Origin of the sequence: Enterobacter cloacae complex sp. GF14B (assembly GCF_004136805.1) — a bacterium.
In the GTDB taxonomy this organism is placed as follows: Bacteria; Pseudomonadota; Gammaproteobacteria; order Enterobacterales; family Enterobacteriaceae; genus Enterobacter; species Enterobacter hormaechei_C.
On sequence record NZ_QFRV01000036.1, the window covers coordinates 1 to 45,742 of the forward strand.

The 45,742-nt window shown below is 57.6% G+C and carries 48 protein-coding genes; 21 read left to right on the plus strand and 27 right to left on the minus strand.

All coding sequences use genetic code 11. The features are described 5' to 3' along the window. The 9 genes from hypB to DD606_RS13325 all read left to right on the plus strand — a co-directional run. Positions 1 to 690 (plus strand): hydrogenase nickel incorporation protein HypB (gene hypB / locus DD606_RS13285; RefSeq protein ID WP_129258754.1); only part of this gene is annotated, 690 nt, incomplete at its 5' end. Next, complete coding sequence (locus tag DD606_RS13290; protein ID WP_003862132.1) at positions 681 to 953, plus strand: HypC/HybG/HupF family hydrogenase formation chaperone; 273 nt, start codon at positions 681 to 683, stop codon at positions 951 to 953. The genes hypB and DD606_RS13290, both read left to right, overlap by 10 nt. 3 nt (positions 954 to 956) lie before the next feature. Then, on the plus strand, positions 957 to 2,078 hold the full coding sequence (hypD, locus tag DD606_RS13295) for a hydrogenase formation protein HypD (protein WP_045331298.1): 1,122 nt from the start codon (positions 957 to 959) through the stop codon (positions 2,076 to 2,078). Continuing rightward, positions 2,075 to 3,085: a hydrogenase expression/formation protein HypE gene (gene hypE / locus DD606_RS13300; protein WP_058659899.1), complete on the plus strand. Its 1,011-nt coding sequence runs from the start codon at positions 2,075 to 2,077 to the stop codon at positions 3,083 to 3,085. The genes hypD and hypE overlap by 4 nt, the downstream gene beginning before the upstream one ends. 62 nt (positions 3,086 to 3,147) lie before the next feature. Next, a complete protein-coding gene (gene flhA, locus DD606_RS13305; RefSeq protein WP_022651748.1) occupies positions 3,148 to 5,220 on the plus strand; it encodes a formate hydrogenlyase transcriptional activator FlhA in 2,073 nt (690 codons plus the stop codon). A 149-nt stretch (positions 5,221 to 5,369) separates the two neighbouring features. Continuing rightward, the gene (locus DD606_RS13310) at positions 5,370 to 6,368 is read left to right on the plus strand and encodes an ABC transporter substrate-binding protein (RefSeq protein WP_022651749.1); all 999 of its coding nucleotides are present in this window, start codon (positions 5,370 to 5,372) and stop codon (positions 6,366 to 6,368) included. Beyond that, positions 6,368 to 7,405 carry an iron ABC transporter permease gene (locus DD606_RS13315; protein ID WP_072139562.1) on the plus strand — a complete coding sequence of 346 codons (1,038 nt, stop codon included), beginning with the start codon at positions 6,368 to 6,370 and terminating at the stop codon, positions 7,403 to 7,405. The genes DD606_RS13310 and DD606_RS13315 overlap by 1 nt, the downstream gene beginning before the upstream one ends. Beyond that, on the plus strand, positions 7,405 to 8,166 hold the full coding sequence (locus tag DD606_RS13320) for an ABC transporter ATP-binding protein (protein ID WP_045335708.1): 762 nt from the start codon (positions 7,405 to 7,407) through the stop codon (positions 8,164 to 8,166). The genes DD606_RS13315 and DD606_RS13320 overlap by 1 nt, the downstream gene beginning before the upstream one ends. Before the next feature lie 15 nt (positions 8,167 to 8,181). Continuing rightward, positions 8,182 to 9,402, plus strand: a complete 1,221-nt coding sequence (locus DD606_RS13325; protein WP_129258756.1) for an MFS transporter — start codon at positions 8,182 to 8,184, stop codon at positions 9,400 to 9,402. A 5-nt stretch (positions 9,403 to 9,407) separates the two neighbouring features. Here DD606_RS13325 and DD606_RS13330 read toward each other — a convergent pair whose 3' ends face one another. Then, the gene (locus DD606_RS13330; protein WP_072199583.1) at positions 9,408 to 9,752 is read right to left on the minus strand and encodes a nitrous oxide-stimulated promoter family protein; all 345 of its coding nucleotides are present in this window, start codon (positions 9,750 to 9,752) and stop codon (positions 9,408 to 9,410) included. Between the two features lie 175 nt (positions 9,753 to 9,927). Between DD606_RS13330 and DD606_RS13335 the strand changes: the two genes are divergently transcribed. Then, on the plus strand, positions 9,928 to 10,158 hold the full coding sequence (locus DD606_RS13335; protein WP_003862120.1) for a SymE family type I addiction module toxin: 231 nt from the start codon (positions 9,928 to 9,930) through the stop codon (positions 10,156 to 10,158). A gap of 113 nt (positions 10,159 to 10,271) precedes the next feature. Then, on the plus strand, positions 10,272 to 12,833 hold the full coding sequence (mutS, locus tag DD606_RS13340; RefSeq protein WP_045331305.1) for a DNA mismatch repair protein MutS: 2,562 nt from the start codon (positions 10,272 to 10,274) through the stop codon (positions 12,831 to 12,833). Positions 12,834 to 12,923: 90 nt separating this feature from the next. Here mutS and DD606_RS13350 read toward each other — a convergent pair whose 3' ends face one another. The 3 genes from DD606_RS13350 to DD606_RS13360 are packed head-to-tail and all read right to left on the minus strand — an operon-like array spanning position 12,924 to position 15,175. After that, positions 12,924 to 13,145: a non-oxidative hydroxyarylic acid decarboxylases subunit D gene (locus DD606_RS13350; protein ID WP_003862116.1), complete on the minus strand. Its 222-nt coding sequence runs from the start codon at positions 13,143 to 13,145 to the stop codon at positions 12,924 to 12,926. Positions 13,146 to 13,155: 10 nt separating this feature from the next. Further along, positions 13,156 to 14,583, minus strand: a complete 1,428-nt coding sequence (locus tag DD606_RS13355; protein ID WP_023314736.1) for a non-oxidative hydroxyarylic acid decarboxylases subunit C — start codon at positions 14,581 to 14,583, stop codon at positions 13,156 to 13,158. Beyond that, entirely contained in the window at positions 14,573 to 15,175 is a 603-nt protein-coding gene (locus DD606_RS13360; protein WP_003862111.1) for a non-oxidative hydroxyarylic acid decarboxylases subunit B, read from the minus strand. The genes DD606_RS13355 and DD606_RS13360 overlap by 11 nt, the downstream gene beginning before the upstream one ends. Before the next feature lie 173 nt (positions 15,176 to 15,348). On the opposite strand from DD606_RS13360, the gene DD606_RS13365 reads away from it, so the two are divergent. Beyond that, complete coding sequence (locus DD606_RS13365; RefSeq protein WP_022651767.1) at positions 15,349 to 15,756, plus strand: MarR family winged helix-turn-helix transcriptional regulator; 408 nt, start codon at positions 15,349 to 15,351, stop codon at positions 15,754 to 15,756. Here DD606_RS13365 and DD606_RS13370 read toward each other — a convergent pair. Next, entirely contained in the window at positions 15,753 to 16,640 is an 888-nt protein-coding gene (locus DD606_RS13370) for a LysR family transcriptional regulator (protein WP_003862107.1), read from the minus strand. The two genes, DD606_RS13365 and DD606_RS13370, sit on opposite strands and share 4 nt — an antisense overlap. Before the next feature lie 109 nt (positions 16,641 to 16,749). On the opposite strand from DD606_RS13370, the gene DD606_RS13375 reads away from it, so the two are divergent. Beyond that, complete coding sequence (locus DD606_RS13375) at positions 16,750 to 17,952, plus strand: MFS transporter (protein ID WP_039269081.1); 1,203 nt, start codon at positions 16,750 to 16,752, stop codon at positions 17,950 to 17,952. Next, complete coding sequence (locus tag DD606_RS13380) at positions 17,949 to 18,326, plus strand: DUF4440 domain-containing protein (RefSeq protein ID WP_022651771.1); 378 nt, start codon at positions 17,949 to 17,951, stop codon at positions 18,324 to 18,326. Before DD606_RS13375 ends, DD606_RS13380 begins: the two co-directional genes overlap by 4 nt. Before the next feature lie 50 nt (positions 18,327 to 18,376). Here the strand turns inward: DD606_RS13380 and rpoS are convergent, their stop codons facing one another. Then, positions 18,377 to 19,369 (minus strand): RNA polymerase sigma factor RpoS, encoded by a 993-nt coding sequence (rpoS, locus tag DD606_RS13385; RefSeq protein ID WP_013098493.1) that lies wholly within the window; start codon positions 19,367 to 19,369, stop codon positions 18,377 to 18,379. Between the two features lie 59 nt (positions 19,370 to 19,428). Beyond that, positions 19,429 to 20,502, minus strand: a complete 1,074-nt coding sequence (gene nlpD / locus DD606_RS13390) for a murein hydrolase activator NlpD (protein ID WP_306173475.1) — start codon at positions 20,500 to 20,502, stop codon at positions 19,429 to 19,431. On the opposite strand from nlpD, the gene DD606_RS26630 reads away from it, so the two are divergent. Beyond that, on the plus strand, positions 20,444 to 20,575 hold the full coding sequence (locus DD606_RS26630) for a peptidase (RefSeq protein WP_306173474.1): 132 nt from the start codon (positions 20,444 to 20,446) through the stop codon (positions 20,573 to 20,575). The genes nlpD and DD606_RS26630 overlap by 59 nt on opposite strands. 94 nt (positions 20,576 to 20,669) lie before the next feature. On the opposite strand, the gene DD606_RS13395 is transcribed toward DD606_RS26630, so the two are convergent. The 11 genes from DD606_RS13395 to cysG form a co-directional block, all read right to left on the minus strand. Beyond that, entirely contained in the window at positions 20,670 to 21,296 is a 627-nt protein-coding gene (locus DD606_RS13395) for a protein-L-isoaspartate(D-aspartate) O-methyltransferase (protein ID WP_015571709.1), read from the minus strand. Continuing rightward, entirely contained in the window at positions 21,290 to 22,051 is a 762-nt protein-coding gene (surE, locus tag DD606_RS13400) for a 5'/3'-nucleotidase SurE (protein ID WP_017382816.1), read from the minus strand. The genes DD606_RS13395 and surE overlap by 7 nt, the downstream gene beginning before the upstream one ends. Next, positions 22,032 to 23,081 carry a tRNA pseudouridine(13) synthase TruD gene (truD, locus tag DD606_RS13405; RefSeq protein ID WP_023323677.1) on the minus strand — a complete coding sequence of 350 codons (1,050 nt, stop codon included), beginning with the start codon at positions 23,079 to 23,081 and terminating at the stop codon, positions 22,032 to 22,034. Before truD ends, surE begins: the two co-directional genes overlap by 20 nt. Next, a complete protein-coding gene (gene ispF, locus DD606_RS13410) occupies positions 23,078 to 23,557 on the minus strand; it encodes a 2-C-methyl-D-erythritol 2,4-cyclodiphosphate synthase (RefSeq protein ID WP_045350954.1) in 480 nt (159 codons plus the stop codon). Before ispF ends, truD begins: the two co-directional genes overlap by 4 nt. Continuing rightward, the gene (gene ispD, locus DD606_RS13415; protein WP_022651774.1) at positions 23,557 to 24,267 is read right to left on the minus strand and encodes a 2-C-methyl-D-erythritol 4-phosphate cytidylyltransferase; all 711 of its coding nucleotides are present in this window, start codon (positions 24,265 to 24,267) and stop codon (positions 23,557 to 23,559) included. The genes ispF and ispD overlap by 1 nt, the downstream gene beginning before the upstream one ends. 19 nt (positions 24,268 to 24,286) lie before the next feature. Next, a complete protein-coding gene (gene ftsB / locus DD606_RS13420; RefSeq protein ID WP_003862095.1) occupies positions 24,287 to 24,598 on the minus strand; it encodes a cell division protein FtsB in 312 nt (103 codons plus the stop codon). A 79-nt stretch (positions 24,599 to 24,677) separates the two neighbouring features. Beyond that, positions 24,678 to 25,004 carry a DUF3561 family protein gene (locus DD606_RS13425; protein ID WP_006811767.1) on the minus strand — a complete coding sequence of 109 codons (327 nt, stop codon included), beginning with the start codon at positions 25,002 to 25,004 and terminating at the stop codon, positions 24,678 to 24,680. A gap of 58 nt (positions 25,005 to 25,062) precedes the next feature. Further along, positions 25,063 to 25,668 carry an adenylyl-sulfate kinase gene (gene cysC, locus DD606_RS13430; protein WP_015571713.1) on the minus strand — a complete coding sequence of 202 codons (606 nt, stop codon included), beginning with the start codon at positions 25,666 to 25,668 and terminating at the stop codon, positions 25,063 to 25,065. Next, on the minus strand, positions 25,668 to 27,092 hold the full coding sequence (gene cysN / locus DD606_RS13435) for a sulfate adenylyltransferase subunit CysN (RefSeq protein WP_045343681.1): 1,425 nt from the start codon (positions 27,090 to 27,092) through the stop codon (positions 25,668 to 25,670). The genes cysC and cysN overlap by 1 nt, the downstream gene beginning before the upstream one ends. 9 nt (positions 27,093 to 27,101) lie before the next feature. Then, positions 27,102 to 28,010 (minus strand): sulfate adenylyltransferase subunit CysD, encoded by a 909-nt coding sequence (cysD, locus tag DD606_RS13440; RefSeq protein WP_006811770.1) that lies wholly within the window; start codon positions 28,008 to 28,010, stop codon positions 27,102 to 27,104. Positions 28,011 to 28,019: 9 nt separating this feature from the next. After that, positions 28,020 to 29,378, minus strand: coding sequence for a siroheme synthase CysG (cysG, locus tag DD606_RS13445; RefSeq protein WP_022651777.1), 1,359 nt, complete (start codon positions 29,376 to 29,378; stop codon positions 28,020 to 28,022). A gap of 237 nt (positions 29,379 to 29,615) precedes the next feature. Here cysG and DD606_RS13450 point away from each other — a divergent pair, with 237 nt between their 5' ends. Beyond that, positions 29,616 to 30,659 (plus strand): aminopeptidase, encoded by a 1,044-nt coding sequence (locus tag DD606_RS13450; protein WP_023314743.1) that lies wholly within the window; start codon positions 29,616 to 29,618, stop codon positions 30,657 to 30,659. A gap of 534 nt (positions 30,660 to 31,193) precedes the next feature. On the opposite strand, the gene DD606_RS13455 is transcribed toward DD606_RS13450, so the two are convergent. Continuing rightward, a complete protein-coding gene (locus tag DD606_RS13455) occupies positions 31,194 to 32,426 on the minus strand; it encodes an MFS transporter (RefSeq protein ID WP_129258760.1) in 1,233 nt (410 codons plus the stop codon). 167 nt (positions 32,427 to 32,593) lie between these two features. Here DD606_RS13455 and DD606_RS13460 point away from each other — a divergent pair, with 167 nt between their 5' ends. From DD606_RS13460 to deoR, 3 genes are all read left to right on the plus strand, one after another. Beyond that, the gene (locus DD606_RS13460) at positions 32,594 to 33,322 is read left to right on the plus strand and encodes a phosphatase PAP2 family protein (RefSeq protein ID WP_129258762.1); all 729 of its coding nucleotides are present in this window, start codon (positions 32,594 to 32,596) and stop codon (positions 33,320 to 33,322) included. Between the two features lie 7 nt (positions 33,323 to 33,329). Further along, positions 33,330 to 33,938, plus strand: a complete 609-nt coding sequence (gene ybjG / locus DD606_RS13465; protein ID WP_003858405.1) for an undecaprenyl-diphosphate phosphatase — start codon at positions 33,330 to 33,332, stop codon at positions 33,936 to 33,938. A 67-nt stretch (positions 33,939 to 34,005) separates the two neighbouring features. Further along, positions 34,006 to 34,764 carry a DNA-binding transcriptional repressor DeoR gene (gene deoR / locus DD606_RS13470; protein ID WP_022650678.1) on the plus strand — a complete coding sequence of 253 codons (759 nt, stop codon included), beginning with the start codon at positions 34,006 to 34,008 and terminating at the stop codon, positions 34,762 to 34,764. Between the two features lie 86 nt (positions 34,765 to 34,850). Here deoR and dacC read toward each other — a convergent pair whose 3' ends face one another. Continuing rightward, complete coding sequence (gene dacC, locus DD606_RS13475) at positions 34,851 to 36,056, minus strand: serine-type D-Ala-D-Ala carboxypeptidase (RefSeq protein WP_022650677.1); 1,206 nt, start codon at positions 36,054 to 36,056, stop codon at positions 34,851 to 34,853. A 243-nt stretch (positions 36,057 to 36,299) separates the two neighbouring features. Here dacC and DD606_RS13480 point away from each other — a divergent pair, with 243 nt between their 5' ends. Next, on the plus strand, positions 36,300 to 36,926 hold the full coding sequence (locus DD606_RS13480; protein ID WP_003858411.1) for a glutathione S-transferase family protein: 627 nt from the start codon (positions 36,300 to 36,302) through the stop codon (positions 36,924 to 36,926). On the opposite strand, the gene DD606_RS13485 is transcribed toward DD606_RS13480, so the two are convergent. Beyond that, on the minus strand, positions 36,927 to 38,045 hold the full coding sequence (locus DD606_RS13485) for a PQQ-dependent sugar dehydrogenase (protein ID WP_045347492.1): 1,119 nt from the start codon (positions 38,043 to 38,045) through the stop codon (positions 36,927 to 36,929). A gap of 106 nt (positions 38,046 to 38,151) precedes the next feature. Next, positions 38,152 to 38,535, minus strand: coding sequence for a biofilm formation regulator BssR (gene bssR, locus DD606_RS13490; RefSeq protein WP_045336953.1), 384 nt, complete (start codon positions 38,533 to 38,535; stop codon positions 38,152 to 38,154). A 216-nt stretch (positions 38,536 to 38,751) separates the two neighbouring features. Here bssR and rimO point away from each other — a divergent pair, with 216 nt between their 5' ends. Beyond that, a complete protein-coding gene (gene rimO / locus DD606_RS13495) occupies positions 38,752 to 40,077 on the plus strand; it encodes a 30S ribosomal protein S12 methylthiotransferase RimO (protein ID WP_022650675.1) in 1,326 nt (441 codons plus the stop codon). A gap of 63 nt (positions 40,078 to 40,140) precedes the next feature. On the opposite strand, the gene gsiD is transcribed toward rimO, so the two are convergent. From gsiD to DD606_RS13520, 5 genes are all read right to left on the minus strand, one after another. Beyond that, entirely contained in the window at positions 40,141 to 41,052 is a 912-nt protein-coding gene (gene gsiD / locus DD606_RS13500) for a glutathione ABC transporter permease GsiD (protein ID WP_045894913.1), read from the minus strand. Position 41,053: 1 nt separating this feature from the next. Continuing rightward, the gene (gene gsiC, locus DD606_RS13505; protein WP_006809475.1) at positions 41,054 to 41,974 is read right to left on the minus strand and encodes a glutathione ABC transporter permease GsiC; all 921 of its coding nucleotides are present in this window, start codon (positions 41,972 to 41,974) and stop codon (positions 41,054 to 41,056) included. A 5-nt stretch (positions 41,975 to 41,979) separates the two neighbouring features. Beyond that, a complete protein-coding gene (gene gsiB / locus DD606_RS13510) occupies positions 41,980 to 43,518 on the minus strand; it encodes a glutathione ABC transporter substrate-binding protein GsiB (protein WP_023324374.1) in 1,539 nt (512 codons plus the stop codon). A gap of 23 nt (positions 43,519 to 43,541) precedes the next feature. Beyond that, positions 43,542 to 45,413, minus strand: a complete 1,872-nt coding sequence (gene gsiA, locus DD606_RS13515) for a glutathione ABC transporter ATP-binding protein GsiA (RefSeq protein ID WP_129258764.1) — start codon at positions 45,411 to 45,413, stop codon at positions 43,542 to 43,544. Positions 45,414 to 45,424: 11 nt separating this feature from the next. Beyond that, the coding region (locus tag DD606_RS13520; RefSeq protein WP_176691441.1) for an isoaspartyl peptidase/L-asparaginase at positions 45,425 to 45,742 on the minus strand (318 nt) is incomplete at its 5' end.

Below are 45,742 nucleotides of genomic sequence, written 5' to 3' on the forward strand. Positions count from 1 at the left end.
CGCGGCGAAGCGGGCACCCACGCGCCGGGCATCAGCCAGCGCCAGATGCTGGAGGTGGAGATTAACGTGCTGGATAAAAACAACCAGCTCGCCGTCCGCAATCGCGCCCGCTTTGCCGCGCGCGAACAGCTGGTGCTGAACCTGGTCTCCAGCCCCGGCTCCGGTAAAACCACGCTGCTGACCGAAACCCTCAAACGGCTGAATAAACGTGTCTCCTGCGCCGTTATCGAAGGTGACCAGCAAACGGTAAACGACGCCGCGCGCATCCGCGAAACCGGTACGCCTGCGATTCAGGTCAACACCGGGAAAGGGTGCCATCTGGACGCGCAGATGATTGCCGACGCCGCCCCGCGCCTGCCGCTGGCGAACAACGGCATCCTGTTCATTGAAAACGTCGGCAACCTGGTCTGCCCGGCAAGCTTCGACCTCGGCGAGCGGCATAAAGTGGCGGTACTCTCCGTGACCGAAGGGGAAGACAAGCCGCTGAAATATCCGCATATGTTTGCCGCCGCCTCCCTCATGCTGCTGAACAAAGTCGACCTGCTGCCGTACCTGAATTTCGACGTAGATAAGTGCCTGGCTTACGCCCGCGAAGTGAACCCGGACATTGAGATCCTGCTGGTTTCCGCCACGCGCGGCGACGGGATGGACGCCTGGCTGAACTGGCTGGAGAACGAACGATGTGCATAGGCGTCCCCGGACAAATTCATTCCATCGACGGCAATCAGGCCAAAGTGGAGGTCTGCGGCATCCTGCGCGATGTCGACCTGACGCTGGTAGGCAGCCACGATGAGACCGGCGCATCGCGTCTCGGCCAGTGGGTGCTGGTCCACGTAGGTTTTGCCATGAGCGTGATTAATGAGGAAGAAGCCCGCGACACGCTGGACGCGCTACAGAATATGTTTGACGTCGAGCCGGACGTGGGCGCCCTGCTGTATGGGGAGGAACGATAACACATGCGTTACGTTGATGAATATCGCGCGCCTGAGCAGGTGTTGCAGCTTATCGATCGCCTGAAGTCCCGCGCGTCGCTGCTGGACTACACGAAAGAAAAACCGCTGCGGATCATGGAGGTGTGCGGCGGACACACCCACGCCATCTTTAAATTTGGCCTCGACCAGCTGCTGCCGGAGAACATCGAATTTATCCACGGCCCCGGCTGCCCGGTGTGCGTGCTGCCGATGGGGCGCATCGACAGCTGTCTCGACATCGCCAGCCGCCCCGGTGTGATTTTTTGCACCTTTGGCGATGCCATGCGTGTACCGGGAAAAAATGGCTCGCTGCTCCAGGCGAAGGCGCGCGGCGCGGACGTGCGGATCGTCTACTCACCGATGGATGCCCTGACGCTGGCGATGGCTAATCCTGAGCGTAAGGTCGTCTTTTTCGGGCTGGGTTTTGAAACCACCATGCCCGCCACCGCCATTACCCTCCAGCAGGCGAAAGCCCGCAACGTCACTAACTTTTACTTTTTCTGCCAGCACATCACGCTTATTCCCACGCTGCGCAGCCTGCTGGAAGCGCCGGATAACGGTATCGACGCGTTTCTGGCGCCGGGCCACGTCAGCATGGTGATCGGCACAGAAGCCTACGGTTTTATCGCTGAACAGTACAATCGTCCGTTAGTGGTGGCTGGTTTCGAGCCACTTGATCTACTGCAAGGCGTGACCATGCTGGTTGAGCAGAAAATAGCGGCCCTGAGTGCGGTGGAAAATCAGTATCGCCGCGTGGTGCCCGATGCAGGTAACAGACGGGCACAGCAGGCCATAGCCGACGTGTTTAGCGTCGAAGGCGACAGCGAGTGGCGCGGACTGGGGCTGATTGCCGAATCCGGCGTACACCTGACGCCCGCGTATCGCGCCTTCGACGCCGAAGCGCATTTCCGACCGCAGCCGCAGCAGGTGTGCGACGATCCCCGCGCCCGCTGTGGCGACGTACTCACCGGAAAATGCAAACCTCATCACTGCCCGTTATTTGGCAACGCCTGTAACCCGCAAACCGCGTTTGGCGCGCTGATGGTCTCTTCAGAAGGGGCATGCGCCGCGTGGTATCACTATCGCAACCAGGAGTGTGAAGCATGAACACGGTGGAAATGGCGCACGGAAGCGGTGGACAGGCGATGCAGCAGCTGATTAACCGGCTGTTTATGGACGCCTTTGACAACCCCTGGCTCGCCGAGCAGGAAGATCAGGCGCGCATTGCGCTCTCAACCCTCACCGCACACGGTGACAGGCTGGCGTTCTCTACCGACAGCTACGTGATTGACCCGCTGTTCTTCCCGGGCGGCGATATCGGCAAGCTCGCCGTCTGCGGCACGGCAAACGACGTCGCCGTCAGCGGGGCGATCCCCCGCTACCTCTCCTGCGGGTTTATCCTCGAAGAAGGGTTACCGATGGAAACGCTCACGGCGGTGGTCAACAGCATGGCGCACACCGCCCGCGAGGCGGGGATCGCCATCGTCACCGGGGATACCAAGGTGGTGCAGCGCGGCGCGGCGGATAAGCTTTTTATCAACACCGCCGGGATGGGGGCGATCCCCGCCGATATTCACTGGGGCGCTCAACAGCTTTGCGCAGGCGACGTGCTGATTGTCAGCGGCACGCTGGGCTGCCACGGGGCAACCATCCTGAACCTGCGCGAAGGCCTGAGGCTGGACGGGGAACTGCGCAGTGACTGCGCGGTACTCACGCCGCTGATCCAGACGCTGCGCGACATGCCGGGCGTAAAAGCCTTGCGCGACGCCACGCGAGGCGGCGTGAATGCCGTGGTGCACGAATTTGCCGCAAGCAGCGGCTGCGGAATTGAGCTGACCGAGCGCGGCCTGCCTGTCAAAGGCGCCGTGCGCGGGCTATGCGAGCTATTAGGGCTAGACCCGCTTAACTTTGCCAACGAAGGCAAGCTGGTGATCGGCGTGGAACGCACGGCGGCGGAAGCCGTACTTGCACAGCTGCGCGCGCATCCATTAGGGAAAGACGCGGCCATCATCGGCGACGTGGTTGAGCGCAAAGGGGTGCGCCTGACCGGGCTTTACGGCGTGAAGCGTACGCTGGATCTGCCGCACGCTGAACCGTTACCCCGAATTTGCTAGACCGCGCCAAAAGCGGTCAGCACTGAATTTCTCTTTTTGCCAGTTTCTATTGGAAAGCAACAATGCCGTATACACCGATGAGCGATCTTGGACAGCAGGGCCTGTTTGACATCACGCGCACACTTTTACAACAGCCCGACCTCGGCGCACTGAGCGATGCCCTGACGCGGCTGGTCAGGCAATCTGCGCTGGCGGACAGCGCCGCCATTGTGCTCTGGCATAGCGCAACCCACCGCGCGAGCTATTTCTCAACGCGTGATAACGGCAAAATCTTCGAATATGAAGATGAAACGTTTCTTGCCCACGGCCCGGTGCGGCGTATTCTCTCCCGCCCGGAAGCGCTGCACTGCAATTTTGACCAGTTTCGCCAGGCCTGGCCGAAGCTGGCAGAGAGCAACCTTTACCACCCTTTCGGCCACTACAGCATGCTGCCGCTGGCGGTGGAAGGGCAAATTTTTGGCGGCTGCGAGTTTATCCGCGATACCGACCAGCCCTGGAGCGAGGCGGAGTACGAACGCCTGCACACCTTTACCCAGATTGTGGCCGTTGTCGCGGAGCAGATCCAAAGCCGCGTCACCAATAACGTGGACTACGACCTGCTGAGCCGCGAGCGCGATAACTTCCGCATTCTGGTTGCCATCACCAACGCCGTGCTCTCCCGCCTGGACATGGATGAGCTGGTCAGCGAAGTATCAAAAGAGATCCATCACTATTTTAAAATCGATGCCATCAGCATTGCGCTACGCGGCAACCGGAAAGGCAAGCTGAACATCTACTCCACCCACTACCTTGATGAAGCTAACCCGGCGCACGAGCAGAGCGAAGTGGACGAAGCGGGAACGCTGTCCGAGCGGGTATTTAAAAGCAAAGAGATCCTGCTGCTCAATCTCAATGAACAGGATCCGGTAGCCCCCTACGAGCGGATGCTCTTCAACACCTGGGGCAACAAGATCCAGACCCTGTGCCTGCTGCCGCTGATGTCCGGCAACACCATGCTCGGCGTGCTCAAACTGGCGCAGTGCGATGAAGCCGTATTTACCACCGCCAACCTGAAGCTGCTGCGCCAGATCGCCGAGCGCATCTCCATCGCGCTGGATAACGCCCTCGCCTATCAGGAGATCCACCGCCTGAAGGAGCGGCTGGTGGACGAAAACCTGGCGCTGACCGAGCAGCTCAACAACGTGGACAGCGAGTTTGGCGAAATCATCGGGCGCAGCGATGCCATGTACAGCGTGCTCAAGCAGGTGGAGATGGTGGCGCAAAGCGACAGCACGGTGCTGATCCTCGGTGAAACCGGTACCGGGAAAGAGCTGATTGCCCGGGCGATCCACAACCTGAGCAACCGCAACAGCCGCCGGATGGTGAAGATGAACTGCGCGGCGATGCCTGCTGGCTTACTGGAAAGCGACCTGTTCGGCCACGAGCGCGGTGCCTTTACCGGCGCCAGCAGCCAGCGGCTGGGCCGTTTTGAGCTGGCGGATAAAAGCTCTTTGTTCCTCGACGAAGTGGGCGATATGCCGCTGGAGCTCCAGCCCAAGCTGCTGCGCGTGCTGCAGGAGCAGGAGTTTGAGCGCCTCGGCAGCAACAAGCTGATCCAGACCGACGTGCGTCTGATTGCCGCCACCAACCGCGATCTGAAAAAAATGGTCGCAGACCGTGAGTTCAGAAGCGATCTCTACTATCGCCTGAACGTGTTCCCGATCTGCCTGCCGCCGCTGCGCGAGCGCCCGGAAGATATTCCGCTGCTGGTGAAAGCCTTTACCGCGAAGATTGCCCGCCGGATGGGGCGAAATATCGACAGTATTCCTGCCGAAACGCTACGCACACTCTCGGCGATGGAGTGGCCGGGGAACGTGCGCGAGCTGGAAAACGTCATCGAGCGCGCGGTGCTGCTGACGCGCGGGAACGTGCTTCAGCTGTCCCTGCCGGAGGTTTCTCTTGCGGAAACGACCGTGGCCGCAACCGAGGTTGCGAAGGATGGAGAGGATGAATATCAGCTCATTATGCGAGTGCTGAAGGAGACCAACGGCGTGGTAGCCGGGCCGAAAGGCGCGGCGCAACGGCTGGGGCTGAAGCGTACCACCCTGCTCTCGCGCATGAAGCGTCTGGGAATCGATAAAGAGAGCCTGAATTAACCCGTCATTCCGGCGCCGTATATGGCGCCGCCTTTCATCACTCTGCGTAATTGTCTCACATTGACACAATATATTTTCCTCTGTATAAAATTCCGCCTTAATAATGCGTTTCATTTGCATCAAAATAATTTTAATGAAGGTAGCGTTTAATGAAAAAGGTTCTCTGCGCGTTAGGCCTGGCGGTTGCATCAATGAGTACAGCTCTGGCTACCACGTACCCGCTCACGATAGAAAACTGCGGGTATAAAGAAACCTTCACCAAAGCGCCGGAACGCGTTGTGGCCCTGGGGCAGAATACCGTCGAGATCCTGCTTCTGCTGGGTCTGGAAGATAAGGTGAAAGCCAGCGCGTTCTGGCCGACCAAAGTATTGCCGCAGCTGGCTGAGCAGAATGCAAAAATCAAAACCCTGACCGTCGAAATTCCGACACTTGAATCCATTCTTGCGCAAAACCCTGATTTTGTTCCTGCACAGCTGCCGCTGCTGCTCGGACCGGAAAGTAAGGTCGCAAAACGCGAAGACCTGGCCACCGTTGGGGTAAACAGCTATTTATCTCCGGGCATGTGCGCCACCAAAAAAGCCGCAGGGGACATGTACGGCAGCCGCCAGACGCTGTGGGACATGACCTACCTTTATCAAGAGATTGAGGATTTCGCCAAGATTTTCAACGTGGAAGCGCGCGGTCAGGCCGTTATCGCCGACTTCAAAAAACGTGAAGCCGACCTGCGCCAGGAGTTTGGCAAAAACAACAAAGACCTCTCCTTTGTTTTCTGGTTCTCAAGCTCCTCACCTTCGGCTGATGCCTATGTCGGCGGCAAAAACAGCGCCTCTGGCTTTATTGCTAACGTGCTGGGCGGCCATAACGCCATTACCTCTGAGACCGAATGGCCGACCGTGGGCTGGGAAAGTATTATTGCCGCTAATCCGGACGTGATTGTGGTCTCCAGCCTGGATCGTAACCGCTGGGCGCTGGACAACGCCGAAGAAAAAATCAAATTCCTGAAAAGCGATCCAGCCGTCAGCCAGATGGAGGCGGTGAAGAAGGGTCATATTGTGGTGATGGACGGCCAGGCCATGAACCCGACGATTCGCACGCTTTACGGTGCTGAGCAGGTCGGCGAACAGCTCAGAAAACTGGGACTGAACTGATGACCACCGCCGTACTTCAGATGCGGCAGGGGGTGCTCCTGACCACGTCATGCCTGCTCGCCTTCGTGCTGTTGTTTCTGGTGATCGCCCTTGGCGTCAGCATCGGTGAGTTGTCTATCCCGCTCAATAACGTGTTCTACGCCATCAGCAATAAGCTGGGGCTGACTGACGTTCCGCTCAACCGCATCTACGAGAGCGTCATCTGGGACTTTCGCCTCAGCCGCGCGCTGGTGGCGGCCTGTTGCGGAGCCGGGTTGGCCATCTGCGGGGGCGTATTGCAGAGCCTTTTGAAGAATGCGCTGGCGGAACCTTACGTGCTCGGCGTGTCGGCGGGAGCGTCAACCGGGGCGGTGTCAGTCGTCGTATTGGGTCTCGGCACCGGCGCAGTGTCGCTTTCTGCGGGCGCGTTTGCCGGAGCCTTCGCCGCCTTTGCCTTCGTCGCCTTCCTGACCAACGGCGCGCGCGGCGGCAATGAACGCACGATCCTGGCGGGCGTAGCGGCCTCTCAGCTGTTTAACGCCATTACCGCCTATACCATCAGCACCTCTGCCAGCGCGCAACAGGCGCGCGACGTGATGTTCTGGCTGCTGGGCAGCTTTAGCGGCGTACGCTGGCCGGAATTCCAGCTGGCGCTGGTAGTGGTACTGGCGGGGCTGGCCGTCTGTCTTTATTATTCCCGTGCGCTGGACGCCTTTACGTTCGGTGATGATGCCGCCGCCTCGTTGGGCATTGCCGTGCCCTGGGTGCGCCTGGCCTTGTTTACCACCACCGCCCTGATCACCGCGACCATCGTCAGCATGGCGGGCTCTATTGGTTTTGTCGGGCTGGTCGTGCCGCACGTTATGCGTTTCCTGTTCGGGCCGCTGCACCGCACGCTGCTGATAGCCAGCGCGCTGGCGGGGGCGATCCTGATGGTGCTGGCCGACATCGCCTCGCGGATGCTGATTGCTCCGCAAAGCCTGCCGGTTGGCGTCGTTACCGCACTGGTGGGCGTACCGTTCTTCGCCGTGATTATCTACCGCTCAAGGAATAAGTAATGAGCATCTGCGCCGAGAAAATCACCTGGAAGGTAGGTAAAAAGATCATTGTGAATCATGTTTCGCTGAAGGTTTCCCGGGGCGAAACGGTGGGCCTGCTTGGCCCTAACGGCTGCGGTAAATCCTCACTGTTGCGCATACTGGCAGGTCTGCGCCGCCCGGATGCCGGGTGCGTGACGCTGGACGGACAGGACATTGCCCGCATTGCCAAAAAGCAGCTGGCGCGGCGCGTGGCGTTTGTTGAACAGCACGGGATGACCGATGCCAACATGCGCGTGCGTGACGTGGTCAGGCTGGGGCGCATTCCGCACCATTCGCCCTTCTCAAACTGGAGCGCGCAGGATGACGAAACCGTCACTGCCGCCCTGCAACGCGTGGATATGCTGGATCGCAGCGAACAGGGCTGGCTGAGCTTATCCGGCGGCGAGCGTCAGCGAGTGCATATCGCCCGCGCGCTGGCGCAAGCGCCAACCGAAATTCTGCTGGATGAACCGACCAACCACCTGGACATTCATCATCAGATGCAGCTCATGCAGCTTATCAGTGAGCTGCCGGTAACCAGCATCGTCGCCATTCACGATCTTAACCACGCATCCATGTTCTGCGATTCGCTGATTGTGATGCAGCAAGGGCAGATTGTGGCGACCGGAACGCCGCAGGAAATCTTATCCGAGGAACTACTCTGGGACGTCTTCAGGGTGAAAACCAGAATCGAGATCTCGCCGTACCACGGCAAAAAACACATCCATTTTATCGTGTAGGGGTGAGTTAAAACGATGCCTCTTCGCACTGCCAACACCCTCTGGCCGCCCGTTCTGCTGGGCAGCCAGTTTGTGTTTAATATCGGCTTTTACGCGGTCGTCCCCTTCCTGGCGATCTTCTTACGTGACGATATGCTGCTCTCCGGCGGGCTGATTGGGCTGGTGCTTGGGCTGCGCACCTTCTCCCAGCAGGGGATGTTTATTGTTGGCGGCGCGCTTTCAGACCGGTTTGGCGCGAAGAGCGTGATCCTCAGCGGCTGCATCGTCCGCGTGGTGGGTTATTTACTGCTGGCCTTTGGGCAATCCCTGTGGCCCATCATTCTGGGGGCCTGTCTGACGGGCGTTGGCGGCGCGCTGTTCTCACCGTCGATAGAGGCCCTGCTGGCAAAAGCGGGAACGCAAAGTGAGGCAAAGGGTAAACGCAGCCGCGCGGAGTGGTTTGCGCTGTTTGCGGTATGTGGGGAACTCGGCGCCGTGCTTGGCCCGGTGATGGGTGCGCTGCTGACGGGGCTGGGTTTCCGCCAGGTTGCGCTCGCGGGGGCGGGAATATTTATCGTTGCGCTCGTGGTGCTCTTTTTCTGCCTGCCCGCGGCGCACCGCAGCACGAAGCCGCTGAAAATTCTGCCCTGGTGGACGACGTTCCGCCAGCCGCGTTTCGTCGCCTTTATCATCGCCTACAGTTCGTGGCTGTTAAGCTATAACCAGCTCTATCTGGCGCTGCCGGTGGAGATCCAACGCGCCGGCGGGAACGAAAAAGATCTGGGGCCGCTGTTTATGCTGGCCTCGGTGCTGATTATTGTTCTGCAGCTGCCCCTTGCCCGTTTCGCCCGAAACGTCGGCGCGGTCCGGATCTTACCGGTGGGCTTTTTGCTGCTTTCCGCCTCGTTTGCAAGCGTGGCGCTCTTTGCCGCGACGGAGCCGCCGGAGGGCTGGCTGCGCCTGCTGCCCTCTGCAAGCCTTGTCACGCTGCTGACGCTCGGACAAATGCTGCTGGTGCCGTCGGCTAAAGATTTGATCCCGCGCTTTGCCGAGGAGTCAACGCTTGGAGCGCACTATGGCGCACTCTCAACCGCCGGCGGCATCGCGGTGCTGGTGGGGAATTTAGGTTTAGGCAGCCTGCTGGACAAGGCGCTGGTGCCCTCGACGGAGGCCATTTACCCGTGGCTGCTGCTGGCGGTGTTTCCACTGTGCAGCGCGGTCGCGCTGAGCGTGATTTGCCGCCCGCTGCGGCGCTGAAGCGCCTATTTTTTAGGTCGATACTTTTCAGGCAGTTCCGGAACCGGACGGCGATCGTCAATAAGGTGGCGAAGAGTCAGAATCGGATGACGCCATAGCATTCGTGGCCCCGCCCAGCGCATCACCTGCTTCATCTCCTCACGTCTGGCGGGCTGATAGCAGTGCACCGGGCACTGTTTGCAGGCGGGTTTTTCCTCACCAAAGATGCATTTATCCAGCCGCTTATCAGCATAAGCCTTGAGCGCCGAATAGTGTCCCTCTTCTTTTATGGCGTGCGGACACCTGTTTTCGTACAGGGCGATCATTCTGGCGATCGTCTTTTTTTCTCGTGAAATACGTTTACCGGACATAACGCCGTCCCCAACAATAAAGTGCATTTATAATACCCTTTTATCTGCACATTTTCAGTCATTGCATTCCGTTTTCTGAAGCGTCCTTCCAGAATTTCCCCGCCCCCCGCTGCGTTTTACTGGTATTTTATACAGGCATAAATAATCACCTTTGACCGCATTCACCGGAGCGCTTATGCAAGAGATCGCGATCGCCAAACCCTATCGTCACTTGAAAGTGGGTTACTTCAGAAAACGTCATGAAGACCGTAAAACGAAAATTCCAAAACGGTACAGCGTACACGCAGCTCTAAGCCTGAAAGGCGACTGGCTTGAACAAGCGGGATTTACCACCAACTCGCAGGTGCGGGTGGGCGTCGAGCACGGAAAAATCATCATTGAATTAATGGCGGAAGATGCCTCGTAAAGTCGTGACTTTTTTCTGCGCCGCACCTTTTTTTCATGCGACAATAGAAGGAACAATCGGCCATTGAGCCGCTCAAAGCGTAATATTTTCAAAGAAATGGATATCATAACTCCATGAGCACAATCGACAATTTCGACGCGCATACGCCAATGATGCAGCAGTACCTGAAGCTGAAGGCACAGCACCCGGAAATTTTGCTGTTTTACCGTATGGGCGATTTTTACGAGCTTTTTTATGATGATGCGAAACGTGCGTCTCAGCTGCTCGACATTTCCCTGACGAAACGTGGCGCGTCGGCAGGCGAGCCCATCCCGATGGCGGGTATCCCGCATCACGCGGTTGAAAACTATCTGGCGAAGCTGGTGAACCAGGGCGAGTCTGTCGCAATCTGCGAACAAATTGGTGACCCGGCCACATCGAAAGGCCCTGTTGAGCGCAAGGTCGTACGCATCGTCACGCCGGGAACCATCAGCGATGAGGCCCTGCTTCAGGAGCGCCAGGATAACCTGCTGGCGGCGATCTGGCAGGATGGTAAAGGGTTTGGCTACGCCACGCTGGATATCAGCTCCGGTCGTTTTCGCCTGAGTGAACCGGCTGACCGTGAAACCATGGCGGCTGAACTACAGCGCACTAATCCGGCAGAACTGCTTTATGCAGAGGATTTCGCCGAGATGGCGCTGATTGAAGGTCGCCGCGGCCTGCGTCGTCGTCCACTGTGGGAGTTCGAAATTGATACCGCGCGCCAGCAGTTGAACCTGCAATTTGGCACGCGCGATTTGATTGGCTTTGGCGTGGAAAACGCCCCGCGCGGGCTGTGTGCCGCAGGCTGCCTGTTGCAGTACGTTAAGGATACGCAACGTACCGCCCTGCCCCATATTCGTTCCATCACCATGGAGCGTCAGCAGGACAGCATCATCATGGATGCCGCCACGCGCCGCAACCTGGAGATCACGCAGAACCTCGCTGGCGGCATGGAAAATACGCTGGCGTCGGTTCTTGACAGCACGGTTACCCCCATGGGCAGCCGTATGCTCAAACGCTGGCTGCATATGCCGATCCGCAATACCGAAACGCTGACTGGCCGCCAGCAAACCATTGCCGCATTGCAGGATCGTTATACCGAATTGCAGCCGGTGCTGCGTCAGGTGGGTGACCTTGAGCGTATCCTTGCGCGCCTGGCATTGCGTACCGCGCGTCCACGCGATCTCGCCCGTATGCGTCATGCTTTCCAGCAGTTGCCGGAACTGCGCGCTCAGCTGGGAGAGATCGACAGCGCGCCAGTGCAAAAGCTGCGCGAAACCATGGGCGAATTTACCGAGCTTCGCGAACTGCTGGAACGTGCCATCATTGATGCGCCGCCTGTTCTGGTGCGGGATGGCGGGGTTATTGCTCCGGGTTACAACGAAGAGCTGGACGAATGGCGTGCGCTGGCCGATGGCGCGACGGATTATCTGGATAAGCTGGAAATCCGCGAGCGTGAACGTCTGGGGCTCGACACCCTGAAAGTCGGCTACAACGCGGTACACGGTTACTATATCCAGATCAGCCGTGGGCAGAGCCACCTGGCCCCGATTCACTACGTTCGCCGCCAGACGCTGAAAAATGCCGAGCGCTACATTATACCCGAGCTGAAAGAGTACGAAGACAAAGTGCTCACGTCGAAAGGTAAAGCGCTGGCGCTGGAGAAACAGCTGTATGACGAGCTGTTCGACATCCTGATGCCGCACCTGGCTGACCTGCAACTGAGCGCCGCTGCGCTGGCCGAGCTGGATGTCCTGGTAAACCTGGCTGAGCGCGCCGACACGCTGAATTACACCTGTCCGACCTTTACTGACAAACCCGGCATTCGCATTACCGAAGGCCGCCACCCGGTGGTTGAGCAGGTGCTGAACGAGCCGTTTATTGCCAACCCGTTGAACCTGTCACCGCAGCGAAGAATGCTGATCATTACCGGCCCCAACATGGGCGGTAAAAGTACCTATATGCGCCAGACAGCCCTTATCGCGCTGCTCGCCTACATCGGCAGCTACGTTCCAGCGCAGAAGGTTGAGATTGGCCCTATCGACCGTATCTTCACCCGTGTGGGTGCGGCGGACGATCTGGCGAGCGGTCGCTCTACCTTTATGGTCGAGATGACCGAAACCGCCAACATTCTGCATAACGCGACAGAGAACAGTCTGGTGTTGATGGACGAAGTAGGACGCGGTACCTCCACCTATGACGGCCTGTCTCTGGCCTGGGCGTGCGCGGAAAGTCTGGCAAATAAAATCAAGGCGCTGACGCTGTTCGCAACGCACTATTTCGAACTGACACAGCTGCCAGAGAAAATGGAAGGCGTGGCTAACGTCCACCTTGATGCGCTTGAGCACGGCGACACCATCGCCTTTATGCACACGGTGCAGGACGGCGCGGCAAGCAAGAGCTATGGCCTGGCCGTCGCCGCGCTGGCGGGCGTGCCAAAAGAGGTGATTAAGCGCGCGCGTCAGAAATTGCGTGAGCTGGAAAGTTTGTCACCGAATGCGGCAGCTACGCAGATAGATGGTACGCAGATGTCACTGCTGGCGGTGCCGGAAGAGACCTCTCCGGCGGTAGAAGCGCTGGAGAACCTCGACCCGGATTCACTGACGCCGCGTCAGGCGCTGGAGTGGATTTATCGGTTGAAGAGTCTGGTTTAGTTTTCTGCGGTCTTTTGCCGGGTGGCGGCTTCGCCTTACCCGGCCTACAAAACCCGTAGGACCGGTAAGCGTAGCGCCACCGGGCTTTTTTTACAGCAGCGGCGGGATCGTCGGCACCTGCGGTGCTTCATCAATATCCTTCTGCGTCATGCGGAACGCTTCCGGGTAATGCTCGCGGCTGGTACGGCGCAGCGGTTCGGTATCGCGCCAGGTATACAGACAGTGCTGACACTGATATACCGTCCAGACACCTTTCACCGGTGATGTTGCCATCACTTCAATATGTTCATCGGCACAACGTGGACAAATCATTTTTTCCTCCTTATTGACGTGCCGCCAGCATCGCGGTCAGTTTTTCGGCCCAGGCTTTGGTTTCAGGGAGATCCTGTACCGGCTGGCTGTAGTGACCACGGTTGTCCGGGGCAACCGGGGTGGTGGCATCAATGATCAGCTTGTCAGTGATCCCCGCCGGGCTGGAGCCGGGGTCAAGCTCGAGCACAGACATATTCGGTAGCTGCACCAGATCGCCTGCCGGATTGACCTTTGATGACAGCGCCCACATCACCTGCGGCAGGTTAAACGGATCGACGTCTTCATCCACCATAATCACCATTTTCACGTAACCCAGACCGTGTGGCGTGGTCATGGCGCGGAGGCCGACCGCACGGGCAAAACCGCCGTAACGCTTTTTAGTGGAGATAATCGCCAGCAGACCGTGGGTGTACATGGCGTTTACCGCCTGCACTTCCGGGAATTCCGACTTTAGTTGCTGATAGAGCGGTACGCAGGTGGCGGGCCCCATCAGATAATCAATCTCGGTCCACGGCATGCCGAGGTAAAGGGATTCGAAAATGGGTTTGGTGCGGTAAGAGACTTTATCAATGCGTACGACCGTCATGTTGCGCCCGCCGGAGTAGTGTCCAGTAAACTCACCGAATGGCCCTTCAATTTCACGTTTCCGGCCTTCAATCACCCCTTCGAGGATCACTTCCGACCCCCACGGCACATCGAAACCGGTCAGCGGAGCCGTCGCAATCGGATACGGGCTTTCGCGTAGCGCACCGGCCATCTCATACTCGGATTGATCGTATTTCAGCGGCGTGGCGCCCATCAGGGTGATGATCGGATCGTTACCCAGCGTAATGGCAATAGGCAGGTCTTCGCCGCGCTCTTCTGCCTTATGCAGATGCAGCGCGATATCATGCATCGGCACCGGTTGCAGGCCGAGCTTACGCTTGCCCTTCACTTCCATACGGTAGATCCCGACGTTCTGTTTGCCGAAGTGATCGGGGTCGAGCGGATCGCGGGAGACAACGCACGCTTTATCGAGATAAAAGCCTCCGTCACCGTCGTTCAGGCGGAACAGCGGCAGAATGTCGAACAGGTTGATGTCTTCCCCGTCCACCGTGTTCTGCGCCCAGGCCGGATTTGCACGACGCTCTGGCGAGACGGGGAATTTGTCCCAGCGACGAATAAACTCGTCGATCTGTTTTTTCACCGGGGTATTCGCTGGCAGCCCCATCGAAATAGCATGGTTTTGCCACGAGCCGATAGTGTTCATCACCACACGGGCATCGGTGAAGCCGCGAATATTATCGAACCACAGCGCAGGCGCACCGTCACCGATGCGTCCGGTAGCGTTGGCGGCCGCCGCTAAATCCGGCTCAGCGTTTACCTCTTCCTCAATTTTCAGCAGTTGCCCTTGCTCATCGAGCGCCTGCAAGAAGCTTCTCAAATCATCAAATGCCATCTTTATTCTCCTGTGAAAAATGTTTCGCTGCCTGCAAACCTTCCCAGCGTCGGGCTTTTTTATGCTCCAGACCAAACTGGTCGAGAACACGGGTCACGATATGCTGGGTAATGTCATCGGCGGTTTGCGGGTGGTTGTAGTACGCAGGCATAGGCGGCACCATCGCCACGCCCATACGGGAAAGAGCAAGCATGTTCTCGAGATGGATGGTGCTGAGCGGCGTCTCACGGGGAACCAGCACCAGCTTGCGCCCCTCTTTCAACACTACGTCTGCCGCACGCCCTACCAGCCCTTCGGCGTAGCCCGCGCGGATACCCGCCAGCGTTTTCATGCTGCACGGGATGACGATCATGCCGTCGGTGCGAAACGAGCCGGAGGAGATGGTGGCAGCCTGATCGGCCGGGCTATGGACGACATCCGCCAGTGCAGCAACGTCATGCGCAGTGAAGGGCGTTTCCAGCTCAATGGTGGTTTTTGCCCACTTCGACATCACCAGGTGCGTTTCCACCTCCGGCATTTCCCGCAGCGCCTGTAACAACGCCACGCCTAATGGCGCACCCGTCGCGCCCGTCATTCCCACAATCAATCTCATTCAGCACCTCAATTAATTTGTTCGTATACGAACATATTAATTAAACTACGCCTTGATCCTGCTGCTGACAAGATCGTTCGCATACGATCACACTAATCGCTAAAAAACTCTCGCGTTAAAATTCAGCCCAAGAGCGGCTATCATAGAGGGAGTATTTTTCCGTCGGAGTGTCCATGGAGTTAAGACAAGAAGCTTTCCACCTGCTACGTCAGCTTTTTCAACAGCATACCGCCCAGTGGCAGCACGCATTGCCTGAACTGACCAAGCCACAATATGCGGTGATGCGGTCAATTGCTGAAAATCCTGGTATTGAGCAGGTTGCCCTGACTGAAGTCGCGGTGAGCACCAAAGCGACGCTGGCAGAAATGCTGAGCCGCATGGAAGCACGCGGCCTGGTCAGGCGCGAGCACGATCCGGCAGACAAACGCCGTCGGTTTGTCTTTCTGACTGCCGAAGGAGAGGCCCTGCTTGAGAGCAGTAAACCGATTGGAAATGAGGTGGATGAGGCATTTCTGGGGCGCCTTAACGGCGCGGAACGAGAGCAATTTTCAGCGCTCATTAAAAAAATGATGCAGGGTTAAGTCACCCTGACGCGCATAAAATCAATAAATGTTCGCACTTTCGCGGGCACATGCCGGGCATCGGGATAAACGGCATAGATGCCCTGCTGAGCAAACGTGTATGCCGGTAACAGCGAGACCAGTTCCCCCGCATCCAGTGCGTTACGCACCAGCCACTCCGGCAGCAGCGCCACTCCACATCCCGCGAGGGCAAAAGCCATCAGCGCCTGGGCGCTGTCTGCATACAGGCGCGGCGCTTTCTTGATCTCAAAGGAAACCGGATGTCCATCAACACCTCTCACCTGCCAGCGCAGCGGCGACGTTAAACGCTCGTGAATGATCCAGTCCGCTTCCGCCAGTTGTTCCAGCGAGTCAACCGGATGGTTTGCCAGCCAGCCTGGCGTTGCCACGGGCAGGATGGTGAAGGAGGTCATCAACGCGGCGTGGTAGCGCGAATCTGCAAGCGTGCCGAGCCGGATAGCGACATCGAAGCGCTCGGCGATAAGATCGGCATGCAAAGAGGACGAGACATGCCGCACGCGAAGGTCCGGGTGCAACTGGCTAAATTCAGCCAGCAAAGGCACCACCACCTGCGAGCCATATTCGGGCGTGGTGGTGATCCGCAGTTCTCCCGTGAGCCCGGCGTGGTTGGCGCGAACGTCATCCTGCAATCGCTCTGCATCCCGTAACAGCATCACGCTTCGTTGATGAAAGAGCTTCCCCGCCTCGGTCAGCGTCAGGCGTCGGGTGGTTCGCAGCAACAGGGTGACGCCCAGCTCCTCTTCAAGCTGACGAATATGAAAGCTGACCACCGCTTTTGTCAGCCCCATCGCCTCCGCTGCGGCGGTGAAACTGCCGGTGTCCGCTACGGCGATAAACATCGCCGTACGCTGTAAATTAAGCATCGCTTGCCTGGTTAACTGTCAAAATAATGTTGACAGTATATCGTGCTTTGTCGCGTTTATCCGTAACGCGCGGGCCGATACGATACGCCACCTCACCGGAGGAACTTCCATGACGTATCGCAGCAAAATCGCCGTCGTCTTTCTGCTCGGCTTTTTCCTTGATTTGATAAACATGTTTATTGCCAGCGTCGCCTTTCCGGCGATGGCTCGCGCTTTCAATACCACACCTTCCGCGCTTGCCTGGGTAAGTAACGGATACATTGCCGGGCTAACGCTAGTCATCCCTTTCAGCAGTATCCTGACGCGCCGCGTCGGGCCGAAGCGCGTTATCCTGCTCTCACTGCTTCTCTTTAGCGCGGCCTCCGTTGCGGCGGGTCTCTCATCTTCGCTGGAAAGTCTGATTGCCTGGCGAGTCGTGCAGGGCGCCGGAGGGGGTTTACTGATCCCGGTTGGTCAGGCGCTGACCTGGCAACAGTTTAAGCCTCATGAGCGGGCCAGACTCTCCTCGGCGGTGATGCTGGTCGCACTGCTTGCCCCCGCGTGCTCACCGGCTGTGGGCGGTATGCTGGTTCAAACATTCAGCTGGCGCTGGATATTTTTTGCCACCCTGCCCGTCGTCATTGTCACCTTTGCTTTGGCCTGCGCGTGGCTTAAAACAGAACCGTCGCCGATAACCCCCACCAGGACAGTAAACCTGTCTTTGCTGACGGATCCGCTGTTGCGCTTATCCATGCTTATCTATGTGTGCGTACCCGGCATTTTTATCGGCGTGAACGTAACGGGCATGTATTACCTCCAGAGCGAGGCCAATATGACACCCGCCGCAACGGGCATGCTTATGCTGCCGTGGTCTGTGGCTTCGTTTTTGGCTATCACCGCGACAGGACGCTATTTCAACCGTATCGGCCCCCGGCCGCTGGTGGTCATCGGTTGCCTTTTGCAGGCGACGGGCATTCTGCTTTTAGTTAACGTCGGCCCGGCAATGCTGCTACCTGCCGTTGCGTTTGCGCTGATGGGCGCGGGGGGAAGCCTTTGCAGCAGTACGGCTCAGAGCAGCGCGTTTTTGACGATGCGACCGGAAGATATGCCCGATGCCAGCGCGCTATGGAATCTCAATCGTCAGTTGAGCTTTTTTGCGGGCGCTCTGCTGCTGGCGCAGGCGCTGAGCTTCATGCAGGCTTATCTCTCGCCGCTGGCCGCCTGGCACGGGATGTTTGTTTTTGCCGCAGTCATCACTCTACTGCCCGTACTGTACGTCTACCGTCTTAACAACACGCAGTTACTTGCGCAACTGCAACAGGAGCAACCATGACCCATTTCGAACAAGAGATCCTCGACATTCACGTCGCCCTTGAAAACTGGTTAGGTGCAGGCGAAGGCAATCGGGACGCCCTGCTCGCCCGTTTCCGTCCGGATTTTCTGATGGTTCCACCGAGTGGCAACCCGTTAGATCATCACGCGCTTGCCCAATTTTTATATGCGCAGCGGGGAACCCGACCCGGGCTCAGGATCGGTATTGACGCGTTAACAACGCTTCAGACATGGGACAACGGCGCGGTGCTCCATTACCGGGAGACGCAAACCCGGCCAGGCCAGCCCGTCAACGTGCGCTGGTCAACCGCGGTGCTTAATCAGGAAGGGGATAACATCACCTGGCGTTTGCTGCACGAAACGGCGCAGCCGTAAGGCATAAAAAAGGCCCGTCTCACGACGGGCCTTTTCTGACGAATGGTTGCTTACTCGCGGAACAGCGCTTCGATATTCAGACCTTGCCCTTGCAGGATTTCACGCAGGCGGCGTAGGCCTTCAACCTGAATCTGACGAACACGTTCACGGGTCAGGCCAATCTCACGGCCGACATCTTCCAGTGTCGCAGCTTCATACCCCAGTAAACCGAAACGACGTGCCAGCACCTCACGCTGTTTGGCGTTCAGTTCGAACAGCCATTTGACGATGCTCTGTTTCATGTCATCGTCCTGCGTGGTGTCTTCCGGGCCGTTGTCTTTTTCATCGGCCAGGATGTCCAGCAGCGCTTTTTCGGAGTCGCCACCCAGCGGGGTGTCAACCGAGGTAATGCGCTCGTTGAGACGCAGCATACGGCTTACGTCATCAACCGGTTTGTCGAGTTGCTCTGCGATCTCTTCCGCACTTGGCTCGTGGTCCAGTTTATGGGACAACTCGCGCGCGGTACGCAGATAAACATTCAACTCTTTGACGATGTGGATCGGCAGTCGAATCGTACGGGTCTGGTTCATAATAGCCCGTTCGATGGTCTGACGAATCCACCAGGTCGCGTAGGTTGAGAAACGGAACCCGCGTTCCGGGTCAAACTTCTCAACTGCGCGGATGAGACCTAAGTTGCCCTCTTCAATCAGATCCAGCAGAGCCAGACCACGATTGCCGTAACGGCGGGCAATTTTCACGACCAGTCGCAGGTTACTTTCGATCATGCGACGACGCGAGGCAACATCACCACGCAAAGCACGACGTGCGAAATAGACTTCTTCTTCGGCCGTTAGCAGTGGGGAGTAACCAATCTCCCCAAGGTAAAGCTGAGTCGCGTCCAGCACACGCTGTGTGGCACCCTGCGATAACAGCTCTTCTTCAGCCAAATCGTTATCACTGGGTTCCTCTTCTACTAAGGCTTTTTCGTCAAAAGCCTCTGCTCCGTTCTCATCAAATTCCGCGTCTTCATTTAAATCATGAACTTTCAGCGTATTCTGACTCATAAGGTGGCTCCTACCCGTGATCCCTGGACGAGACACCCTGGCTGGCATGCCCCGTCAATTTATCGCTGCGGTAAATATTGCAGCGGGTTTACGGATTTCCCCTTGTAACGAATTTCAAAATGCAAGCGTGTAGAACTGGTTCCGGTGCTACCCATGGTAGCGATTTTTTGCCCCGCCTTAACTTCTTGTTGTTCCCGGACCAGCATTGTGTCGTTATGGGCGTAGGCACTCAGGTAATCATCATTATGTTTGATGATAATAAGATTACCGTAACCGCGCAGTGCGTTACCGGCATAGACAACGCGTCCGTCTGCGGTCGCGATGATTGCCTGTCCTTTACTGCCTGCGATATCGATCCCTTTGTTGCCCCCCTCAGAGGTAGCGAAGTTCTCGATAATCTTGCCGTCAGTTGGCCAACGCCAGGTGGTAATTGACGAGCTGGCATTCTGACTGCTTGCAGTCGGTACAGTAGAGCTAACCACAGGTGCCGTAGTCGGTGCTGTGACAACAGTCGCAGTACCTTTATTATTCGGCAACATTTTGTTAGCACTCTGATCACCTGAATCCTCAGAATACGTAATTACAGGTTGTGAAGCAACCACCGTGGTGGTTTTTTGTGCAGGGGTGACGCTGTTATTTTGCGCAGTTACGTCGGCTGCTGAAACGGTGTTGCCTGGCGTAAGCGGTGTCCCCGTCGCGTTGCCAACCTGAAGCGTTTGCCCGACTTCCAGAGCATACGGGGCCTGGACGTTGTTTCGCTGTGCCAGATCGCGGAAATCGTTCCCGGTGATCCAGGCAATATAGAACAGCGTATCGCCGCGCTTCACGGTATAGGTACTGCCGCCGGTATAGCTACCTTTCGGAATGTTCCCATACTTACGGTTATACACTATGCGGCCATTTTCAGTCTGAACAGGCTGTTCCACTGGCTGTATCTGCGTAGGCTGCGTAACTGGACGCTGAACCGGCTGGATCTGCGGCGTTTGCTGCGCCGTTGAGGTGCCCATTTTAGGCGGAGGGGTGATCAACATTCCGCTGGACGTGTTACCCGAGCCGCTGGTTCCATTAACGGAACTGACGGGCGCAGGCGCGTTATTTGAACTTGTACAGCCTGCCAGCCAGAGCGAAACCAGTGATAATGCCGCAACACGGCTGATGGTGAATTTTGGGCTTCCCGCGCTCATTTATCCCCCAGGAATGTGTTAACTACCAGTGACTTAAAAATAACCGTGATGGCACGAACCTATCGCGCCACACCATACGCTGAATTTGCCTTAATAACCCTGGAAAAATCCGAGTCTCAGGCCAGCTCGCCCTTAACCAGGGGCACAAAGCGTACGGCTTCCACGGTATCGATAATAAACTCGCCGCCGCGTCGACGAACGCGCTTTAAAAGCTGCTGCTCATCGCCGACGGGCAAAACAAGAATGCCGCCCTCGTCCAGCTGCGAGAGAAGTGCAGCGGGGATTTCAGGTGGCGCTGCCGTGACAATGATGGCGTCAAACGGGGCGCGAGCCTGCCAACCCTGCCATCCATCGCCGTGGCGTGTCGATACATTATGTAAATCAAGCTGTTTCAGGCGACGGCGCGCCTGCCACTGCAACCCTTTAATCCGTTCCACGGAACAGACATGGTGCACAAGGTGGGCCAGGATCGCGGTCTGATACCCTGAACCGGTGCCAATTTCCAGCACCCGGGAGTCTGGCGTTAACTCCAGAAGCTCCGTCATACGCGCCACCATGTAGGGCTGCGAAATCGTCTGGCCTTGCCCGATGGGCAGCGCCACGTTTTCCCACGCTTTGTGTTCAAACGCCTCATCTACAAACTTCTCACGGGGAACCTGGGCAAGCGCATCCAGCACCTGCTCGTTGGCAATCCCCTGTGCGCGTAATTGTTCCAGAAGAGTTTGTACACGTTTACTTACCATTGCGCGTTCACTCCGACCCGATCTAACCAGTCCGACACCACATCATGCGCGCTATAAGCGGTTAAATCTACGTGCAACGGCGTTACGGAAACGTAACCCTCATCCACCGCAGCGAAGTCGGTGTCTGGCCCGGCATCGCATTTATCTCCCGGCGGGCCGATCCAGTACAGGGTATTGCCACGCGGATCCTGCTGGGGAATAACCTGATCGGCCGGGTGGCGACTGCCGCAGCGCGTCACGCGGATCCCTTTAATCTCGTCCAGTGGGAGATCCGGCACGTTAATATTAAGGATACGTCCGGTACGCAGTGGCTCGCGGCCAAGCGCACGGAGAATGGAGCAGGTCACCGCGGCGGCAGTGTCATAGTGGGTGTGGCCGTTTAACGAGACCGCCAGCGCCGGGAAACCCAGGTGACGCCCTTCCATCGCCGCGGCCACGGTGCCGGAGTAAATCACATCATCGCCAAGATTTGGTCCGGCATTGATGCCGGAGACCACAACATCCGGCCGAGGGCGCATCAGCGCATTTACGCCCAGAAACACGCAGTCGGTCGGCGTCCCCATCTGGACGGCAATATCGCCATTCTCAAAGGTAAAGGTGCGAAGTGAAGACTCCAGCGTCAATGAGTTAGACGCGCCACTGCGGTTACGATCGGGAGCCACGACCTGCACATCCGCAAATTCGCGGAGGTGTTTCGCCAGCGTCTGAATACCTGGCGCATGGATCCCGTCATCGTTACTCAGCAATATTCGCATAATCACCCGACGTGTTGATAAGTTCCCTGACAACACTGGTGGCAAAGCTACCTGCCGGCAGCCAGAAGCGTAACTCGACGGTTACGTCATCCCACCAGTTCCAGCTCAGCTGTTGCGGGTAGAGGAGCATCGCACGGCGCGCCGCCTCGACCTTTTCCCGCACCAGCAACGATTGTAATTCTGGCGCATCCGCCACCGCTGACTGCTCAGCGGCCAGCGCCTCGCCCTGGGTTCCCCAGTCGCCTGAACCCGGCAAGGCGGCGGTAATCATCAGCGTTTTAGCGTCCACGCGCGACTGGACATCGGCCATCTCATCGGCCGTTGCCACAAACCAGCTTCCGCGTCCCGCTAATTGTAGCGCATCGCCGACAACAACTTGATTCGCGTCCGGTTTTTTCAGCCGTTCGCTCACAATCTGATTAAACAACGCACTGCGGGCCGCCGACAACCAAAAACTGCGTTTATTACGATCGCGCACCGGTGCACCGCTTTGCGCCCAGCGCAGCGCACCCAGCAGGTTGCTGCCACCAATGCCAAAGCGCTGTGCGCCGAAATAGTTTGGCACGCCGCGTTCGTTAATGGCCTTCAGGCGTTTTTCAACGTCTTCGCGTTCGGTCACTTCGCGCAACACCAGAGTAAAGGCATTGCCTTTTAACGCTCCCAGACGCAATTTGCGTTTATGGCGGGCGTACTCCAGTACCTTACAGCCCTCAAGCTCAAATTTGCTTAAATCGGGCATGCCGTTGCCGGGCACGCGGGCGCAAAGCCACTGTTCGGTCACGGCATGTTTATCTTTTTGACCGGCAAAGCTCACTTCGCGGGCGTGAATATTGAGGAATTTTGCCAGCGCGTCCGCCACGAAGCGGGTGTTGCAGCCGTTTTTCAGAATGCGCACCAGGATGTGCTCGCCTTCGCCGTCCGGCTCAAAACCGAGATCTTCCACTACCACGAAATCTTCAGGGTTGGCTTTCAGCAGCCCCTTGCCCTGCGGTTCACCGTGCAGATACGTCAGGTTGTCGAAATCCGTCATTTGGCCGCCTTCACCAGCAGCGCCACGGCTTCACAGGCAATGCCTTCGCCACGACCGGTAAAGCCCAGCTTCTCCGTGGTGGTCGCTTTGACGTTGACGTCGTCCATATGGCAGCCCAGATCTTCAGCGATAAACACACGCATCTGAGGGATGTGCGGCAGCATCTTCGGTGCCTGAGCAATGATCGTCACATCAACGTTGCCAAGGGTGTAGCCTTTGGCCTGAATATGACGCCAGGCTTCGCGCAGCAGTTCACGGCTGTCTGCGCCTTTAAAAGCAGGATCGGTGTCCGGGAACAGTTTGCCAATGTCGCCCAGCGCGGCGGCACCCAGCAGCGCGTCGGTCAGCGCATGCAGCGCCACGTCGCCATCAGAATGCGCCAGCAGACCTTTTTCGTATGGAATGCGCACGCCGCCAATGATAATTGGGCCAACGCCGCCAAAGGCGTGTACATCAAAACCGTGTCCAATACGCATTATGCCTTCTCCTGAGGGGTCGTACGGGTAAGATAAAATTCCGCGAGCTGTAAGTCTTCCGGGCGCGTCACTTTTATATTATCAGCGCGCCCTTCAACAAGCGTGGGGTGGAAACCGCAATACTCCAGTGCCGAGGCTTCGTCCGTAATGGTCGCACCTTCTTTAAGCGCACGCGTTAAGCAGTCGTGGAGTAATTCGCGGGGAAAAAATTGTGGCGTCAGCGCGTGCCATAGATCGACGCGCTCGACGGTGTGGGCAATCGCCGGTTTACCCGGTTCGGCACGCTTCATGGTGTCACGCACCGGGGCGGCCAGAATGCCGCCCACGTTACTGGTTTCACTCAGAGCCAGCAGACGTGACAGATCGTCGTGATGCAGACAGGGACGCGCGGCATCGTGCACCAGCACCCACTGCGCGTTCCCGGCAGCCTGAATGCCCGCCAGAACGGAGTCAGCCCGCTCTGCGCCGCCGTCAACGACGGTAATCTGAGGGTGATTCGCCAGCGGGAGCTGAGCAAAACGTGCATCGCCGGGGCTGATGGCAATAACAACGCGTTTCACCCGAGAATGCGCCAGCAGCGCCGCCACGGCGTGCTCGAGGATCGTTTTATCGCCAATTGAGAGGTACTGCTTAGGACATTCTGTCTGCATGCGCCGGCCAAAACCTGCGGCCGGCACCACGGCACAGACGTCCGAAAAAGTTGCTGCCATGTCGTAATCCTGGGCCTGATTATCGATTGTTTTGTGCGGAGCCCTGATTGCGTTTAGACGCATCCGGAACCAGGCGATAAAACGTTTCGCCCGGCTTAGTCATACTGAGTTCATTGCGTGCGCGCTCCTCAATCGCCTCCTGGCCGCCATTGAGGTCATCAATTTCAGCAAAAAGTTGATCGTTACGCGCTTTAAGTTTGGCGTTTGTCGCCTGCTGTGCCGCGACGTCATCGCTCACCCGGCTGTAGTCGTGCAGTCCGTTTTTGCCGAACCACAGCGAATATTGCAGCCAGACTAGCAAAGCCAGCAACAGCAGCGTTAGTTTACCCATCCTGCCCCCTGAAAAAACGGCATCATCATCCCATAACTTTCCGCTGGACTCTACTGCGGGGTTCTAATTATGCCGTAAGTTAGCCCATCAGCCATAAAAACAGCAGGCCAAAGATGACCACAACGGTGGCGATAGTGATGAGCGTACTATACAGAAGCTTGCCGTTGAAAAGGGAGTGCAGCGCCACGCCCACAACCACCGCAACGGGCATCAGCGCTAAAAAGAAAGGCCAGGTATAGAGGAAGAAAAAGAGGGTGTTACCACCGTAGATCAAAAACGGGATACCCAGCGCCAGTAGCCACGATACGAAGCCGACTATCGCCCCAGGGAAGGACCAGGTCGTCTCGTCGTCGGTCGTTAACGGTTCCGACCCGGTGGTAATCATGTAGTTTTCACTGTTGCGCATAGCTAATCCTGTGACCGTGACTCATCGCTCGGGAAGACAGCTCCCGAACGATACCGTCTCAGGATCTGATAATATCGTCCCGTCTGAGCAGGTCTAATAATTGGCTTACTAAATTTGTTACCAATTGTTGACCTTCCAGATGAATCTCAGGGGATTCAGGCGCTTCGTAAACGGAGTCAATGCCGGTGAAGTTTCGCAGCTCTCCCGCGCGGGCTTTTTTGTACAGCCCTTTAGGATCGCGCGCTTCGCAGATTGCCAGCGGGGTATCCACAAACACTTCAATAAAGCGATTCTGCCCCACGCGCTCACGCACCATCTGACGTTCGGCGCGGTGCGGTGAGATAAACGCCGTCAGCACCACCAGCCCGGCATCCGCCATCAGGCTGGCGACTTCCCCCACCCGACGAATGTTCTCTTTACGATCTTCATCGCTGAACCCTAAATCGCTGCACAGGCCGTGACGCACGTTGTCGCCGTCCAGCAGGTAGGTGCTCACCCCCTGCTGATGCAGCGCCTCTTCCAGTGCGCCTGCCACCGTGGATTTACCGGAGCCAGACAGCCCGGTAAACCACAGCACAACCCCACGGTGACCATGGAGCTGTTCGCGCTGGGCGACGGTGACCGGATGAGGATGCCACACGACGTTCTCATCATGGGCGGCCATCACTTGCCTCCCAGCAGATCGCGTGCGCCCCAGTGCGGGAAGTGCTTACGCACCAGCGCGTTCAGTTCCAGCTCGAAGGCGCTGAACTCAGACGTCACGCTCGCCTGCGCGTCAGGCTCGCGCACCATGCCGGCACCGACGGTAACGTTCGTCAGGCGGTCAATGAAGATGAGCCCGCCCGTAACAGGATTCTGCTGATACGGATCCAGCACCAGCGGCTCGTCGAAGGTCATATCCACCAGACCGATGCCGTTCAGCGGCAGCTCGCTCACGTCACGGTGGGTCAGGTTGTTGATGTCCACCTGGAACTGAATGCCGTCCACGCGGGCGCGGGTTTTCTTGCCGGCGATTTTAATGTCATAGCTCTGGCCTGCGGTCAGCGGCTGTTCCGCCATCCACACCACGTCCACGGATGCGCCCTGCACCGCCGCCAGCGTTTCCTGCGCGTCGACCAGCAGGTCGCCGCGGCTGATATCAATTTCGTCTTTCAGTACCAGGGTTACCGCTTCACCTGCTCCGGCTTCCTCCAGATCGCCATCAAAGGTGACGATTCGGGCAATGGCCGATTCCACACCGGACGGCAGCACCTTCACGCGCTGGCCCACCTTCACCGCGCCGGACGCAATGGTGCCCGAGAAGCCGCGGAAATCGAGGTTCGGACGGTTCACGTACTGCACCGGGAAGCGCATCGGCTGGGTATCAACCACGCGCTGAATTTCAACGGTTTCCAGCACTTCCAGCAGCGTCGGGCCGCTGTACCACGGCATGTTCCCGCTCTGAGAGGCGACGTTATCCCCTTCCAGCGCCGACAGCGGCACAAAGCGAATATCGAGGTTGCCCGGCAGCTGTTCAGCAAAGGTCAGGTAGCTCTGACGGATCTCGTCGAATCGCGCTTCGCTGTAGTCCACCAGATCCATTTTGTTCACCGCCACCACCAGGTGTTTGATCCCCAGCAGCGTAGAGATAAAGCTGTGACGACGAGTCTGATCCAGCACACCTTTACGGGCGTCGATCAGCAGGATCGCCAGATCACAGGTGGACGCGCCGGTCGCCATGTTACGAGTGTACTGCTCGTGCCCCGGGGTGTCGGCGATAATAAATTTGCGCTTTTCGGTAGAGAAGTAGCGATAGGCGACATCAATGGTAATGCCCTGCTCGCGCTCCGCCTGCAAGCCGTCTACCAGCAGCGCCAGGTCGAGTTTTTCGCCCTGGGTGCCGTGGCGTTTACTGTCATTGTGCAGGGAAGAGAGCTGATCTTCGTAGATCTGGCGCGTGTCGTGCAGCAGACGTCCTATCAGGGTGCTTTTCCCGTCATCAACGCTGCCGCAGGTCAGGAAACGCAGCAGACTTTTGTACTGCTGGGCGTGCAGATAAGCTTCTACGCCGCCTTCATCGGCAATTTGTTGGGCAATAGTCGTATTCATGGCGGCTCCTTAGAAATAACCCTGACGTTTCTTCAGCTCCATGGAGCCTGCCTGGTCGCGGTCAATCACGCGGCCCTGTCGCTCACTGGTGGTCGATACCAGCATCTCCTCGATGATCTCCGGCAGCGTCTGCGCACTGGATTCCACCGCGCCGGTCAACGGCCAGCAGCCGAGAGTACGGAAACGGACCATCTGTTTTTTGATCACTTCGCCCGGCTGTAAATCAATGCGATCGTCGTCGATCATCATCAGCATGCCGTCGCGCTCCAGCACCGGGCGCTCGGCCGCCAGATACAGCGGAACGATCTCAATATTTTCCAGATAGATGTACTGCCAGATATCCAGCTCGGTCCAGTTGGAGAGCGGAAAGACGCGAATGCTTTCGCCCTTGTTGATCTGGCCGTTGTAGTTGTGCCACAGCTCCGGACGCTGGTTTTTCGGGTCCCAGCGGTGGAAGCGGTCGCGGAAAGAGTAGATACGCTCTTTGGCGCGGGATTTCTCTTCGTCACGGCGCGCGCCGCCGAAGGCCGCATCAAAACCGTATTTATTCAGCGCCTGCTTCAGCCCTTCGGTTTTCATGATGTCGGTATGCTTGGCGCTGCCGTGCACGAACGGGTTGATACCCATCGCCACCCCTTCCGGGTTTTTGTGCACCAGCAGCTCGCAGCCGTAGGCTTTGGCGGTACGGTCACGAAACTCGTACATCTCGCGGAATTTCCAGCCGGTATCCACGTGCAGCAGCGGGAACGGCAGCGTACCCGGATAAAACGCTTTACGCGCCAGGTGCAGCATGACGCTGGAATCTTTACCGATGGAGTACATCATCACCGGGTTAGAAAACTCGGCGGCCACTTCGCGGATAATGTGGATACTTTCCGCTTCGAGCTGCCGCAGGTGAGTAAGTCGTTTTTGGTCCATAACCGTTCCTTAAGCCAAATTTATAACAGAAGCGCCAAAGCCTTCTGTGTCGGTTGTGTGTTGGAACCAGGCGAGCGTGCTGTGCAGCTGCACCACTTCTCCCACCACAATCAGGGCGGGCATTGGGGCGTCTTTCGCCAGGGTTGCAAGGTCTTGTAAAGTGCCGATGGCGACATGCTGATCGACGCGTGTCCCGCGGGAGATCACCGCTACCGGCGTCGCCGCATCGCGACCGTGCTGAATAAGCTGTTCGCTGATGTCAGCCGCTTTCATCGTGCCCATATAAATCGCCAGCGTTTGTCGGCTCTGGGCGAGATGCGACCAGTCAAACGGCGTGCTGTCGGCTTTATAGTGCCCGGTCACAAAGGTCACGCTCTGGGCGTAATCGCGATGGGTCAGCGGAATACCTGCGTAGGCCGTGACGGCAGACGCCGCCGTAATGCCGGGAACCACCTGGAACGGGACGCCCGCTTCGGCTGCCGCCTGCAACTCCTCGCCACCACGACCGAAGATAAACGGATCGCCCCCTTTCAGGCGCACCACGGTTTTGCCCGCTTTCGCAGCGGCAATCAGCATTTGATTGGTGTCGTGCTGCGGCACGGAGTGCTCGCCGGCACGTTTGCCGACGCAGATTTGCTCCGCGTCACGGCGGATCAGCTCGCGAATACCGTCGGTGACCAGGTGGTCGTAGAACACGACATCCGCATCCTGAAGAACCTGGAGGCCACGCAGCGTGAGCAGCCCGGCATCGCCCGGCCCGGCGCCCACCAGAATGATCTCCCCGCCCGTACTGCCGGGGTTATCCAGTTCGTCTTCGAGGATTTGTTGCGCCGCCGTCTCGTTACCGGCCTGCATCAGGCTGGCAAAGCGGCCGCGAAACACACGCTCCCAGAAGCGACGGCGTTCCGTCACGCTGGTCAGACGCGTTTTCAGATGGTTGCGCCAGTAGCTGGCCTTCTCCGCCATGCGTCCGAGGCTGGTCGGCAGCAGCGCTTCGATTTTTTCTCTCAGCACGCGCGCCAGCACCGGGGCGGTGCCGCCGGAGGAGATCGCCACCAGCAGCGGCGAGCGGTCGACAATCGACGGGAAGATAAATGAACATAACGGCTGGTCGTCTACCACGTTCACCAGGCGGTGACGGGCCTGGGCTGCGTCGGAGATTCGGCTGTTGAGCGCCCGATCTTCGGTTGCCGCAATCACCAGTACCACGCTGTCGATCTGAGACTCTGCAAAATCCGCCTCTGCAACGATCTGCACCTGCGCCCCGGCGCGTTGCAGGAAGGCGATTTTGCGATCGGCAATTTCACCCGTCCCGACAACCAATACCGGTCGGTCTTTTAAGGCAGCAAAAAGGGGGAGATAGTCCACAGGCAACAACTCACTAACAACCACGAATAAAGGGACTATAGGGGGCGGCTTAGATCGAATGAAATTACGAATTGGAATGAGTAGTTACTCAATGGAATAACGCCGTGGAAAAGCAAATATCAAAAAGTGCTTAACACGCGAAATTTCGGGCATTTAAGAGCAATTCAAATTGTGTCTACCCGATCACAGTTTCATACTATGCGGGTTAAAATTTTGCTCTGTTTTTAAGGACTCACTATGTTTTCCGCAATGCGCCACCGATTCGTTGCCCTGGCGCTCGGCGTTTGCTTTATCCTTCCGGCTCAGGCAAAAAATCCATCTTACGGTGAAATAGCCAGTATGCAGGCGCGGCATATTGCGACGGTCTTTCCGGGCCGTATGACCGGAACCCCAGCCGAGATGCTCTCGGCAGACTATATTCGTCAGCAGTTTGCGGATATGGGCTATGAAAGCGACATTCGCGCTTTCCACAGCCGCTACATCTATACCACTCGCAATAAAACGCAAAACTGGCATAACGTAACTGGCAGCACGGTTATTGCGGCGCACGAAGGAAAGGCGGCTGAGCAGATTATTATTATGGCGCACCTTGATACCTACACGCCGTTGAGCGATGCCGATGTCGATAATAATCTCGGCGGGCTGACGCTTCAGGGACTGGATGATAATGCGGCGGGTCTGGGCGTGATGCTTGAGCTGGCCGAACGCCTGAAGAATATTCCGACGAAATACAGCATTCGCTTTGTTGCGACCAGCGGCGAAGAAGAAGGAAAACTCGGCGCTGAGAATCTCCTTAAGCGCATGAGCGCTGAGGAGAAGAAAAATACGTTGCTGGTGATTAACCTCGATAATCTGATCGTGGGGGATAAGCTCTATTTTAATAGCGGACAGAGCACGCCGAGCAGCGTACGTAAACTCACCCGCGACCGCGCGCTGGCGCTTGCCCGCACGCATGGCGTCTATGCCGCGACAAATCCGGGCGGTAACCCGGAGTATCCTAAAGGCACAGGCTGCTGTAATGACGGTGAAGTGTTTGATAAGGCGGGCATTCCGGTGCTGTACGTCGAGGCGACGAACTGGGCGCTGGGCAAAAAAGATGGCTATCAGCAGCGCAGCAAATCGAAAGCCTTCCCGGACGGGACCAGCTGGCATGATGTGCGGCTAGATAATCAGCAGCACATTGATAAAGCGCTGCCGCAGCGGATTGAGCACCGCAGCCGGGATGTCGTGAAAGTGATGCTGCCGCTGGTGAAGGAGCTGGCGAAAGCGGGGAAAGCCTGAGGCCGTTAAGCATAGTGCGGCCTTATGCCCTCACCCTAACCCTCTCCCACAGGGCTGAGGGTTCCCCACAAAATAATGCCTGCACAGACGGCCCCCTCTCCCTTGAGGGAGAGGGCTGGGGTGAGGGGGAACATACGGCTCTGGTGGTCATTCCGTTCACTTTATGTTCCTTGCTACTCTGTCACGACATGACCGGTGAACGTGCCAGGGTGGCTCAGTCGCCACCACCCTGGCGACCCGGGCTTCCGGCGGAAAATCGCCGCTTCGCGGTGCCTCCGGCTTTTTCCTTCCGGCTTATCGGGGACGGGCGGAGGTAACATCCCTGTAAAGCCCGCCCTCTCGGCGCATCCCTGCGCCTCGCCCCGGCCTACAGGAAACGCCTCAGCGATTTACAGCCGGACCGAGGCATCGCTGAAAGCCCTCAGTTATTCTGAGGCAACGTTATCGCTTTTGCTTTCAAATTACTGGGGATCCCTCAGCCCACAGGGAGAGGGAACTGTCCCGAGCTCGCCCAGGGGGGAGAGGGGATAAGGATTACGGTTGCAGGGCGTTTCCGACGCGTTTGTCTTTCAGGAATACCACCATCAGGGCAATCCACAGCACGCCGTTGGCGAGGTTGAACAGGCTGAACAGCCCGTTACCGCCGAAAGCATAAGCATGCTTGCTCACCTCAATTCCGACGGTGAAAATCAGCATTTGCAGCATCCCCATCGCGGCAGAGACCGTGCCTTTACTCATTTCACTGGCGAACAGCGTCAGGCGTACCAGACCGGCATTCGCCACGCCGATACCAAACGCGTAAATGCTCAGCCCCGCAGTCATCCACAGGTACGCATGAGACGAGGCTACGGTCGCCACCGCCGCGATAATCAGCCCTGCCGCTATGGGCCAACCGCCCATAATAATCAGCGAACGCACGGTACGGCGTGACGTCAGACGCGCCAGCACCAGGTTACCGATAATCAGCGCGCCAAAAATCGGCACCTGTAACAGGCCATACTCATAGCTGCTAAGCTGTTCGCCGCTGATGATAATGACCGGCGACTGGGCAATCCACGCCAGCAGCGGCAGGCTGACAAAGCCCGTCGCCAGCGCGCCCGCGACAAAACGGCCGTTTTTCAGCACCGCCTTATAATCACGCCCCAGCTCTTTAAGCGAGAGCTTTTCGCCCAGGCGGGTGGCGGTCTCCGGCATCGCACGGTGCAGACCAAAGAAAGAGATGGCCGCAAGCGCGGCAAAGAGCACAAACATCCCTTCCCACGGCGCGACGTGGACCCATGCGGCTCCCACCAGCGGCCCCAGAAGCGGTGCAATCAGCGCCACGTTCGCCATCAGCGCGGTAATTTTGACACATACCGCCTCCTCAAACGACTCCTGAATAGCGGCGTAGCCCACGGCACCAATAAAGCACAGGCTCACGCCCTGAAGGAAACGCAGCAACGTAAACTGCTCAATGTTCTGCGCCAGCAGCGTGGCGAGACAGGTGACGATAAACCATACCACGCCCGTCAGCATCACCGGGCGGCGGCCAATACGATCCGACAGCGGCCCTAAAAGCCACTGTAAAAACATGCCGCCCGCGAGATAGGCGGTCATCGATGTAGGTACCCACTCAATACCTGCGTTGTACTGCTCAACCACAGCCAGCATGCCTGGCTGGATCATGTCGTTGCCGATGTAGGTAGAGAATTCGTAAAGCACCAGACACAGAGGAAAAAGTAACGCCTGACGACCCAGACGATTACCGGAAGAAGAACGGTTTATCATGCAATCTCTTTAATATGAAAAAATCGCGATGAGTGTAATGAATTGTCGCTGTCTGAGATAGCAAATTAACGTGAAAAAACAGAAATAAGGCACTTATCGTTGTTGTTTAAGGTTTCCTTAAGTTGCCCTCCTTATGATAGTGCTATTTCACGTTATTGACCGAAACTATGACACACGCCGTCAGCCCTTCAGAATTATCTAAGTTACCGACAAATAAGACAAAACGCCTTTACCGTTTGCCTGCCCGCTTTTATGGTTATCAGCTTTTCGTGCTGATCGTCCTTGCGCTGCTTTTTACCTGGCTTTCGCGCGATGAATCGCTTGACCGATGGATCACCGGCTTCTGGTATGACGCGGCGACGCATCATTTCCCGCTACAGCAAAATCCGCTGCTGGATCTGCTCAACCATCGGCTGGCGAAATATGTGGCCATTGCCCTGGCCGTCATCGCGCTGGTTTACGGGACTTACAGACGCAATGCCCGGCTGGTGACAGCCGCGCTTCTGATGGGTCTGGGCGCGCTCGTTGTAGGAGCCCTGAAAAGCATGAGCCACCACAGCTGTCCGTGGGATCTGGTGGAGTATGGCGGCAAAGCCGTCTCGTATCCCCTGTTCAGCGCGATTCCGGCAGACAGCGGACCGGGACGCTGCTTTCCCGGCGGCCACGCCTCAAGCGGGTTTATGGTGATGGGGCTGTTTTTTGCCTTCTGGCGTGAACGTCCACGCCTGGCCTGGACCTATGTCGCGTTGGGCGTTGTTATGGGGCTGCTGATGGGATTCGGGCAGGTCATGCGCGGCGCGCATTTTTTCTCTCACAACCTGTGGGCCGGGTGGTGGGTCTGGTTTTCCCAGGTGCTGGTTTACGGGCTGGTTTCCGCCTGGTTTGCTAAAGAGTAACGAGATTATGTTAGAAAATCTGAACTACGAACTGTTTTACCTGCTCAACGCCACGCCGTCGTCACCGGAATGGATGATCGATCTCGCCACCTTCATTGCGAAAGATGTGATCAGCATTGTACCGGCGCTGGCGGTGATCCTCTGGTTATGGGGACCTCGTACACAGGTCACCGCCCAGCGCCATCTGGTGATCAAAATGGCGATGGCGATCGGCGTCAGCGTGCTGGCAAGCTACGTGCTGGGCCACGCCTTCCCACACGATCGTCCGTTTGTCGATCGCGTCGGCTACAACTTCCTGCACCATGCGCCGGACGACTCGTTCCCGAGCGATCACGGCACGGTGATCTTCACCTTTGCGCTGGCCTTCCTGTTCTGGCATCGCCTGTGGTCCGGCGTAGTGCTGATGGGCGTGGCGGTCGCCATCGCCTGGTCCCGCGTCTACCTGGGCGTGCACTGGCCGCTGGATATGGTCGGCGGTTTCCTGGTGGGACTGATGGGCTGCGTCAGCGCAGCCATCCTGTGGAGCCTCTTTGGTCCGGCGCTTTATCGTGGATTATCACAGGCCTATCGCGTTCTGTTTGCCCTTCCGATCCGCAAAGGCTGGATACGTGACTAACCCCGGTCCGTCAGGTTACACTTGAGCCCCCGCCCTGCGGGGGCTCACTTTTTTAGCCCGAGGATCTATGGAAACACGTCGCGATGACCGCATTGCTCAGCTGCTCCAGGCGCTGAAGCGCAGCGATAAGCTGCATCTTAAGGAAGCCGCTACCCTGCTTGGCGTGTCTGAAATGACCATTCGTCGCGATCTGAACAGCGACAGCGCCCCCGTTGTGCTGCTTGGCGGGTATATTGTTCTGGAGCCGCGTAGCGCCAGCCATTATCTGTTAAGCGATCAAAAAACACGCCTGGTGGAGGAGAAGCGCAAAGCCGCGCGGCTCGCCGCCTCGCTGGTGCAGCCGCATCAAACGCTGTTTTTTGACTGCGGTACGACAACCCCGTGGATCATCGAGGCCATCGACAGCACCGTTCCGTTTACCGCCGTCTGTTATTCGCTAAACACCTTCCTTGCCTTGCAGGAGAAACCGGCGTGCCGGGTGATTTTGTGTGGCGGCGAATTTCATGCCAGCAACGCCATTTTCAAACCGCTGAATATTCAGGACACGCTGAGCAATGTATGCCCGGATATTGCCTTTTACTCTGCGGCGGGCGTGAATGTGAAACAGGGGGCAACCTGTTTTAATCTTGAAGAGTTACCGGTGAAACAGTGGGCGCTCAACGCCGCACAGCAGCATGTGCTGGTGGTTGATCACAGTAAATTTGGCAAGGTCCGTCCGGCAAGGATGGGAGAGCTGTCGCGCTTTGACGCCATCGTCAGTGATTGCCGCCCGGATGACGAGCTGGTGGCATACGCGAAAGCGCAGCAGGTGAAGTTGATGTATTGAGGTTATGCCGGGTGGCGGCTTCGCCTTACCCGGCCTACAACGGCTCGAACGTAGGCCGGGTAAGCGCAGCGCCACCCGGCAAAAACTTAGCTGAACCAGCTGCCAAACCAGCCGTGGAATTTCATTAACACAAAGTCCCATATCCGGCTGAAGAAGCCGCCCTCTTCCACCGCTTCCATTACCACCAGCGGACGCTGCTCAATGGATTTGCCGTTAAGCTGGAAATCTATCGTCCCGACCACCTGGCCTTTTTTTAACGGCGCGGTCAGCTGTGGCTCGGTCAGGGTATAGCTCGCTTTCAGGTTTTTCAGCTGGCCGCGTGGAATGGTGACGGACCCCGCTTCACCTGCCCCCAGGTTTACTTCACTTTTATCACCAAACCAGACGCGCTGGCTGACGAAGGTGGCGTCCGGCTTAATCGGCGTGACGGTTTCAAAGAAGCGGAAACCCCAGGTCAGCAGTTTTTCTGACTCGTTAAAACGAATGCGGTCGGTTTTCGTGCCCAGCACCACCGAGATCAGGCGCATATCGCCCTGCGTCGCAGAAGCCACCAGGTTGTATCCGGCCCCGGCAGTTGTACCGGTTTTCATGCCGTCCACGTTAACGTTACTGCTCCAGAGCAGGCGGTTACGGTTAGGCTGGCGAATATTATTGAAGGTAAACTCTTTCTCTTTATGGATGGCGTACTCATCCGGAACGTCATGGATCAGCGCTTTGCCCAGCAGCGCCATATCGCGCGCGGTGCTGAACTGACCCGGCGCATCCAGGCCGTGAACGGTTTTAAAGGTGGTATTGGTCAGACCCAGTTTTTTCGCGTAGCCATTCATCAGCCCAATAAACGAGTCCTGACTGCCCGCGACGTAATCGGCCAGCGCAATACAGGCATCATTTCCCGACTGAATAATGACCCCTTTATTCAGATCGGAAACGGAGACCTGATCACCGGGCTTCAGGAACATCACGGACGAGCCGCGCAGCGCCGGGTTACCGGTCGCCCAGGCATCTTTCCCGACGGTGACCATGTCATTCAGCTTGATCTTGCCCGCTTTTAACGCCTGGCCGACCACATAGCTGGTCATAATTTTCGTCAGGCTCGCCGGGTCGAGTTTTTCGTCGGCGTTACCTTCCGCCAGCACTTTCCCGCTGGCGTAATCCATCAGGATCCAGGCGCGCGCATCAACAGGCGGCGCTTCGGGCGCTGTCTGTTCCGCCGCATGAAGCGTTGGGGCAAAAAGGAAAAGCAGCGCCGAGCCTGCCGCCAGGCTGCGCAGAGAAGAAGTTTTTTGCGTCATAAATGCCACCCGAGTGTCCATTCTAAAAATCACGTCACAATCACCGTGTCGCAAGAAGCGATGAGTAATAGCGCACTACAGCCTTCAAAGAAACCTGTTCCAGGTAAAGTTTTTAAAGTTTATGCAATAACATTCAGATACGCTTTGATTGCGGCGTTTTTTTTAGCATCTGTTGCGTAATTGTTAGGTTTATCTCACCATGGCGAAAAGCTGACTCGGATTCACATCTCATCGGGAGTAAATATGATTACGCTGTGGGGCAGGAACAATTCGACTAACGTGAAGAAAGTGCTCTGGACGCTCGAGGAGCTGGATTTACCGTTCAACCAAATTATGGCTGGCATGGCGTTCGGGGTGAATAAAGACGCCGACTATCTGGCGATGAACCCAAACGGGCTGGTGCCGTTGCTGCGCGATGACGAGACAGACGCCACGCTGTGGGAGTCCAATACCATTGTGCGTTATCTTGCCGCGCAGTACGGCCAGGGTCGCCTGTGGGTTGAAAATCCGGCCCAGCGCGCGCAGGGCGAAAAATGGATGGACTGGGCAAACCAGACGCTTTCCCCCACGCACCGCGTGATCCTGATGGGGCTTATCCGTACGCCGGAAGCCGATCGTGATTATCCCGCCATTCATGCCGCCCAGGACGCGTGCGAGTCGCTGTTTGCGATGATGGACGACGAACTGGCGAAGCATACCTGGTTCTCCGGCGACACGTTCGGCGTGGGCGATATCGCCGTCGCCCCCTTCGTCTGGAACCTCACTAACATGGGTCTCAGCTGGACCCCGCGCCCTCACCTTGAGCGCTGGATCCAGCAGCTCAGCGAGCGCCCGGCGTATCGCAACGTGGTGATGATCCCGGTGACCTGATTACGACCCGGACGGGCTGACTTTCCAAAGCTGCCCGTCCGTCTCGTCGGTCAGCACGTACAGATAACCATCCGGCCCGACGCGCACATCGCGGATACGCTGATCTTTATCCCCAAGAATTCGCCCATCCTCCGTCACGGTATTACCCTTCACGCTCAGCACGATGACGTCTTTCTCCTTCAGCGCGCCGATAAACAGCTTGTTTTTCCACTGCGGGAAGACGTCGCTGTTGTAGAACGCCATGCCGCTGACGGCGGGCGACACTTTCCAGACAAACAGTGGTTTTTCGGTGCCTTCAACGTGCTCGCCTTTTGCTTCCGGGATTTTCAGGCCGCTGTAATTGATCCCGTGCGTCGCCAGGGGCCAGCCGTAGTTTTTGCCCTTCTCAGGAATGTTAACCTCATCCCCACCGCGTGGTCCGTGTTCGTTGAGCCACAGCGTGTCACTCCACGGGTTCATCGCCATTCCCTGCGGGTTGCGAATGCCATAGGACCAGATTTCCGGGCGCGCACCGGCGGTGTTCACAAACGGATTATCCGGTGGCACTTTTCCGTCCTCCGTCAGGCGCACCACCTTGCCCTGAAGCTTGTCCAGATCCTGCGCCGTCGGGCGCTGGTTGTTTTCACCCAGGCCAATAAAAAGATGGCCTTTGCCGTCGAACACCAGCCGTCCACCAAAGTGGTTGCCGGTAGAGAGCTTCGGCATCTGTCGGAACACCACCTGGAAGCCCTCAATGCGCGACAGGTCATCGCTCAACCGCCCGTAGCCCACCGCGGTACCCGCTTTGCCATCATTACCTGCCTCGGCGAAGCTGAGCCAGACCCGCCGTGATTGTGCAAAATCCGGGGCCAGCGCGACGTCCAGCAGTCCGCCCTGGCCGCTCGCCCACACTTTCGGCACGCCGACAATCGGATCGGAGAGCCCTTTCCCTGCCTGCCAGTGCTTAAGCTGCCCGTCTTTGAGCGTGATGAGCAGCCCCTTGTTATCTGGCAGAAACGCCAGCGACCAGGGGTGATCCAGTTTTGTCTGTAGCACGTCGACCTTAACCGTCTCAGGCGCTGCAAGCAGTGAAAGCGGGAATAACAAGACTGGAAGGAAAATCAGCGAGGATCGAGGCATAACGCACTCCTTTATCGACATATGGCTTAAAGATTAGCCACTGTTCCCGGGTGCGTTACCACTTTTACAAAAGCTTAATCAGAAGGGGGAGTTGCCTCCCCCGGGTTCAGTGCCGGGCAAGCGTTTCCGGCTTGTTCAGACACATGATGCAAAGCGCGAGCGTGGTCAGGCAGTTTTCAAGCTTCTCCGCGTTAACGGCAATAAAATTCGGGCAGTCGTGACGTCCGTTCATCAAACAGACCCCGGCGATGGAGAGCACCTCGGCGGCGCGGCGCAGCGCCACTAATTCGCTTTCAGCGTAGTGCGCTTTCAGGATGGGTGCTTTTTCACGCATGAAATTGCAAAGTTCAAAGAAGTTATCACGCAGATTTTCGCTTTCGCTGACTGACATATACCCTTTCGCCTTGCGGAGTTGCAGATATGCAGCCAGGTCGATTCGGGCGTTGATCATCTTGTTAAGCAGATCGCGTTTCAGTCTGTCAACGGACATGCTATTCCTCCTCTGTCAGCCATGTTACCTCATTAAGAATAAGGTCATTTTTTGTACAATGTAATGCCTGGGATCAATAAACGATAACTGATTAACATTCTTTACAATGTTACAACGATTGCCGGCCTCAACTGCGCCATCAAGAGTGTATAAATCCCCTGCGATACGCTGTAAAATCCCGCCCTGATAACTCCATAATTGATGAATTTTTAACCTATGAGCAATGTTACGCACCCGCCGAAAATCGGCTTTGTCTCCCTGGGCTGCCCGAAGAACCTGGTGGACTCCGAACGCATCCTGACTGAACTTCGCACTGAAGGCTATGACGTGGTGCCAAGCTACGACAACGCCGACATGGTGATCGTCAACACCTGCGGCTTTATCGACAGCGCGGTTCAGGAATCCCTGGAAGCCATTGGTGAAGCCCTGACGGAAAACGGCAAAGTGATTGTGACCGGCTGCCTGGGCGCAAAAGAAGACCAGATCCGTGAAGTGCACCCGAAGGTGCTGGAGATCACCGGTCCACACAGCTACGAGCAGGTGCTGGAACATGTTCATCACTACGTCCCCAAACCAAAGCACAACCCGTTCCTGAGCCTGGTGCCGGAACAGGGCGTGAAGCTGACGCCGCGCCACTACGCCTACCTGAAAATTTCCGAAGGCTGCAACCATCGCTGCACCTTCTGCATCATCCCGTCGATGCGTGGCGATCTGGTGAGCCGTCCGATTGGCGAGGTGCTGGCAGAAGCCAAACGCCTGGCCGACGCGGGCGTGAAGGAGCTGCTGGTCATCTCCCAGGACACCTCCGCCTACGGCGTGGACGTTAAACACCGTTCCGGTTTCCACAACGGCGAGCCAGTGAAAACCAGCATGGTCGGCCTGTGCGAGCAGCTGGCTAAGCTCGGGATCTGGACGCGCCTGCACTACGTCTATCCTTACCCGCACGTTGACGATGTGATCCCGCTGATGGCGGAAGGTAAAATCCTGCCGTACCTGGATATCCCGCTACAGCATGCCAGCCCGCGCATTCTGAAGCTGATGAAACGTCCTGGCTCCGTTGACCGCCAGCTGGCGCGCATCAAGCAGTGGCGTGAGATCTGCCCGGATCTTACCCTGCGCTCCACCTTTATTGTCGGCTTCCCGGGTGAAACCGAAGAAGATTTCCAGATGCTGCTCGACTTCCTGAAAGAGGCGCGTCTGGATCGCGTCGGCTGCTTCAAGTACAGCCCGGTTGAAGGCGCAACGGCCAACGAGCTGGCGGACCAGGTACCGGAAGAGGTAAAAGAGGAGCGCTGGAACCGCTTTATGCAGCTGCAACAGCAGATCTCTGCTGAACGCTTGCAGGAGAAAGTGGGCCGCGAAATTCTGGTGATTATCGACGAAGTGGACGAAGAAGGCGCGATTGGCCGCAGCATGGCGGATGCGCCTGAAATCGACGGCGCGGTATACCTGAACGGCGAAACCAACGTCAAGCCGGGCGATATTATTCGCGTGAAGGTCGAAAACGCCGACGAGTATGATTTATGGGGCAGCCGGGTTTAATCTCCCCACGCCTCTGTTCCAGGCCGGGTAAGGCGTCGCCGCCACCCGGCACATTCCACAGCACTACCCTTTTATCCGCGGATCCAGCGCGTCGCGCAGCCCATCCCCCAGCAAATTAAACGCCAGCACGGTCAGGAAAATCGCCAGGCTCGGGAAGATCGCCACGTGTGGCGCAATCACCATATCCGCCCGCGCCTCGTTCAGCATCGCGCCCCACTCCGGCGTCGGCGGCTGTGCGCCTAACCCCAGAAACGACAGGCTGGCCGCCGAGATAATCGACACGCCTATGCGCATGGTGAAATAGACCACGATAGACGAGACCGTTCCCGGCAGAATATGGCTGAACAGGATGGTGGCATCGCTGGCTCCCATGCTGCGCGCCGACTCGATAAAGGTCTGCTGCTTCAGCACCAGCGTGTTGCCACGTACCAGACGCGCGAAAGCGGGAATCGAGAATACCGCCACGGCGATGATGACGTTCGCCATGCCGCTGCCCATCACCGCCACCACGGCAATCGCCAGCAGAATACCGGGAAAGGCAAACAGCACATCACAGATACGCATGATGATGCGGTCCCACCAGCCTTCGTAGTACCCGGCCGCCAGCCCCAACACGGTGCCAATTGCTGCGCCCATCAGCACCGCAAAGACCCCGGCCGCCAGCGAGATCTGCGCCCCTACCAGCACGCGGCTGAAAATATCGCGCCCGAGCGAGTCCACGCCAAACCAGTGCATCATCGACGGTCCATCGTTCAGCCGGTCGTAATCGAAGTAGTTTTCCGCATCAAACGGGGCTAACCAGGGGGCGATAATCGCCACCAGGATCAGCAGTAACACAAACAACCCGGCGACCATAGCGACGGGCTGACGACGGAATCGACGCCAGAACTCAATCCACGGGGTGCGAATATGGTCCGGCCTGATCCCCGGCATAGCGTTTAAAATGGCCTGGCGACGCCAGTTCAGTAATCGCATCTTACTTATACCTGATGGCCGGGTTAATGGCGGCGTACAGCACATCCACCACTAAGTTGATAAGAATAAACTCCAGCGAGAAAAGCAGGACTTCAGCCTGAATGACCGGATAGTCACGCATATCGACCGAGTCGACCAGCAGGCGCCCCAGCCCCGGCCAGTTGAAGACCTTCTCAACCACAATAGAGCCGCCCAGCAGGAAGCCGAACTGTAGCCCCATCATCGTGACCACCGGTATCATCGCATTACGAAAACCATGCTTCAGAATGACCCATTTCTCACTCACCCCTTTTGCCCGCGCGGTGCGAATGTAATCTTCGCTCAGCACGTCGACAAACGAGGCGCGGGTAAACCGGGCCATCACCGCCGCAACGGCCGCGCCAAGCGTCATAGAGGGAAGAATGTAGTGCTTCCAGGTGTCGGCCCCGACGGTCGGCAACCAGCCCAGCTCAACGGAGAAAATCTGCATCAGTAGCATGCCCAGCGCAAACGCCGGGAAAGAGATGCCGGTGACCGCCAGCGCCATACCGAGCTTATCCGGCCAGCGGTTGCGCCAGACGGCGGCGACAATCCCCGCGCCCAGGCCAAACACAACCGCCCAGCTCATACTGGCAATCGTTAACCAGAAGGTAGGCATAAAGCGGCTGGCAATCTCCTCCGACACCGGACGACGCGACACCATTGAGATGCCGAAATCGCCCTGAAGGACATTGCCAATGTAACGCAGAAATTGCCTGTACAGCGGCTGGTCAAGACCGAGCTGTTTACGCACCAGTTCAATAACCGTCGCATCCGCTTCCGGTCCGGCAATCAAACGCGCCGGATCGCCGGGCAGCATATGGACAAACAAAAACACCAGCACGGCCACAATCAGCAGCGTCGGGATAAGCCCCAGCAGGCGTTTACACACATAATTCAGCATGAGTTTTATTTTAAATCCGCGTCATCAAAGCTAAAGCCCGTATCCGGCATGATGTAAAAACCGGTCAGCGCTTTGTTGTGGGCTGAGACCAGTTTTTCCACCACCAGCGGCACCCACGGCGACTCTTTCCAGATAATGTCCTGCGCCTCTTTGTACAGGCGCGCTTTCTCTTCCGGTTTGGTGGTTTTCAGGGCATCGGCCAGATCTTTATCCACCTGCGGATTACTGTAGAACGCGGTATTGAACAGCGTTGGCGGCCAGTTCTGGGAAGCAAACAGCGGCGACAGGGACCAGTCCGCTTCACCGGTTGAAGCCGTCCAGCCGGTGTAGAACATCCGTACGCCGCTCTCTTTCTGTCCTTTGCCTTCCACTTCCGCCGCTCGCTGTCCGGCATCCATCGCCGTGACCCTGGCTTTAATGCCCACCTGCGCCAGCTGCTGCTGGGTAAATTGCAGCACCTTCTGCGCGGTACTGTGGTTATGCGACGACCACAGCGTGGTGCTAAAGCCGTTCGGATAGCCCGCCTCTTTCAGCAGCTCCCGCGCTTTCGCCGGATCGTACGGCCACGGCTGGTAGCTCTGCGCATACTCGATGGCTGGCGGCATCACGCCCGTCGCGGGAGTGGCGTAACCGGCAAAGGCCACCTTCACCAGCGCCTGACGGTTAATGGCGTAGTTGATGGCTTCGCGCACCTTCGGGTTATCGAACGGTTTCTGCGTGACGTTCATGCTGATGTAGCGCTGCATTATCGACGGGCTGGCCACCAGCTCCAGCTTACTGTTTTTCGCCAGCAGCGCCGCCTGTTCGTAAGGAATTGGGAAGGCAAACTGCGCTTCGCCGGTTTGCAGCATCGCGGCACGGGTATTGTTGTCCACGACCGGACGCCAGGTGATGGTATCCAGCTTCGGCAGCCCCTGCTGCCAGTATCCGGCGAATTTTTTCACCTTCACAAAATCGGTCTGGTTCCAGGTAAGCAGTTCGTACGGCCCGGTTCCCACCGGGTGGAAGCCAATCTCTTTGCCGTATTTTTTCAGGGCGGCGGGCGAAATCATCGCCGTCGCGGGATGCGCCAGAATATTGATAAACGCCGAGAACGGCTCTTTCAGGACGATCTTCACCGTCGCCGGGTCAACCGCCTCGGTGCTGGCGATATTTTTATACAGGTTGTAGCGCTTAAGGCCGTTCTCCGGATTGCTGGCACGGTCCAGGTTGATCTTAACCGCCTCGGCGTTGAAGTCGGTGCCGTCCTGGAACTTCACGCCGGTACGGAGCTTAACGGTATAGACCAGCCCATCGTCCGACACGGTATAGCCTTCCGCCAGCACGTTTTTCAGCTTCATCTCGCGGTCCAGGCCGAACAGCCCCTGGTAGAAAGATTTTGCCACCGCCTGAGAAAGGGTGTCGTTAGCATCATACGGATCCAGCGTCGTGAAGTTAGACCCCACAGCCACCACCACATCTTTCGCCGCGAACGCGGGGGCGGCGGCCAGCGCAGCCGTCACGCTCGCGGCAAGCAGCCATTGACGAGCAACAAAAGGAACCATTGTGTTCTCCTGCCTGTTGTAAGTTATAACCGCGAGAATGCATTGCCCTGACGCGGTGGTGCGACAAAATGACCGGGACCCACCTCACGCAGCGCCACGCGCTCAAGGGTTTCGCCCCGTTTACGAATATTGCTCGGCATTTCGTCCTGCAACAGCACGCGCTGGGCGTGACGATGCTCAGGATCGGCAACCGGTACGGCGGCCATCAGCTTGCGGGTGTACGGGTGCTGCGGGTTTTCAAACACCGCCCGACGGGGGCCGATTTCAACTATTTGCCCCATGTACATCACCGCCACGCGATGGCTGATCCGCTCCACCACCGCCATATCGTGGGAGATAAACAGAAACGCAATGCCTAAATCCCGCTGTAAATCGAGCAGGAGATTGATGATTTGCGCGCGGATGGAGACATCCAGCGCTGACACGGACTCATCCGCAATCACCACCTTCGGATTCAGGGCTAATGCCCGGGCTATGCAGATACGCTGTCGCTGACCGCCAGAAAATTCGTGCGGATAACGCCAGGCATGCTCCGGCTTCAGGCCCACGCGCTCCAGCAGCCACGCGACGCGGCGCTGCGCGGCTTCACCGTCGAGCAGGTTATGCACCCGCAGCGGCTCCATAATCGAGTACCCCACCGTATGGCGCGGATCGAGCGACGCATAAGGATCCTGGAATATAAACTGAATATCCCGGCGTACCGCCTGCAATTTACTGTTAGGTAGCGTGTCGATGCGCTCACCGTTGAAGGTGATGCTCCCCTCCTGCGACGCCACCAGCCTGAGCAGCGCCCGTCCGGTGGTGGATTTACCGCAGCCGGACTCCCCCACCAGCGCCAGCGTTTCGCCCGGCCAGAGATCAAAACTGACGTTTTCAACCGCATGCACTTCGCGCTTCACGCGATTGAGGATCCCGCTACGCAGCGGGAAACGGGTCACCAGGTTACGCACTTCGAGGATTGGCCTGCCGGGAACCACCGTATCCTGCTCGGTTTCGTCTTCCTGCTTGCCCTGTTCGGTCTGTGAGATCAGCGGAAAACGGCGCGGAAAATCACTGCCATTCATGGCCCCCAGACGCGGGACCGCCGCCAGCAGCGCTTTGGTATAAGAATGCACCGGCGCATGAAAGACCTGCTCCACCGTGCCGGTTTCCACGGCATTGCCCTGATGCATAACCAGCACCCGATCGGCAATGTCCGCCACCACCCCCATATCGTGGGTAATGAAAATCACCCCCATCTCCATCTCCTGCTGCAACACCTTAATCAGTTGCAGGATCTGGGCCTGAATGGTGACATCCAGCGCCGTGGTGGGTTCGTCCGCAATGAGTACCGCCGGACGGCACGACAGCGCCATCGCAATCATCACCCGCTGGCGCATGCCGCCGGAAAGCTGATGCGGGTAGCGGGACAAAATCGCGTGCGCCTCAGGGATACGCACCAGCTCCAGCATCCGTTTTGCTTCGTTGAGCGCCTCATCACCGCTCAGTCCCTGATGCAGGCGGATAGATTCGGCAATCTGCTCGCCCACCGGGAAAACCGGGTTCAGGGAGGTCATCGGCTCCTGAAAAATCATCGCAATGTCTGCCCCGCGCACACCCTGCATCCGGGACGCGCTCAGCTCGTTGAGATCGATAACCTGACGGTTGCGACGGCGCAACAGCATACGCTCGCTGGTGACCTGCCCGCCCGTCTGCTCAAGCAGACGCATCAGCGCCAGCGCGGTAACGGATTTACCGGAACCTGATTCGCCAACAATCGCCAGCGTCTCGCCGCGCCTGAGCGAAAACGATAAATTCTGTACTGCGGGGATGAACTGCCGCTCTTCCTGAAACGCAATATTCAGTTGGTGGACAGCCAGCACTTCGCAGTTGTCCAGCTCTTCACGGTGCGGCACGCAATGCCCCCTTATTCACGATAAATGCCTGTGCTGGGCGCATCGCCGGCATACCCCCACGCCCGGTACATTCCTTCACTGTTGAACGGCAGAGCCACGTTGCCCTCCCGATCCACCGCAATTAAGCCGCCAATCCCGCCCAGCGCCGGCAGTTTCTCCATCACTACCCGCTCGCAGGCTTCACTCAGGCTTAATCCGCCGTAATCCATTAGTGCGGTAATGTCGTAGGCCGCCAGCGCGCGGATAAACACTTCGCCGGTGCCGGTGCATGACACCGCCGCGGTGGCGTTATTGGCGTAACACCCGGCCCCCGGCAGCGGGCTGTCGCC

What these genes read in the sequence shown, in the direction of transcription:
- DD606_RS13290 (WP_003862132.1), top strand. Translation starts at nt 681, where the DNA reads ATGTGCATAGGCGTCCCCGGACAAATTCATTCCATCGACGGCAATCAG.
- hypD (WP_045331298.1), top strand. Translation starts at nt 957, where the DNA reads ATGCGTTACGTTGATGAATATCGCGCGCCTGAGCAGGTGTTGCAGCTT.
- hypE (WP_058659899.1), top strand. Translation starts at nt 2,075, where the DNA reads ATGAACACGGTGGAAATGGCGCACGGAAGCGGTGGACAGGCGATGCAG.
- flhA (WP_022651748.1), top strand. Translation starts at nt 3,148, where the DNA reads ATGCCGTATACACCGATGAGCGATCTTGGACAGCAGGGCCTGTTTGAC.
- DD606_RS13310 (WP_022651749.1), top strand. Translation starts at nt 5,370, where the DNA reads ATGAAAAAGGTTCTCTGCGCGTTAGGCCTGGCGGTTGCATCAATGAGT.
- DD606_RS13315 (WP_072139562.1), top strand. Translation starts at nt 6,368, where the DNA reads ATGACCACCGCCGTACTTCAGATGCGGCAGGGGGTGCTCCTGACCACG.
- DD606_RS13320 (WP_045335708.1), top strand. Translation starts at nt 7,405, where the DNA reads ATGAGCATCTGCGCCGAGAAAATCACCTGGAAGGTAGGTAAAAAGATC.
- DD606_RS13325 (WP_129258756.1), top strand. Translation starts at nt 8,182, where the DNA reads ATGCCTCTTCGCACTGCCAACACCCTCTGGCCGCCCGTTCTGCTGGGC.
- DD606_RS13330 (WP_072199583.1), bottom strand. Translation starts at nt 9,752, where the DNA reads ATGTCCGGTAAACGTATTTCACGAGAAAAAAAGACGATCGCCAGAATG.
- DD606_RS13335 (WP_003862120.1), top strand. Translation starts at nt 9,928, where the DNA reads ATGCAAGAGATCGCGATCGCCAAACCCTATCGTCACTTGAAAGTGGGT.
- mutS (WP_045331305.1), top strand. Translation starts at nt 10,272, where the DNA reads ATGAGCACAATCGACAATTTCGACGCGCATACGCCAATGATGCAGCAG.
- DD606_RS13350 (WP_003862116.1), bottom strand. Translation starts at nt 13,145, where the DNA reads ATGATTTGTCCACGTTGTGCCGATGAACATATTGAAGTGATGGCAACA.
- DD606_RS13355 (WP_023314736.1), bottom strand. Translation starts at nt 14,583, where the DNA reads ATGGCATTTGATGATTTGAGAAGCTTCTTGCAGGCGCTCGATGAGCAA.
- DD606_RS13360 (WP_003862111.1), bottom strand. Translation starts at nt 15,175, where the DNA reads ATGAGATTGATTGTGGGAATGACGGGCGCGACGGGTGCGCCATTAGGC.
- DD606_RS13365 (WP_022651767.1), top strand. Translation starts at nt 15,349, where the DNA reads ATGGAGTTAAGACAAGAAGCTTTCCACCTGCTACGTCAGCTTTTTCAA.
- DD606_RS13370 (WP_003862107.1), bottom strand. Translation starts at nt 16,640, where the DNA reads ATGCTTAATTTACAGCGTACGGCGATGTTTATCGCCGTAGCGGACACC.
- DD606_RS13375 (WP_039269081.1), top strand. Translation starts at nt 16,750, where the DNA reads ATGACGTATCGCAGCAAAATCGCCGTCGTCTTTCTGCTCGGCTTTTTC.
- DD606_RS13380 (WP_022651771.1), top strand. Translation starts at nt 17,949, where the DNA reads ATGACCCATTTCGAACAAGAGATCCTCGACATTCACGTCGCCCTTGAA.
- rpoS (WP_013098493.1), bottom strand. Translation starts at nt 19,369, where the DNA reads ATGAGTCAGAATACGCTGAAAGTTCATGATTTAAATGAAGACGCGGAA.
- DD606_RS13395 (WP_015571709.1), bottom strand. Translation starts at nt 21,296, where the DNA reads ATGGTAAGTAAACGTGTACAAACTCTTCTGGAACAATTACGCGCACAG.
- surE (WP_017382816.1), bottom strand. Translation starts at nt 22,051, where the DNA reads ATGCGAATATTGCTGAGTAACGATGACGGGATCCATGCGCCAGGTATT.
- truD (WP_023323677.1), bottom strand. Translation starts at nt 23,081, where the DNA reads ATGACGGATTTCGACAACCTGACGTATCTGCACGGTGAACCGCAGGGC.
- ispF (WP_045350954.1), bottom strand. Translation starts at nt 23,557, where the DNA reads ATGCGTATTGGACACGGTTTTGATGTACACGCCTTTGGCGGCGTTGGC.
- ispD (WP_022651774.1), bottom strand. Translation starts at nt 24,267, where the DNA reads ATGGCAGCAACTTTTTCGGACGTCTGTGCCGTGGTGCCGGCCGCAGGT.
- ftsB (WP_003862095.1), bottom strand. Translation starts at nt 24,598, where the DNA reads ATGGGTAAACTAACGCTGCTGTTGCTGGCTTTGCTAGTCTGGCTGCAA.
- DD606_RS13425 (WP_006811767.1), bottom strand. Translation starts at nt 25,004, where the DNA reads ATGCGCAACAGTGAAAACTACATGATTACCACCGGGTCGGAACCGTTA.
- cysC (WP_015571713.1), bottom strand. Translation starts at nt 25,668, where the DNA reads ATGGCCGCCCATGATGAGAACGTCGTGTGGCATCCTCATCCGGTCACC.
- cysN (WP_045343681.1), bottom strand. Translation starts at nt 27,092, where the DNA reads ATGAATACGACTATTGCCCAACAAATTGCCGATGAAGGCGGCGTAGAA.
- cysD (WP_006811770.1), bottom strand. Translation starts at nt 28,010, where the DNA reads ATGGACCAAAAACGACTTACTCACCTGCGGCAGCTCGAAGCGGAAAGT.
- DD606_RS13450 (WP_023314743.1), top strand. Translation starts at nt 29,616, where the DNA reads ATGTTTTCCGCAATGCGCCACCGATTCGTTGCCCTGGCGCTCGGCGTT.
- DD606_RS13455 (WP_129258760.1), bottom strand. Translation starts at nt 32,426, where the DNA reads ATGATAAACCGTTCTTCTTCCGGTAATCGTCTGGGTCGTCAGGCGTTA.
- DD606_RS13460 (WP_129258762.1), top strand. Translation starts at nt 32,594, where the DNA reads ATGACACACGCCGTCAGCCCTTCAGAATTATCTAAGTTACCGACAAAT.
- ybjG (WP_003858405.1), top strand. Translation starts at nt 33,330, where the DNA reads ATGTTAGAAAATCTGAACTACGAACTGTTTTACCTGCTCAACGCCACG.
- deoR (WP_022650678.1), top strand. Translation starts at nt 34,006, where the DNA reads ATGGAAACACGTCGCGATGACCGCATTGCTCAGCTGCTCCAGGCGCTG.
- dacC (WP_022650677.1), bottom strand. Translation starts at nt 36,056, where the DNA reads ATGACGCAAAAAACTTCTTCTCTGCGCAGCCTGGCGGCAGGCTCGGCG.
- DD606_RS13480 (WP_003858411.1), top strand. Translation starts at nt 36,300, where the DNA reads ATGATTACGCTGTGGGGCAGGAACAATTCGACTAACGTGAAGAAAGTG.
- DD606_RS13485 (WP_045347492.1), bottom strand. Translation starts at nt 38,045, where the DNA reads ATGCCTCGATCCTCGCTGATTTTCCTTCCAGTCTTGTTATTCCCGCTT.
- bssR (WP_045336953.1), bottom strand. Translation starts at nt 38,535, where the DNA reads ATGTCCGTTGACAGACTGAAACGCGATCTGCTTAACAAGATGATCAAC.
- rimO (WP_022650675.1), top strand. Translation starts at nt 38,752, where the DNA reads ATGAGCAATGTTACGCACCCGCCGAAAATCGGCTTTGTCTCCCTGGGC.
- gsiD (WP_045894913.1), bottom strand. Translation starts at nt 41,052, where the DNA reads ATGCGATTACTGAACTGGCGTCGCCAGGCCATTTTAAACGCTATGCCG.
- gsiC (WP_006809475.1), bottom strand. Translation starts at nt 41,974, where the DNA reads ATGCTGAATTATGTGTGTAAACGCCTGCTGGGGCTTATCCCGACGCTG.
- gsiB (WP_023324374.1), bottom strand. Translation starts at nt 43,518, where the DNA reads ATGGTTCCTTTTGTTGCTCGTCAATGGCTGCTTGCCGCGAGCGTGACG.